We start from the raw sequence: 57,671 nt of genomic DNA, 5'->3' as shown, positions 1-57,671 counted from the left end.
ATTTTACACCCGCCGAGTCATGGAATCTCTTTGGTCCCCCATCGCGTACACTTCGCTGGTGCTGCTCGGTTCATAAGAGCACACCACAAGTGTTGAAATTAAGAGAAATTACCGGTAAGAACGACTATCGAGGTTTGGCTTTTGTTGGCGTGCGTGCACATGAAAGTGTTCGGCGGGCTGGATATCAATACTTCATTGATGGGGATAAAACACGAGGTCAGTATGGTTTTTTTCCATTACTAGAATGGACTTCAGCAGAGCTTTTCCTCTATATTTACACGTATGATATTTCTGTTAATGAGGCATATAAAAAAGGAAATTCCAGAGCAGGGTGTTTGGAGTGTCCTCTATCTAGTGGCTCAAGTGAGTTTATTCGTCATAGGGTATATCGGCAAGAAATTGCTCCATATTTTGATATTATTGAGAAAACGAGAGAAACGACATTTTCTCAAGAGGGGTTTCGAGATTTTATCAATCGAGGAGATTGGAAGCATCGGACAGATGGGCGCTTTATCGAGGGGGTCAAGAAAAGATACATAGAGGAAACAAAGGCGGGCGTTACCCATATAAAAATTACAGGTGCTTTGTCTGACTGGAAAGAGTGGATGCAAACGCTGGATTGGGATATTCCGTATTCTGTTGAAGAGGGGAAGAATAGTTATACGATTTCTGTAGCAGAGCAGATACTAAAGAGCAACCCGTCAAAAGCGAAGATTTTTCGGCAAGTCTTTCGCAAAGCTGCATATTGTTCGTCTTGTACGGTTTGTGCCGGGCACTGCAGACATGGATGTATATCGTTTGCAACAGGCAAGGTCAAGATAGCAGACTGCAAGCATTGTATGGCGTGTCATGATATACCGGGCGGCTGCTTAATATATGATTCGTTGAAGATACCGACTGGAGGCGGAAACGTGAGATCAATTAACTCATTAGGGGCACATAGTCCTAAGACGGAGTGGTTGGAGGCATTTTTCCAAGGAAAGGATGATTTTTTCAATGAAAACGCCTTGGCAGCACCTCAGTTATTAAAATTCAAGCTCTTTCTACATGATGCCGGATTGATTGATAAAGTACATCTTACGGCATTCGGCGAACTGATTTGTGATATTGGATGGAGCACAGAAATTGCGTGGGGACTAATACTAACAAATTTAGCGGCAGAGAATCCACAGCTTGCTTGGTATATCCAAAAAATGGAGATTGGCGCGAGCTATTCGAGAAAAAATTTGATAGATATGCTGCAAATTGAGGGGCTGAAGGAACGTCCTTCCGAGCTCGTGGCTACTGCTTATCGCAGAATTGTCTCCACGCCCCTCGGCACTGTTCTAAACTTTGGCTATGTGTCGGAGGATGGGAGTCTCTGCCGAACGAAATGTGTGCTTTCGGATGCGCGTGTGTTTCTCTACGGGCTGTTTAAGTTCGCGGAGAAATGCGGTGACTATAAAGCGTTCACGCTCTCGACGCTGCTCAATGACACAATTGAGCGTGACGGTATTAGTCCGACGCGGATCTTCGGTGTGACGCGCGAGGAGGCGGAGCCGATGCTGAGGGGGCTTTCGGCGAAGTATCCGGATTTCATTGATGTGTCCTTTACGCATGATTTGGAGAAGATCACGCTGGCAGAGGATAAGAGTTCCACAGATGTATTGGAACTCTTCCGCACCGAGGAGGTCTGAGGAAATGGCACAGGGAATGTATCGCACATATTTTGACTTTGACGAGAACTATTTTCCTCAGATAACGGACTCCTCGATTCGGGACTCGAAGAACCTGTGGCTGAAAACCTATCCGCATGAGAAGTTTCTGGAACTGCTGAAAAAGATGGAGCGTGTGATGGCGCGGCAGGAGAAACGCTCGGTGTGGATCTCGGGCGCATACGGCACGGGCAAGTCACAGTGCGCCTATACGCTCAAGAAGATTCTCGATGTACCCGAGTCGGAACTGCGCGCCTACTGGGAAGACTATAAGGCACTCGCACATGAGACTGATTTACTGGGCAAGCTGCTTGGACACAAGCAGGTAGGCAATGGCATTGTGACGGTGTACCGCTACGCGGGAACTCCGCACTCGACGCAAGATCTGCTCATTGCCGTGCAGGAGAGTGTGCAGGCAGAACTTCATGCGCGTGGCCTTTACGAGGGAGAACATACGCTCAAGGAGAGTGTCATCGCATGGCTGGAGGCGACTGAGGCGCGCAAGATCTTCGTTGACAGCGTGCTGCAGCAGCCGCAATGGACGGCATCGTTCGGCGGGATGATGGTCGAGGATATTGTCACACGTCTGCGCGAGGGCGGTGAGGTGCGTGACCTCATGGAGCGTATTACGCGACTCTCTAACGCCGAGGGCTTTACCATGATGCAGCTCGATATTGATCGTCTGATTGCGTGGCTGACGGATGTCATTGAGCAGAACAATATCAAACTCGTCTTTATCTGGGATGAGTTCTCGGATTATTTCCGCATGAATCGTGAGAGTCTGGCAGATTTTCAAAAACTGGCGGAGCTCGTGAATGCAAAGCATTTTTTCTTCGTTCCTGTGACCCATGAGACGGATCATCTTTTTACGCAGGTGGATGAGACGTGGAAGAAGGTTCGCGACCGTTTCATCGATGTCGGGATTACGTTGCCGGACAATATCGCGTTTGATCTCATCGGTGCGGCATTCAAACCGAAAGCTGCCGCGGCGCAGGATTGGGCGGAGGTGGAGGGCGATCTCAATGGTCGTCTTCATGAGTCCCGTCGTCGCGTGATGGATGTCGCGGGCATCACGTCTGAGGATGTGATCCGAAATATCATGCCTCTGCATCCGATGACGGCTCTGGTTCTCAAACATATTGCATCCTCGTTCCAGTCGAACCAGCGTAGTATGTTTGATTTTATCAAGTCGGTTGGGGATGAGCAGGTCAAGGCATTCCAATATTTCATCGATCATACGGGTCCGTATGACGAGCATCCTCTGCTGACGGTGGATCAGCTCTGGGATTTCTTCTATGTGCGTGGAAAGGCAGATCTTGCAACCCATATCCGCATGATTCTGGACACCTATGAGCAGCAGAAGGGTTTGCGTGAGGAACAGCAGACGGTACTCAAGGCGATTTTGATCCTGCTCGCGGTGGATAAGCAGCTGGGCGGCAGCATCGAACTTCTGCACGCGACGGATCAGAATCTCTCCTATGTGTTTGAGGGGGATGATGATCTGGGCTCTCGTGTTGCCGCGATCGCACAGTCTCTCAAGACGCAGGGGATTTTGATCCAAACGCCGCGTCAAAAGGGAGAACCGACGTATGAGTTGGCACTGCTCAGCGGCGATCAGGGGAAGATCGAGCAGTACAAGGAGGGGCTGCGCAAGACGAAGACGGATAAGCTGGTGGAGACGGGGAATCTTGGCAAGATCCTGACACTCCACCCCGAGGGGGTGAAGCCACGCTTCCTGAGCAGTCTCGGCAGCATTCAGACGGTGACGGCGGATAACTTTACCCGTATTATCAATGGGATGGAGAAGCCAGTGGAGGCGTGGCGTTTTCAAGCCGTCCTTGCCTTCGCCAAGGACGATATGGAGGCGGCTGCTTTCCGCTCCAAGATCAAGGACGCAGCGTGTGATTCGAAGTATGGGCATATCACTTTTATCGATGCACTGAGCACGCCGCTTGGAGCGGACGATTTCGAGAAATATGTGGAATACTCCGCAATGGCGGAATACTATCAGGGGAATAATCGGACGGCGGCCGATCAGCAGGCAAGACATGCGAACGCTGTACTGGAGCAGAGCTGGAAGAACCGTATCTACAGCGGTCGCTTTATCGTCTATACGACGCAGCAGCCGGACGGAATCTCTCTGACGCAGGCAAGTGATGTGTCCGGCGTTCTTAAAGCGATTGTGCTGCGTCAATTTCCGAACGCCTTTGATGTTGAGAAGACAACCACGGAAGGGTATTATAAGACAAATGCGCTAAAGCCATCGGCGCTCGCCGGCATCAATGGCGTAGTGTCAGGTACAATCAAGGATGCGGACAATCGTGTCTTGTCCGAGGTGTGGACGCTCCCCGACTATTGGCAGAGAGCGGAGACGAAGAGTCTTCCCATCTCTGTGATCAAGAGGGATCTGGAAGCTCGCATCGCTGCCCACTTCTCTCAGGCGGGGCAGATCGGCGTTGCCGAGCTATGCGATGTGCTCCTGTCGGAGTATGGGATGCCTCCGTGCAATCTCACGGCGTTCCTGCTCGGTTTCCTACTGCGTCCATACGCAGGCGATCCCTATCGCTACGGCGATGCGGCGGGAAGCTCGGGGGCGATGACTGCCGAGAAGCTAAAAGAGATGCTGGGGGACTGTATTGGCGATCTGGCAAAGGGAAAGACACCGCAGGATACCTTTATCGTGGAGATGACGGCAGAGGAGCGCGCCTTTTATGAGATAACGCAAAAGGCGTGGGGCCTATCGGAGGCAAGCTGTACGTCTGTGGCGCGGGTCTCCATTGGCATCCAAAATCGCATGAAGGAATGGCAGCTGCCGCTTTGGTGTCTCGCGTATGTGGCAGAGGAGAATCTGTTCGCTGTTGTTGAGTTGTATTCCCTTCTGCAGCAGAAGGAGGGGCGCGAGGCACACGGCATCATGATGGCTCTTGGAAGCTCTCCGCAAGAACAGCCCTCGTTGGCGGATGAACTAAAGGAGCTGCTCTGTGTGGAGCGGCTGGAGGAGGGGATGAATCTCTTCCTGAAATCCTTTGCCGATGGTGAACTCCTGCATCTTGCGGATGAAGTCGGGCGGCGCGGGCAGCTGCTCCAAGATATACGACACAAGTTTTCACAGAAGTATGCCTGCCTCTGGAGCAAGGAGACGGGGGAGGAGCTCCTGCGGGAGCTTTGCATGGAGTATCGCGCGATTCGCGCGACGAATCGGGTGCTCAATGCACAGCTTCAAGAGTGGACTGTGGCGCGTGCGGCGTGGAAGGAACGCCTGAGCTTCCTGCGTATCTCGGCAGAATTTTTGGCGGAGCAGTCCGAAGCGTTTGCGAAGACGAGGCATATCCTCCAACTGCTGGCGAAGGGCGGTGATGTCCTGCCCGAGCATGTGCGTGACTTTGTTTCGTTGATGGAACAGTATGGTGCCGAGATGGAGCAGGTGCTCGGTGAGGAGGATGTGTTCTTTGCCAAGGTGTATGCTCCCTATCTGGATGGGCTTTCTGAGGCAGAGCGGAAAACAATACGGAGCAAGGTGGAGCAGGGGCTTTTCCTCAAAACGAAAACCCACTGCAATGAGGCGGTACGTTCCTGTGCGGAGGAGTATCGGCGCAGTCAGCTCAAGGAACAGCTGCGCGATCTCTGGAAGGAGAAAACGGGCTCGCTCAGTCCGCGCAAATGGTCGGAGCAGTACCAAACACCTGTACTTGCCTGTGTGGGGGCGGATGAATACGATGCGGCGCAGCGTGTATTCTCCTATATTGATCATCGTGACGGTAAGGACGAGGAACTGAAGGCGGCGATTGCCTTTTTGGAGAATGCGGCTTTTATCACGGTGCTTTCGGATGGGGCACAGAGAGATGCAGCGTTCCGCAAAAATGTCATCGGGAAGTATGCGGGACTCTTGACTGATTTGCCGGTAGTACGTGAAAAACTGACGGCACTCGGTATCTCTCCGTACGACTGGAGAGGTCACCTGCGCGTTGAGGAAAAACTGAAGCAGCTTGCAAAGGCGAGCTACGATGCAGGCGGCTCCTCCAAGGTGCTCTTGAAGATCGACAGTATGGACGATGCAACGCTCAAGGCATATTTGAAGCGCCTTGTGGCAGATAATATGACGGTCGGGATGGAGATTCTGGAAAACTCGTAAACGGGAGTGAAATGCGATGGTGCCGGATTTGACAGCTGTCGAGCGATATTTGCAGGACAGGGAGCGAACGCCGTTCTTCCTCTTTGCGGGGGGCTCGGTCTATGCGCAGCTGCGCCACAGGCTGCAAGGTCTGGGGCTTCATTTGCTTACGCTGAGTTCGCTTTCCTCTGAGGAGGATCGGCTGCCGCTTCCCGATGACATTGTTATGACCATCAAAACGAAGGTGCAGAGTGGTGAGAAGATCCTCCTCATCGGCTTGGCGGAATATCTCGCCCTGTGTGGGGAGGCGGCAGCGCGCCGTCTCTTTTCCCGTCTCAAGTCGATGCCCTGTGGGGATGGTGCTGCTCTATTGTTGCTGCGCGGATTTTTCCGTTATGCGTCGGAGCTGTCCGAGGATCCCCGTATCGCAAACGGTGAGCGTCGCTTGGCACTGCGGCGCAGTGCCGAAGATGCGGCGGAGGACTCTGTGCTGGGGATGGATGTCTCTCTGAGCGTATTGCCGCCGGAGATTCCTATGGAGGTGGGAATACATGGTGCACGATCTTTGCTGGCGGCATTGGAGCAGGGACGCGACGGCACTCATATCGTACAAAGTCGGCAGAGTTTTCCCCATGCCCTCCTTCGTGTTCATCATGTGAGGGATGCGTTTGGGGTGATTTCGCATTTTTGTGAGGAATTTGCTCCCCTGCGCTCCTGCGGGACGGAGGCAGAATGGCAGCGGCTCTTGCAGGAGCTCTCCAAGGAACAGTGGAAGATGTCTGCCGTGTTCGCGCACTACGGACTGCACGGAGATTTGGCACAGCTTTTTCATGAGCGAACCAATGCCTCTGACTTTGATACATGGTTGTATTTTATTGCCCTGCGGCTGGCAGGGGACGACCTTGCGAAGAAGTATCCCTATCTTTTCTTTGCCGTACAGCAGGCGGAAAGTGCCGCAGGACTTCGTACGGCGGTTATTCATGCCATCTCAAATATTTCGCTTCAAAATCCGGAGTTTCAGAAGCTGTATCAGGAGCGGAAACGTCTCCTGCGCAACTGCTCCGAGGCAGAAATGGCGGAGTTTGTGCGGAAAAACCGCAGGATTCATGCAGAGCGCATCTACCGTTTGACGGATCGGACGGAGGTGGAGCGCGAGGATATGATCGCGGCACTTTCGCATGATGCAGATGATGGCTATGATGACTGGAAAAATTGTGGAATTTTGCAAACGGTCTATCCTTCGCTCTATGCCTATGCCTCCGACTACGTGTTCAAGGATTGTGCACGGGCAGCGGAACTGACGGAGTATTTCATTGCCTACAAGCGGCAGAAGCTCAGCAACTGCCTGGAAGAGGTGTTCCTATCTAAAGTGGATGCGCTTGCTGCGGCGCGGATTTATAATGAGCTTCCTGCGCGTGAGTCGCTGTTGGATGGTGTTCCGCAGGAGGGAACGCATCTCTTTTGGCTGGATGCGCTCGGCGTGGAGTATCTTGCCCTGATTGGGTCGTTTAGCAAACAGCTCGGATTGAAGATACGGGTGCAGGTGGGGCGTGCGATGCTCCCGACGATTACCTCGGTGAATCGGGCGTTTTACGCGCAATGGCAGGGCAGCAAAGCGGCAAGCAAGCGACTGGATGATCTGAAACATGGAGAAGAGAGCCGTTATAATTATACGCTGGAGAAGCATCCCATCCACCTTGCGAAAGAAATTGATGTGATTGAAGAATTGCTGCGTGATGCTGCGACGCAGCTTGCGGCGGGGAAGTGTCGCAGGTTTGTCATTGTGAGCGATCACGGAGCCTCTCGTCTGGCGGTGCGCAGGGAGAAGGAGGAGAAGTACGAGACAGATACGAAGGGGGAGCATTCGGGACGGTGCTGCCGTATGTTTTCGAACTATGCACATGATTTGCCTTTTGCAACGGTTGAGGGCGACTACCTCGTGCTTGCCGACTACGGCAGGTTCAAGGGGAGCCGTAAGGCGAGTGTGGAGGTACACGGCGGCGCATCGTTGGAAGAGGTGCTTGTGCCGCTCATCACATTGGAGCGTGCCGATGGGCAGACGGTTCATGTGAGCCTTGCGGATAAAAATGTGTTTGTAGATCGTAAGACCGGGCTTTGTCTCGCTCTTTTTGCCGATGCGCCGATCAACGCATTGGGGATCGTTTGGGAGGGTAAATTTTATGCAGGGCAAATGCAGGATGCCCAGCATTTCGTGGTGCAGATTCCCGAGCTTACGCACGCCGGCAAATACAGCCTTGCGGTGTATGAGGGGGATACTCCCCTGAATGTGCTTGTGGTAGAGGCGCAGAGCAAAGGGATGAAGATGAACGATGGTTTTGACTTCTGATGTGAAGAGGGGAGGTTATGTTGATGATCGATAAGCTCAAAAATGCCTTTGATGAGATGATTGTTTACAAGGATTTGAAGAAGAGCAGTTTTCTTTCGGCACTCGGACTTCCTTCTTTCCTTCGTGATTGGCTTTTGAAGCGGTTTGCAAATGCGGATGGTGTATTCGATGCAGAGGAACTTGCGAGCTTCGTGCATCGCTTTTTGCCGCGGAAGGAGGAATGGACGGCAATCAAGAGCCGCATTGTGATCGAGCGGGAGCAGGTAAAGCTGCTTGCACGTATTTCGATTGATATTGATATTAAGACAGGCGCGGTGTCCTTTTCTTTGCCGGACTTTGGACTGATGAGTAAGGAGACCATGATCGAGGATCATGTCTGGCAGGACTGCAAGGATGAACTCGTTGCGGCGCGTGAGACGTGGGGGATGGTGGAGCTGGGCTACCGCCCGCCGGTTGGAAAGTCGGTACAGGACAAAGGGAAAATCAAACTCGTCGCATTTAAGAGCTTCTGCCCCTATACGATTGATTTGGACTACTATAAGGATGCACGACGGGACTTCACAACCGAAGAATGGATGGATGTGTTGCTGGGGGCGGTGGACTACAACCCCGCAGGGTATGCGAGTGAGGAAGAGAAGCTGACGATGCTGACACGGCTCCTCCCCTTTGCCGAAAAGAAGTTGAACCTCATCGAACTCGCACCGAAGGGAACGGGGAAATCCTATCTGTTTGGGCGCGTAAGCCGCTTCGGCTGGTTGGCGAGCGGTGGCGTGATGAGTCGTGCAAAGATGTTCTATGATGTGGCACGGCGACAGGACGGGCTTGTGACGAATCATGATTTTGTGACGCTGGATGAGGTGCAGACGATCACGTTCCCCGATGTGGATGAGATGCGCGGCGCACTCAAGTCCTTCTGTGAGAATGGATACTGCAATATCGGAACGCATCGCGTGGACGGGGATGCCGGTGTGATTCTCTGCGGAAATATCAAGAAAGAGGTCATGGATCAGGATGGCTATGGCAATATGTTTGAGGAACTGCCGAAGGTGTTCCATGAGTCGGCTCTGATCGAGCGCTTTCACGGATTTATCAAGGGGTGGAATATCCCGCGTATGACGGAGGATCTGAAGGTCTCCGGCTGGGCGATGAACTCGGAGTATTTCTCGACGATTCTTCATCAGCTGCGTGATGATTTGTCTTATCGCGCCATCGTGGATGAGATCGTGGAGGTGCCGGAGGAAGCTGATACGCGTGATACGGAGGCGATCAAGCGCATTGCAACGGCATATATGAAGCTGCTCTTCCCTCATATCCGTACGGCGGCAGATGTCAATGTGCGCGAGTTTGATCGCTACTGTTTGCGGCGGGCACACAAGATGCGCGATACGATCAAGATACAGCTGGGTGTTCTGGATATCGAGTACAGGGGCAAGGATGTACCGAAGCTGCGGCTGCGGGAGATATAGAAGATGGCGCAGGAGAAGTTTTGTCGGGAATGTGGACATCCTTTGTCAAAGGATGAGGTCGGTCTTACGAAGAAGCTTCTGGATATGAAAGCAAAGGAATTTTTTTGCTTTTCATGTCTTGCGGAATACCTTGAGGTGGAGGAGGAGTTCCTTCGGGAGAAGGTCGAAGAGTTCAGGGATGAGGGCTGTACGCTCTTTTAGTCGGTGAGGCGCTTGCCTGTGGGGAAGCGTCTTTTCTGTTTTGTGAAGTTGGTGAATAAACGGATGATATATGCGGATCACGCGGCGACGACCGCGCTCTCAGAGAGAGCGCTTGCTGCCGCTTTGCCTTTTTTTCGGGAGAACTACGGGAATGCATCGAGTGCCTATTCGTTTGGCAAGCAGGCGCGAAAAGCTGTCGAGTGGGCGCGTGAACAAGTGGCGTGCGCTGTTGGAGCGCACGCGGCGGAGATCGTGTTTACGGCGGGGGGCTCAGAGGGGAACAATACGGTTCTGCGCGGTGTGGTGGAGGCGGCGCGGCAACAGGGCAGCAAGTCTGTGCATATCGTTGTGAGTGCGATCGAGCATCCTTCGATTCTCATGGCGTGTAGGGCTTTGGAGCAGTGCGGTGCAGCGATCTCATATCTGCCTGTTTCGCGAGCGGGGCGCGTTTCGTCTGCGTCTGTTATCGGTGCACTACGCACGGATACTCGTCTAGTGTCTGTTATGCTTGCCAATAACGAGGTGGGGACGGTGCAGCCCATTGCTGAGATTGCCGAAGCGTTGGCGGGGCGCGGCATCCCCTTTCACACCGATGCGGTACAGGCGGTCGGGCATATTCCCGTTGATGTTCGGGAACTCGGCGTAACGTATCTCACAGCATCGGGGCATAAATTCTACGGGATGAAGGGGGCGGGATTCCTCTATCAAAAGCCAGGCGCAGAGCTGCCCGCGCTGATTGCGGGTGGCGGGCAGGAGCACGGACTGCGTGCGGGGACGGAGAACACGGCGGGGATTGTCGCGTTGGGCGAGGCTCTGACGGAGAGCTGTGAATGTATGGCGGATGAGGCCGTGCGTCTACATGGGCTTGTATCATGTACGGTGCAGGAGATTCGGGAGAATCTGCCCGAGATACGTGTGCATGGAGAAGGCGGTGGGCACCTGCCGGGGCTGGTGAACATTGGCGTTCCCGGTGTGCGAGGAGAGTCCCTTGTGCATTTGCTCGATCTCAAGGGCATTTGTGTTTCGGCGGCATCTGCCTGCAACGCAGGGGCGGATGTGCCGTCTCATGTACTTCTTGCAATGGGGTACAGTGAGAAGGAGGCAATGGAAGCACTGCGCATCTCCTATGGACGGGAGACCACGGGACAGGATGCTGATGATGTGGTGCGAGCGATTGTGGGGGCTGTTGGAAAGATTCGGGGAATTTGAGAAGAAAAAATGTTTTTCGGTAAATGAAGGAGGATGTATTATGTGCATTGAAAGAGGATCTACATGGAATAGATGGGATTTTCATGTCCATACGCCGTATTCTATACTGAATAATGAGTTTGGATTTAATATAGAGGAGGATCATAGAGGAGAACACTTTGATAATTTTGTAAAAACGCTTTTTGAAAAAGCTGTGCAGTGTGGTATTGTTGCGATCGGTGTGAGCGATTATTTTTCAATTGATGGCTATAAGAAAATCAGGGAGGAATATCTCTCAAAGCCGGATAAGATGCGTATGTTGTTTCCGGATGATAAATTGCGAAAGAGCGTAGAAGAAATTTTTGTTTTTCCCAATATTGAGTTTCGCCTTAATACTTTTGTTGGAGAAAAAGCTCATTCGGTGAACTATCATGTCTTTTTCTCAGATAAATTTCCTGTTGAAAGGATAGAGAGTGAGTTTTTGGGAAAAATCGAAATATTACGTCCGGATTGTTCTAAACTATCGTTAAACAGGATGAATATAGAAGATGTGGGACGCAGATATAAGGAACATAATAATGCTACAGGTAACGATTATTTAATAGGGCTTGAAAAAATAACAGTCAATTACGAAAAAATCCAAGAGGTTTTGATGAGTAACATCATCTTCAAGGGACAATATTTTATTTCTGTTCCTGTGGATGAAGATCTGTCTAACATTCAATGGAGAGGGCGGGATCACGATACAAGGCAAGCAATATATGCGCAGAGTGATTTGCTCATGACATCGAATTCTCGAACGAGGGAATGGGCATTGGCAAAAGGACATGAGGAAGAGCAAATAGATGAGTTTCGTTCAATCAAACCCTGTATATGGGGCTCTGATGCACATTCCTATGAAAGAATGTTTGCTCCTGACGAGGACAAATTTTGTTGGATTAAGGCTGAACCAACCTTTGAAGGACTGCAGCAAATTCTCTATGAGCCGGAGGAGCGTGTGCGGATTCAAGAGGAAAAACCTGATGAAAAAGATGCACACCAAGTGATAGATTACATCCAATTTCAGTCAACATATTTTATGCAAGACCCGATTTATTTCAGCGAAGGACTTACAGCTATTATTGGTGGAAAATCTACAGGAAAATCGATGCTCTTACGACATCTTGCTAAGACGATTGATCCTGACCAAGTCCAAGAAAGGGAGGAAAAAGTATCCCAGAAACAGGAAAAATTAGATGAATCAGCTGAGGTTGTATGGAAAGATGGTGCTTCAGGAAAACGAAAAATAATTTATATTCCTCAATCATGGTTGAATCGAATTGCGGACGAAGGAACAAATGAGTCGCAACTGAACGATGTTTTACGCGATGTTTTGTTGCAAAATGATGACCTGAAAAAGGCAGAAGAGTATCTAAAAAATGAAGTCTCAAATAAGATTCAATTAGTGAAACATCATATTCTTGATTATGTGGAGTGTGTCGATCGTGCGGAAAAATGTGAACGCATTCTGGATGAACATGGGAGAAGTGCTGCATATAGTCCTATGGTTCTGGACTTGGAGAGACAGCTTGAGCTGCTTTCGGCAGAAACAGGTCTTACGGAGGAGATGTTTCAAAACTATACGGAATTGGCGAAGAGACAGGTGGATCGAATATATGACATTCATTCGATAAAAAAAGAATATGCTGCAGTCCATGATGTGGCAGAACCGTTTGTATTCATTCCCTCTATTACGAAGATTGGTGCAAATGGGATGCCGCATTACGATCTGGAAGAAATGTCCATAATAAAAGAGCTGATGAAGCAAACGATTCACCGTATCAATATGGAGCTTATTAGGATTTGGAAGCAGGATGTTCAATCCATGCAAACTGTTCTTGCACAAAACAAGAAAAATTTTTCTGAAGATCTTTTAAATATCAATAAAGAACTGAAGCCGTTAAAACAACGTGTGTTACAAAATGATCGACTAAAGAAACTTGAGGATCAGCTGCGAAAGGAGAAAGAAAAGCAGAAGAAGGCGAAAGAACTGGAAAGGGATAAGGCGGAAAATATAGCTAAAGCTCAGGAGCTGAAGAGTAAAATCATTGATGTGTGGAAGAGCATAAAAACTGAATATCAAACCTTCCAAGAAAAAATTTCAAGTACAGATTCACAAAACAAGGATTTGAAATTTGATGCTGAAATTGGTGAGCGAGTTGCTGATTTTGCGGATCTGTCATCCAGCCTTTTTGACAATAGAAAAATAAAATCGTCTATTGATAGGATTGGATGTAATATTGCTGATAAGGACAGCATAAAATCCATTGATGAAAAACTTCTTGATTCCATTTGGGAATGGATTCGTGATGAAAGGTTGTCCTTGAAAGGTGGAAACAGTGAACAGATCGCATTGGAACGAATGTTTACAGATTGGTTTTATATTCACTATATCCTAAAAAGCGGAGGGGATACCATCAATCAAATGTCCCCGGGGAAAAAGGCGTTGGTATTGCTGGAGATGCTTGTTAATTTGGAGCAGGGGAAGTGTCCGATTCTTATTGATCAACCGGAGGATGACCTGGATAATCGATCGATTTACACGGAGCTTGTTCAGTATCTTAGAAATAAGAAACATGAGCGACAGATTATTGTGGTCACTCATAATGCCAATGTTGTTATCGGAGCAGATGCGGAAGCTGTCATTATTGCGAATCAGGATGGCAAAGAAGCAAAAAACAACTCCAGGCAATTTGAATACCGCTGTGGGGCTATTGAAAATGTATTACCATTGTGTGGGGATAATGACGAAATCCTTCCAGGTGTGCTTAATCAGAAGGGTATTCAGCAGCAAATTTGTGATATTTTGGAAGGTGGGATGGATGCGTTTGAAATGCGGAGAAAAAAATATATTCATACGACGTAAGAAAAATGAATAATATAAGTAATAATCCTTCAATAAGGATGAGGATGTATCGTAATGTTTGTATTTTGTTGCTTTATTGACTTTAATCATAATCCAACTTCATACAAACAAATCCCCCGTCACATTTGGCGGGGGATTGTTCGTGAGAATATAGGGGAAAGGACGGCTCTGTCAGGCTGTCATCAGGTGATGGATGCCTGATAGATGCTGTCGATTGCCTTCTTGAGGACGGCGTTGAATTCATCGTCGCTCTGCGAGAAGCGCAGATCCTGTGCGAGGGCGCGGGAGAAGCTGGCGATGAGGCCGTGGTTGCGGGCAAGCTTTTCGTTCGCATCGTCCATGGTGTAGCCGCCGCTGAGGGCGACGACGCGGATGACGTGCGGATCCTTCATGATCTCTGCGTAGAGGTTGTCGACGGTCGGGATGGTGACCTTGAACATGATCTTGGCATCGGCGGGCAGCTTTGCGAGGTGTTCCTTCATGCAGCCGAGCATGATCTCCTCTGCCTTTGCCTTGTCGGGGCAGTGGATGTCGACCTCGGGCTCGAGGATGGGGACGAGCCCCTTGCGGACGATCTGCATGCCGACCTCGAACTGCTGATCAATGATAGCACGGATGCCGTCAGGGTTCGCCTGTTTGATGACGGAGCGCATCTTTGTGCCGAAGATGTGACGCTCGTTCGCACGGTCAAGCAGTGCGTCGAGCCCAGGGATCGGCTTCATGAGCTGAACGCCGTCCTTCTCGTCGGCAAGCCCCTTGTCGACCTTGAGGATGGGGATGATGCCCTTCTGATTCCAGAGGAAATCGGCGGAAAAGAGACTGTCAATCTTGCGGTCCATCGTGTTCTCGAAGAGGATTGCCGCGAGGATCCGGCTCTTGTCGAACGAGGGGCTCTTGATGATGCGCGTGCGCATTTCGTGGACGCGCGTGAACATCTCCTCCTCGCCGTGATAGGCACTCTCGTCGACGCCGTACGCCTTGAGCGCCTTCGGCGTGGAGCCGCCGCTCTGATCGAGTGCGGCGATAAAGCCTTTGTCTTCGGTCATACGTTTGAGCTGTTCCTGATTCATTGGACATACCTCCTGCTGTATGAAAACATGAGAGGGGAAGAACCCCTTTGATTCCTATTCTTATTATAACGCGAGTGAGAGATGAAATCAATTATAATTGTGTTCTTTATCAAAAAATGGGTGAGGTATCCGCGTGTCGTCTTGACCCGCGCTGTGAAATAGCGTAAGGTGACGGTATCGAAAACAGGAGGGAGCGTTGTCGGTATGAACCTATACAATCTGATCCAGGCGAAAATCTTTGATACTTATGAGGACTGGTGCTTAAAGTGCAGTTCGATGAACCGTCACGGCTTTCATATCGTGGGGATCGAGAACGAATTGAAGTCCATGCGAGAGGGGACGAATATGTTTGTGGAGATCTGCCCGCCGCAGGCGGTGGAGGGCTGTACGTCGATGAAGGCGTTCGGTGGGAAGACTGTGGATCGGGTGGTGCTCACGCTGGAAATCGACGGGAAGAAGTATCGTCGCACGGAGCTTCCCTATGACGAAGCGGCGCGGATCATGAAGGCCTTCGTGCAAAAAAGAGTGCTCCCCGATGTCGCGGAATATGAGCCGACCGAAGACAATCCGAAAGCGATGGCGGACACATTCGCTGCGCTTGCCAATATTCTGCGCGTGGATGCCGCAGATGCGAAGCGGCTGCGAAAAAAGTTACAGGGGAAAGGCGCGGCGGGGGTGGATGCTGCATGGGAGATACTTTGCAAAAAACTGGTACGCAGCGGCAGGGCAGTGGGGCTTGACTGGAAGAGCGAGCGGGAGGATTTTGTCGCTGCCGTAGAGGCACTGGCGGCGAATACGGGGCTTGCCATCGATGCGGAACTGCTCGGCGAAATGGATGGGATTCCTGCATGGAGCAAGGCGGTGAATGCGATGTGGAGGGATCATATTCTTGCCGCGATGGATATGAACAGCGAGGACTATGTCCTGCTCGTTCTGTCACGGATGGACTTTGGACGCGCGGCGGAATGTGCCCGTGTTCTCCTGCACAGGATCGCACGGGCAGAGGAACTGTAGGATGATGAGGAGGCGCTGTTTCACGTCTGTATGCTTCCGTTTTGACAGTGCTGATCAATTCAGCCGCACCGTCTTAGCGCATCTTTTGCCCGCTTTTCGTTGGCAAATCCTCCACATAGCTTTGGCGATGCATCCGGTTTGCTGCCTCAATCGGACGAAAAATCTACGCCAATCTGAGGGACTTCATTTTATCAGCGATTCCTAAGCATTCATCCGATTGAGAAGGAAAACGGACAGATGGGAGAGATTATGTGGAAAAGTTATTAAATCACTTTTCTTTTTCTTATAAATATCTTATTATATAGTGAAAAGGGGGTATTGTCTTGTATAGCGTTCAGCTAAAGATAGGCTTCATCGGTATTGCCGAAGATAAGGTTGATCTCTGGAAAGGGATCGCTCCCAAGGAGCGTTTTCGTCACGAGTTTTATACAATTACACAGGAGGAAGAGCTGATTCGGAGACTGGCGGATGAGGAGGAATTGCTCACCATCATGGATCAGGAAAGTTTCCTGTCGCCGCGCATGGTTCGTCAAGGTATGCCAACGAAGGACAGTCTGCTTGTGCTGTGCGCTCATGATCCTAGTCGCCTGACGAGCGAGGACTATGATGCGGCCGATGAGATCTGGTTGGATGGCGGGCCGGAGCTGGCTCGGTTTTACTTCGCCAATATCCTAGTGCGCATTGCCGACGGCAAGCACGCATGGCTGCAGGAGACGTGCCTGCAGGCGACGATCAACACGCTCCCTGATATGATCTGGTTCAAGGATATGCAGGGCATTCACCTTGATGTCAATGACGCATTTTGTACGGCGGTTGCGAAAGAGAAGGCGGATGTCAGAGGGCGGGATCATTACTATATCTGGGATATTCCGAAGGAGGTCTACGAGGCGAGCGACTATGTCTGCGTCGAGACCGAGGACGAAGTCGTCGCCGCTCGGACCACTTGTCTGTTTGATGAAGAGGTCATGAAGGCGGACGGCAATCTAAGCAGACTCAAGACGTATAAAACTCCGATTTTCGACGGAGATACGATCATCGGCACGGTCGGAATTGCCCGCGATGTCACGAAGGAATACGAGTATCAGCAGAATATTATTTACATGGCTCTGCACGACCAGCTTACGGGACTGGCAAACCGCCGTCAGCTGGATGAATTTTTGTCTAAGCTGGAGACGAATGAAATGGTTGTCGCTTACCTCGATTTGGACCATTTCAAGGCGGTGAACGATACATACGGTCACTTGGCGGGGGATGAGGCACTCGTACGAACTTCTGAGTTAATCAAAAAACATTTCCACGACACGCTGAATGTTCGTCTCGGCGGCGATGAATTCCTCATCATATTCACGGACGGTGCGGTGAGCGAGGATATCCCGGGGCGTATGCAGGCGTTCATTGATGATTTCTTTGATGCGTTCAAAGAGGATAAGCGGTTCGGTGTCTTGTCGGTCAGCGCAGGCATTGCCGAGGGCAAAGTCGGCCATGGCTCGTTCGATCTGCTGCTGCAGAAAGCGGACGAAGCCTTGTATGAGGCGAAAGCAGGCGGGAGAGGTCGTTATGTGATCAGCCATCGCGACGAGCATGAAGTGATACGGTAAAACGAAGCAGCGATTTGCAAGAGTGTGCAAATCGCTGCTTTTGTATGTCGCGGTTAGTCTTCGTACGACCAACCCTGCCATGAGGCGGCGAGGGCGGCGCGTGTGTCCTTGTCGAGTTCCTCCCACGAGACGAAGTTGACGCGGCGGCCGCTGCGATCCAGCCGTTCACGCTCAAATGACGCGGCTTCTTCGCCGTAGGGGGCGACATCTTTGTTCAGATAGAGGAGTTTCATGGAGGTGTAGAACGGATCGACCTGCTCACCGTGGACACTTGCAGTCCCCTCCGCATGGGCGTTCGTTCCGACGCCGAGGTCGACATCGGCCCAGAGAATCTGGGCATCGTATACGATGCCGTAGCGATCCGTTGCGCTCGTCCAGCTTTCGTCGCGCGGCATCCGCTGCGTATCGACCATATAGATGTAGTGTCCGTCCGTCTTTTTCCCTCGGATGTGGAGACGTGTGAGATCGGGGAACTGTGTGTTCGCATGATTGATAGCGTATGGTTCGAGCGTTGTCCCGTCCTTGCTGATCTCATATGCTGTGCCGTAGACCTCGCTCGGATAGGTATCACAGAGATATTGGAGCCCCTTTTTCTGCTCCTCTGAGATGCTGTCCCCCGCATAGTAGAGCGGATCGCGGTTCAGGAAATGCCATGTGATGAGCAGCTCAAGCCGTCCGTTGCGGTCGAGGTCGGTGACGGCGGCGTAGAAGTACGCCATGCTGCGCTCCTGCATGCCGCTGCTGAGGATGCCGTTCCATGTGCGGTGGAGGTCGTTGATCTCCTCCTGTATCACACCCGATGCCGCTATGACATCGAGCTGCGCTTCGGCATCGGGCGCGGGTGCAAACGGTTCGGCTGCCACAGGGGCTGCGGTGAGTGCGAGGGTGGCGACTGCCGCACAAAAGAGTTTTTTCATGGTGTTCACCCCCTTGCCCCGCGCAATGCGCCGTAGGAGAATTCGCGCCACGAGGCGGAGAGTGCCTCGCGCGGGTCGCGGTTGAGCTCGTCGCCGCTCACCCAGCGGATGGAGCTTGGCGGCAGGAGTGCCTCATCAAAGGTCTGATACAGATTGGTCTGCTGAAATTGCCGTCCACTCATATTCGTATGGGCGGGATCGCCGTCAAAGACACTGGCGGAGACGTGGATTTTCCTGCAGGTGGAGGGGCTGTCCACGTCCCGATAACTGCCTTTTTCCACGGCGAGCAGCTGACAGCGCAGCGTTCCATGGTCGAGGGCGACGCGCTGATAGGACGCTGTATAGGTGTAAGAAGGATCATTGTCCGTGAAGCAGCTGCCCCGGGAGACGGTCACGGTGCGGACAGGATGCCAGCGCGTGCCGTGCTCGTCGATCTCACTGAGGGGTTGGAGGTTCATCAGATCGGGCCAATCGTAGCCGTTCTCTGCGCGGAGGCGTTCGAGCCGTCCGTCCGCAGAGATCTCGTAGGCGGACAGGCTGATATCAATCGGGATATCCACAACACCCGCCGCATGGGGACCGGATATATCCATCAGCGTCATCGCATGGCGTACGAGCAGCTCAAGTCTGCCGTTGTGGTCGAGGTCGGTGACGGCGATGTACGTCAGACGGCGGTTGAAGCGCATGAGGTAGGGATGCGATGTCTGCCCCTCGTCCCAGCGCGCGACGAACTCATCCTTCCACAGCGGCTCTGCCTCTGCGATCATCTGCAGCTGTGCCTCGGGGTTTGGCGCGGCTGCGGCGAGGGCGGCAGATGCTGTCAACGAGAACGTGGCAAGCGCCGCAAGTATGGTCTTTCTGAGCGAGATATGTTTCATCGCGTACCTCCTTTTGTGCAGGCTGTTATCCCTTTCCGTCCATAACGCCGTAGACAAAGCCCTGCCATGAGGCGGAGAGGGCTTCACGCGGATCGCGGTTCAGCTCATCGCCGCTCATCCAATGTACGGCACTGGGCGGCGTGTAGATCCGATAAAAGTCCTGATAAAACCCCGTCTGTGCAAAATCCGCAGGACGCATCTCACGATGGGCGGGATCGTCGTCGTAGATGCTGGCGTAGAGGGGCACCTCCTCGATGCGGTCAATATCATAGACATTGTAATAGCCGTTTTCCTCTGCGAGCAGTTCGCACGTGACGACGCCGTCTACGATGGCAATCTGCTGATAGGCAACGGTATAGCTATAGTGGCCGTGCTCATCCTCTGTGATGGTTCGTGTGCAGATATTGTACGGACGCGTGCCGTTGGCGTTCACCTGATGGAGAGCGTACAGCCCTGTGAGATCGGGTGCGCCATAGCCGTTTTCCGCCTCGGGGAGGCGGGCAAGGCGGCCGTCTGTGTCGATCTCGTAGACTGCCATGGCGACCGCTGTGGGGGTGTCACGGAGGGGATACGGGGTGATGCCCTCCGCAACAGGCAGCATGGCGGCGTGTCGGAAGAGCAGCTCGAGACGTCCGTTGCCGTCGAGATCGGTGACGGCGAAATACGTTTGGGAGGGGGTAAAGGAAAGCAGATGCAGCTGTGCTATATCGTCGTCGTTATACTTGGGCATGGCGAACTCGTCCTTCCAGAGTTTTTCTGCCTTGGCGATGGTGTTCAGCTGCTTCTTTGCTGCCGCAGGCGACTTGATGTGACGTGCGGTGGAGGATGTGGCAGACGCGGATGCTGCTGTAAGCATGAGCAGGGCGAGTGCCGCAGCGATTGTTTTCTTGCGCAAAATTTTCATGGTGAGCCTCCTTTGTGTCCGTGTGTGGAGTACCTTTTAGAACTTTACCTCGGGGACGGCATCTGCGCCTTCCTTTGCCTTGAACTGAGGCTTTTGCGTCATGCCCATGCTGCCCGCGAGGAACATGCCGGGGAAGGTCGAGATGCGTACGTTGTACGCACGTACCGCTTCGTTGTAGTCGCGCCGTGCGACGGCGATGCGGTTCTCGGATCCCGACAGCTCGCGCATGAGTTCGAGGTACTGCGTGTTTGCCTTGAGGTCAGGATAGCCTTCCGCGATGGCAAAGAGGCGGCCGAGCGCGCCCGTCAGCTCCGCATTCGCCGCGTCCATCTGCTCCACGCCCTGCGCACCTGCAAGTTTGGCACGCGCGTTTACAACCTCCTCGATGATGGACTTTTCGTGCACGTCATAGCCCTTGACCGTGTTTACGAGGTTCGGGATGAGGTCGCTGCGCCGCTGCATCTGGTTCTCGACCTGTCCGTAGGAGGCATCGACGCGGATCTCCGCCTCCTTCAGCCCGTTGTAGAGGGAGAAAAAGCCGAAGATGCCGATGAGGATGAGGACGATGAGAACGATGCCGACGGAGATAAAGCCTTTGTTGTTCATGGTGAAAACTTCCTTTCGTATGTTGTCTCAATCGTTCAAGGCTCCCCTTCCACCGTGTTGCCGCACGGGCTCCCTCCCCCGCTTTGGCGGGGGAGGCTTTGGGGTTGCACATATTAGACTGCTTCAACTACCAATTCCCCGACGCGCCGCCGCCGCCCGAGGAGCCGCCGCCGTATCCGCCGCCTGAACTGCCGCCGCCGCGATAGGTTGGGCGGTCATCCTCATCATATCTGCCGCCGCCCGATCCACCGCCCATGTCGCCGTATTTTCCGGAGCTGAGGAGGTTCAGCAGAGCAGCCAGAGAGAAGAAGGCAAGCCCGAATACCTGCCCCACAATCCAGAGGAGGAGCAGGAGGAGCGGGATGAAGATGAGGAAGCCGAAGAGATAGACGTAGAAGGGCTCACTGCCGCCCTCGTCGATGGAGTCCGGCACGGCGACATGAACTTTCTCACACAGCCGCGCGCCAACCGTGGCATAGCCCTTTCGGATTTCCTCGGAAATATCGTCCTTGTCAAGGGGGAATTCGGAACGGATGCGGTTGACGGCATAGGTCGTATCGTGCTCTTGCTCCATCTCGGTCAGGGCAGGTCCGAAAAGGAAGCACACCTCGCGCTCTTCCTTTGCGATAAAGAGCAGAGCTGAGTTCCCCTGCGCCGCGTCCTTCAGCTGCCAGTCGGTAAAGAGCTGCTGCGCAAATCGCCGTGCATCCACGCCTTTGAGCGTTGGCATGGTGACAACAATCATCTGCGCGTTGGCCGCATTCGTGAGATCGCCGCCCATCTGCTCAATTGCTGCCGCGTCCTCGGGCATCAGCATCTCGCCAAAGTCCGCCACACTGCCGAGATGCGTGGGCTTCGCGGGGATGCCGAGGGCGGCACCGAGGCTTTCGAGCCCAACACCGTACTCCGCACTCGCCTTTTGCGCGAGCGTGACATACGCCGTGAGGATTGCGGGGGAGTAGTTCTCCTTGCGGAATTCCCCCTTCATCGCGTCGAGGACGCTGCCTGCATAGCCGTCCGTGATCGCGCCCTCGAGACCATAGCCGACCTCAATGCGGAACGCGCGGTCGTCCTTCGCGATGAGTAGGAGCACGCCGTTGTTCAGCCGCGCATCACCGATGCCCCAACTGCGAAAGAGCTTGTTTGCGTACGACTCGATGTCCGTGTCGCCGAGTGTCGGCACGGTGACGACGACGATCTCCGCTTTTGTTTTGCTGCGCAGCTCCGCACCGATTTTCGAGATCTGTGCAGCATCCTCTGCCGAGACCATGCCCGCCGTGTCGACGATGTACGCTCGCTGCGCGGGCTTTGTGAGCAGATCGCTCGCCGTGACGGTCGTCGTGCCGAGCAGCCGGCTTCCGGCGGCATCCGCTGCAGGGCTGCCGATGGTGAGCAGGAGCGTGAGTGCAAGAAGGAGCGCGAAGAATGCGCGTACACATCTGTTGCTGTTCATGCCTTCCACATCCTTTCAAACAGAATCCATTGTATAGGAAACACTGATAAATTCAGCCACGCCATCTTGGCGCATCTTTTTTGCCCGCACTGTGTCGACAAATCCTCCACATAGCCCTTGCTATGCGTCCGGTTTGTCTCCTTGTTCGGACGAAAAAATCTACGCCAATCTGACGGACTTCATTTTATCAGCGATTCCTATATCAATCCTACTGTATCATATTCTTTGAATTTTTGTAACTGTCATATATGACAGGGTCAAACGTCCTTTTTTAGAAAAAGTGCCGAAATTTTCTTTTGCACACGAAAAAACGCCCCCGCATATGCGGGAGCGTCTGATGCGTTATGAAATTCACCTCAGCAGGTGTGGCACTTGTCGTAGAGACCCTTCTCCTTGAGGAGCTTGACCATCGTCTCGCCGATGTGGGCGACGGTGTCGGCGACGGGGATGCCTGCCGCGTTGAGGGCTGCAACCTTGTCCGCTGCCGTGCCCTTGCCGCCGGAGATGATCGCGCCTGCATGACCCATGCGCTTGCCCGGAGGCGCCTGACGGCCGGCGATGAACGCCGAGACCGGCTTATCCTTCATGTTCTCCTTGATCCACTGCGCAGCGTCCTCCTCTGCCGTGCCGCCGATCTCACCGATGATGAGGACGGCATAGGTGTCGGGATCGTCCTTGAAGAGCTGGAGCGCGTCGATGAAGTCCGTGCCCTTGACGGGGTCGCCGCCGATGCCGACGGTGGTCGTCTGACCGATGCCCGCGTTCGTGAGCTGGAATGCCGCCTCATAGGTGAGGGTGCCGGAGCGCGAGATGAGTCCGACGTGGCCGGGCTTGCTGACCGTGCCGGGCGTGATGCCGAGCTTGGACTGCTGCGAGGTGAGAAGACCGGGGCAGTTCGGCCCAACGAGGCGGGTCTTCTTGCCCTGCATATAGCGGCGTACCTTTACCATGTCGAGCACGGGGATGTGCTCGGTGATGCAGACGACGAGGTCGAGATCTGCATCGACCGCCTCAAGGATCGAGTCCGCTGCAAAGCGTGCGGGGACGTAGACAACGGAGGCGGTTGCACCCGTTGCCTTCACAGCGTCTGCAACGGTATTGAATACGGGCACGCCCTCGACGGTCTGTCCCGCCTTGCCGGGGGTGACGCCGCCGACGATCTTTGTGCCGTAGTCGAGCATCTGCTTCGTGTGGAACATCGCGGCCTTGCCGGTGATGCCCTGGACGATGACTTTGGTGTCCTTATCAATCATTACTGACATTGTATGACCTCCCTTTCGATTAAGCCTTCGCCTGTGCGACGAGTTTCACGATCTGCTCTGCGCCGCCCTCCATCGTGGCTGCGGGGAAGACGTTGCCGATCGGCGTGTTCTTGAGGATCTCGCGGCCCTCTTCGACCTTCGTGCCCTCAAGGCGAACGACGACGGGAACAGGGAGGGATTTGCCGTCCTTGGAGATGATCTTTGCCGCCTCGATGATGCCGTTGGCGATGTTGTCGCAGCGGTTGATGCCGCCGAAGATGTTGACGAAGATGCCCTTCGCCTGACCGCCCTCAAGCATGATGCTGAAAGCCTTGGCGATCTTCTCGGGCTCGGAGTCGCCGCCGACATCGAGGAAGTTCGCGGGCTCGCCGCCGTAGTGCTTGATGATGTCCACGGTCGCCATCGCAAGTCCTGCGCCGTTGACCATGCACGCGACATCGCCGCCGAGGTTGACGTAGTTGAGCCCTGCCGCAGCAGCCTCGCGCTCCTTCGGATCCTCCTCGGTCTCATCGCGGAGCTCCACGATGTCGGGGTGGCGGAAGAGTGCGCTGTCGTCGAAGTTCAGCTTCGCATCGAGTGCGATGACATCGTCGTCTTCGGTGACGACGAGCGGGTTGATCTCGACCTGCGAGCAGTCCTTGCCGATGAATGCGGCATAGAGCCCCTGCATGAGTGCGGCCGCCTTGCGGACGGCGGGACCCGGGATGTTGATCGCATATGCCATGCGCGTTGCCTGGAACGGAGCAAGCCCGATCACGGGATCAATGTATTCCTTGATGATCTTCTCGGGCGTCTCGGCTGCGACCTTCTCGATCTCGACACCGCCCTCCTCGGAGCCCATCATGACGATGCTCGCGGTCTGACGATCGACGACGAACGAGAGATAGTATTCCTTCTTGATCTTCGAGCCTTCCTCGATGAGGAGGCGGCCGACTTTCTTGCCCTCGGGGCCGGTCTGGTGCGTGACGAGAACCTTGCCGAGAAGTTCCTGTGCGTAGGTGCGGACTTCATTCACGTTCTTTGCGATCTTGACACCGCCCGCCTTGCCGCGGCCGCCCGCATGGATTTGCGCTTTGACAACGATAACGGGGGAGCCCAACTTCTCTGCGTTTGCGACTGCTTCGTCGACAGTGAATGCCGGCAGACCGTTCGGTACGTTGACACCGAACTCCCGCAGAACCTGCTTGGACTGGTACTCATGAATGTTCATTTAGTCAATCCTCCCTTAATTTTTGTGAGCAGAACTTGCTTATAGCTATCATTCTACCCTTCTTCCTGCGAAAAGTCTAGCAATTCGGGGGAAATGAGTGATTGAAAAAATTGTATAAATATAACCTGTCTCTATAGATGGGATGTGGTCTTATAAATCTTCAAGATGATAGACAGTTTCCGCCTCCCAGACTTCATCCATGCGAAGCTCCGGTTGGGGGAACGTTGGATTCGCAGGTGCATTCGGGAAGAACTGTGTTTCGAGACAGAAGCCGCTGCGCCGCCGGAATTCCTTGCCGCCCTTGCCGACGAGCGGGCGTTTTGCGAGGGCGTTTCCCGTGTAGAACTGCATACCGATTTGCGTCGTGTAGCAGGAGAGGGTGAGCCCTGATTTCTTCGATGTGACGCGTGCTGCTTTTTTGAGGTGGGAGTAGGGCTCAGGGGCAATGTCGCCGCGCAGTACCCAGTTGTGATCGTAGCCGCCCGCAAATTGGAGCTGGTCATAGGCTGCGTCGATGCGCTCTCCAATCGTGTGCGGCGTTGTGAAGTCCATCGGTGTGCCAAAGACGCCGAGGATGCGTCCGTCGGGCAGGGACTCCGCATCCGCCCATGTGAATTCGTCGGCGTAGATCTCCGCTGTGTGATCGAGCACACTGTTCGCCGTGCACCCCTCCAGGTTGAAATAGGTGTGGTTCGTGAGGTTGCAGATCGTGTCTGCGTCGCTGACGGCGCGGTAGGAGATGATGAGGGCATCGTCGTCCGTGAGGCGGTAGGTGACCTTTACCTCGAGGTTGCCGGGGTAACCGCCCTCGCCATCGGGGCTGATCGTCGTGAGCTCTACGCCGCTCTCCACAATCGCTGCCGTCCAAAGATGATAGTGCAGCCCCTTCGAGCCGCCGTGGATATGGTTCTGCCTCTTTGATCCTGTGTTCAGCTCGAGTTGATAGGGGCGTCCTGCAATCGCGATACGCCCGCCCGCGATGCGGTTCGCATGCCGTCCGACAATCGCACCCATGCAGGCAGTGTCGGCGATATAGTCCTCACCTGTCTCGTAGCCGAGCACGATGTCGAGCGGTGTTCCTTTGACAAGCCGCTCGAACTTCACAAGCCGCGCCCCGTACGTTGTGACAGCGACGCGTGTGCCGCGTCCGTTCGTGAGTGTGTAGAGATCGATCCGATCTCCCCCCGGCATCGTTCCGAACGGCTCCATCTTCAATTCCGTCATCGTAGGTTCCCCCCCATGCGGCTGTGCCGCCATCTGGAAATGACAATCGAAAAAAATCACTCTCATTTTATCACATAATCATCTGTTTGCCACGAAAATCGAAGAAATAATTGCGCCGACGGGGCAGTCCTCCGCCGCCTCGAGTGCGTCGTCCTGCTCGGTCGGTACGGGCTGGCGCACGAGTACGGCGGAACGAGCCGTGCGGTCAATGCGAAAGACGGCGGGCAGCCGCTCGGCGCACATGCCGCAGGAGACGCACGCAGCGTTGTCGATGGATAGTTTCATGGTCGGTCTCCCTTAAACGCTCAAACGAAAAGTTCCTGCCGCACCGAAGCGCAGCAGGAAGTCTTCAAAATATAACACACATGTACAGTATGACGTAAAACAGCGCCTTTGTCTGTGCCTTTTGCAACAAATCAGACACTTGCGCTCGCATCCGAGCCCTCAAGCATCTTGTGCAGATAGGCGCGGATATCGACACCGTGCTCCATCTTCATGACATCGGCGAGGAGTTCCTTCGCCTGTGTCGAGGTGACGGAGCGGATCATCTCCTTGACGCGCGGGATGGACGGCGCACTCATGGAGAGCTCCGTGATGCCCATGCCGAGCAGGATGACGGCGGCGTACGGGTCGCTCGCCATCTCGCCGCACATCCCCGCCCAGATGCCGCGCTCGCGTGCGCTCTGGATCGTGCGTTGGATGAGGCGGAGGACGGCGGGGTTGAACGGGTTGTAGAGATGTGCGATCTGCGCGTTGCCGCGGTCGACTGCGAGCGTGTACTGGATGAGGTCATTGGTACCGATGCTGAAGAAGTCGACGTATTGGGAGAGCAGCGGCGAGACGACGGCGGCGGCAGGCGTTTCAACCATGATGCCGACCTGCACCTCGTCGGAGTACTCCTTGCCCTCGTGGGTGAGCTCGACCTTTGCCTGCTCGACGAGCTTCTGAACACGCTGGATCTCGCTCACGCTGATAACCATGGGTACCATCATCGCAGCCTTGCCATAGAGGCCTGCGCGCAGGATTGCCTTGATCTGCGGAAGGAAGAGGTCGTGTCGGTCCAGGCTGATGCGCAGGGCACGGTAGCCGAGGAACGGATTCTCCTCGGGGTCAATGTTGAGGTAGGGCAGGGGCTTGTCACCGCCGATGTCCATGGTGCGGATGACGCAAATGTGCCCACCGCATTTCTCGACGGCGGCGCGGTATGCCTTGAACTGATCCTCCTCGGTCGGGATCGTCGTGGAGCCCATGAAGACGAACTCTGAGCGGAAGAGACCCACGCCCTCCGCGCCGTAGGTGAGTGCGTTGTCCACGTCCATGTGCGTGCCGATGTTCGCCGTGAGCTCGATGCGTACGCCGTCCTTCGTCACCGCCGGCAGATCCTTGAGTGCGGCATAGTGCGCTGCGAGTTTTTTCTGCTCCTCGATCTTGTCCTGATACAGCAGGCGCTCTTCCTCGGTCGGTCGGATGATGATGTCGCCGCGGCTGCCGTCGAGGATGATCTCGTCGCCGTCTTGAATGTGGTTGATCTTGTCGCCGATGCCGAGCACGGTCGGGATCGCGCGGGCCTTGGCGATGATGACGACGTGGCTCGTCGCACTGCCCGAACCAAGGATGACCCCCGCAATCTGGTCGGTAGGCATCCCCGCCACGACGGACGGCTCGATCTCCTCACCGCAGAGGATGACCTGACCTGCACCGATCTCTGGTTCCTTGACCCCGAGGACGTATTTCGCGATGCGCTTGCCCACGTCGCGCAGGTCGACGGCACGCGCGGAAAAGTACTCGTCCTCCATCTGTTCGAATACCTGTGCCTGCTCGTTTGCGGCATCGAGAATACCCTGCGGGGCGCTGCCGCACGCCTCGATCTTGCTCTTGATGTTCTCCGCCATCATCGGGTCCTGTACCATCATGCGGTGCGCCTCGAGGATGGCTGCCTGTTCCGCCTGATCTTCCTTCCGCAGACGGTCGATGGTTGCGAGCAGCGTCTCGGTAACGGCGACAAGCGCCGCCTCCGCCTTGCTCTGCTCCTCGGCTATGGTATCGGGTTTGTACGCCGCGAGATAGCCGTCGAGGTTCTGTCCCGCGAGCAGCACCTGACCGACGGCAATGCCGGAGATAACACCCTTTCCTCGGATTGTTTCTGCCATGTCTTATCCCCCCTATGAGAGCTTCCGACCTCCTCCTTGCACTGTTCGATCGGCAGCCCTATGAAAAAACGCCGCGAGGCAACAGTACACTGCAAAACCTCGGGCGTCTCCCAAATCAGATTACTCTTCGCCGAACTTCGAGTTGACGAGATCCGCGAGTGCCTTCACAGCATCCGCCTCGTCCTCGCCCTCGGCGATGATGGTGAGCTCCGTACCCTTGACGAGCCCCATGCTCATGAGCATGAGAATGCTCTTTGCGTCGACCTTCTTGCCCTTCGCCTCGATCTGGATCTTGGACTTGAACTTGGTCGCCGTCTGGACGAACACTGATGCGGGACGTGCGTGGATGCCCGTCTTGTTTTCGATCATAACTGTTTCCTGCGTCATGTGAACCTCTCCCATCCGTTAGTGAATCAGCCTATATTTTCTCCCGCGCGCGCACATTGCTCCGCGTGCGAATGAATGTCATGGTTATTATACTATAAAATGTTGGGCTTTTCAATAACGCCTTTTACCGCAAGGCGTACATAAATCCCCCCCTCTATTTGTCTACAGCTTGTCTACAGAATCATTGATATGAGCCATATCTCAAACATTGCGAACGACTTCTATAAACGTCGCGTGCTCTTTGATGTTACTTGTCTTGGGTAAGAAATCACCATTTAAGTATATATTGTGTTGACAACAGGCACATGAAACTATAAAATAAAAATGAAAGTAAGGTGGTTTCGATGGCAGCTGTTAGCACAAATATCAAGATCGATCCTGAGATTAAAGTACAGGCGCAGGAACTGTTCGCGGAACTTGGCATGAACCTGTCCACGGCGGTCAATATGTTTCTCCGACAAGCAGTGCGGGCGCGGGGCATTCCGTTCCGTGTCAGTGTCGATCACATTCCGAACGAGGAGACGCGGGAGGCAATCGAAGAGGTGCGTCGGATGATGAACGACCCGCACGTAAAAACATATCATTCGTTTGGCGAGATTCTCGCAGAGCTTGATGCGGAGGATGATGATGCCAAAGCATTATGACATTGTCCAATCGTCTAAATTCAAACGGGATTTGAAACTCGTAAGAAGGCGTGGCTACAATCTTTCTCTGCTTGGAGAAGTGGTGGATGCGCTTGCACGAGGGGAGATCCTGCCGCCGCGCTTTCATGACCATGCGCTTATCGGTGAGTACAATCATTGCCGCGAATGTCATATTGCGCCGGACTGGCTTTTGATCTACGAACGTTCTGAAACGAAATTGATTCTATACTTGACACGGACAGGGACACACAGCGACCTGTTTTGAGTGATTGAGTGAAAAGCACGCATCTTCGGATGGGTGCTTTTCTTGTACGCAAAATAGGAGGTGAGGCTAAGATCAACCTACGAAAAGATCACCGAATCAAGGCGGGTGCGTCCGTCATTGACGGCAAGGCACTCATGTCGATTGGCTACGAGCAGGGACACTTTGAGGCACTTGCTCATTTCGACGGCGGGCGATATAAGGGCGCGACGGTAATGTATAACGTTGTAGAGTGGTGACAAATAAACAAACAGAGGGGACAGCGTATCGTGCGCTGTCCCCTCTATTTTTGTTGTTTGCACTTGTCTACAAATTGCCTACAAAGTACCATGATTCGCCTTTTTGTGTAGCTATTTCGTCTTTGTGCAAAAACATCTGTGTTATTCCCATGAAGCTTTGGTGTTACTGAAGTTACGGATTCGTCATAAGGCTTGATATGTAGCGTTTTTGCATGGTGCATTTCCTATACTATAAAAAATGAAAAAGGGTAGAAATTAAAAAAGAGGAGGACTTTTTTTATTATTTCCTATACCAAAGAAGGAATTTTCGTGTTTATGTCGAAAGAAACTTAGAATACCTATCGGTATGTCCGCTGTGTTGGTCAACGGTGAGGAGCAAAGGGGGACGACGGCAATGCAGACACAGATCCGTCTTTCTGCGCTCTTTCTCGCCGCTGTCATAAGCATCGGTGTCGTTGCCGGCATGATCGCGCTGCGGCCGCCGCTCACGCAGATGTACTATGTGCAGCTGGGGGGACTGATCGCGGGCGCAGGGCTGGTGGTGACGCTCTACAATCGTTTTTTGACGGCGCGGGCGCGGCGGCGTGCAGAGGCATCCTCCGCTGCATCGGAGGGGTTGGGTGAAGATTGCTCTGCGGAGGTCGTCATTCCTGCCGCTGCGGCGATGAACGATGCGCCCGCACCTACGGCATATGAAGAGACCCGTGAGGCGAAGGCGCCTCTGGACGTGTCCGCTGTGGCGTATCCTGCCGCAGCTCTCGTATCGGAGCAACCGCTCCTCGCACAGGAGCGGCCGGAGAGCATGGATGTCCTGCTGGATATGGCGTACGAGGCGGCAGCGGACAATCCGCTGCGGGCGATTGCAGCATACCGACGGGCGCTCGCATGCTATCCCGAGGACTCCTATATACCGTATCTCATCATCGAGCTCTCCACGCTGTACAAGAACCTCGGGGACTACGATGCGGCGCTTGCCCTCTTTGACGAGGCGCTCGCGCTGCCCATCATTGCCAAGAACGCTGTCATGGTGCAGGAGTTTGAGCGCTCCCGCAGAGCCCTGACCGTCGTTTCTCATATGCTCAGCGCACAGGGAACGCCTGCGCTTCCCTTCGACGAGGTGTCGAAGGAGCTGCTTGCCGAGGCGGATCGGCGCGCACAGGAGCTAAGGAAGCACTGATAAATTCAGCACCGTCATCTTAGCACATCTTTTTTGCCCGCTTTTCGTTAGCAAATCCTCCACATAGCCCTGCTATGCGTCCGGTTTGCTGCCTCAATCGGACAGAAAAATCTGTGCCAATCTGACAGACTTCATTTTATCAGCGATTCCCTAACAACCTGACATTTTTAGTAAAATGGAGGAATACACATGAAGAAAAGCGTTGACATTCTGGGACTTCCCGTCATCAGCATCACCGAGGGGCGCGAGCTCGGCATGAGCAAGACGCTGCTCATCGATGCGCCGAACCGCGTCGTGGCGGCGATCACGATTGAGGACGAGGACTGGTATCGCGGAGTCAAGCTCATTCCCTACGATAATGTCATTGCGGTCGGCGAGGATGCCGTCACGATCAACAACAGCGAGAACATCCTGACGCTCGATGCGGCGGGCGACTTTGAGACGCTGCTCGACGACAACATCCGCGTCATCGGCACGAAGGCGATCACGCGCTCGGGTGTCATCCAGGGAAATATCACCGAGATCTTCATCGGTGAGGACGGCAGTATTGAGAAATGTGAGATCACAGAGCCCGAGGGATCGACAACCGAGGTGACGGCGGATCAGGTCTCGATCTTCGGGAAGGAAGTTACGGTCATCTCGCCGGAGGGTGATGCCGGAAAAAAATCTGACGCAGCGGCTGCACCGGCGGCACCCGCTGTAACAGCGCCCGCAGCCGAGACAGCTGCGGCAGAGCCGGTGGCAGAGGTCGCAGCACCTACGGTTGAGGAGATGGCTCCTGCAGCAGAGCCGGCGGCAGAGGAGCCCGCACATACAGCGGACGCTGCAGCGGATATTCCGATGGAGGAGCCTCCCGCAGAGCCGGAGCTGCCCACTGTGGAGGAAGCACCGGTCGAAGTTCCTGCCGAGGAGCCCGCACCTGTTGCTGAAACTATGCCCGCCGCAGAGGAGCCGGCGGCAGAGCCCGCCGAGGACAAGAGCGCGGAGCGCGTGAACGAGGATCGTCACCGCCGCTTCCTGCTCGGCAAGAAGGCGACGCGCACGATCAAGATGGACAACGGCGTTGTCATCGTCGAGGCGGGCGCGGACATCACCGAGGAAGTCCTGCAGAAGGCGAAGCTCGGCAACAAGTTCATCGAGCTCTCGATGAGTGCACAGTAATTTCAGACGAGAATATACCAAATCATCGCTAGGGAATCGTGAGCGGTGGTGGAGGCACAACAGAATAAGGGGAGCTGACAGCAGTCGGCTGAGAGGGGATTATGCGTCCCGACCCATAACCTGATTTGGATAATGCCAACGTAGGGATATATGTGCAGATAGCGCGGCTATGTCAGTTGGCATAGCCGCGTTTTTGATTTCTTTCTTAAGCCTGCCCCGCGCGCGGGGCAGGGGGACATGAATTGGAGATTCCCATGGAAAAACGTACAAGCATCCCCGCAAATGCACTGATCTGGTTCGGTGCGGGTGTTTCACTTGCAGAGATTTTAACAGGCACCTTTTTTGCACCCCTCGGTTTTCGCGACGGTGGGATTGCCATTGTGGTCGGACATATCATCGGCTGTGCGCTGCTTTTCCTCGCGGGGCTGATCGGCGCACGCACGCGCCGCAGTGCGATGGAGACGGTCAAGATGGCGTTCGGGGCACGCGGCGGGCTGCTTTTTGCCGTGCTCAACGTCATGCAGCTCATTGGCTGGACGAGCATCATGATCTATGACGGGGCACTCGCGGCAAACTCCGTGATGGATGCGGGGCATTGGCTCTGGTGCTTCGTCATCGGCGTGCTGATTATCGTTTGGATTCGGATTGGCATCCTGCGCATCGAGCGCGTGAACGCCGTCGCCATGACGGGGCTGTTTTTGCTCACCGTGCTCCTCTGCTCCGTTATCATGGGTGGGACAGGGGCTGTGGGCTCTGCGGCAGGTGAGGCGATGAGCTTTGCGATGGCACTTGAGCTGTCGATTGCGATGCCGCTTTCGTGGCTGCCGCTCATCTCGGACTACACGCGCGAGGCGGAGAAGCCCGTCGCTGCTGCTGCCGTGAGTGCGCTCGTCTACGGGCTCGTCAGCTGCTGGATGTACTTCATCGGCATGGGGGCGGCGATCCTCACGGGCGAATCGGACATCGCACAGATCATGCTGCACGCGGGACTTGGCGCGGCGGGGCTCGGTGTCGTCATCCTCTCGACCGTCACCACAACGTATCTCGATGCGTACTCGGCGGGGGTCTCAAGCGAGAGCATCGTGCGCTCCGCCGCGGGGCGCACCGTCGGCATCGGCGTGACCGTGCTCGGCGCAGCTGCGGCATCGCTCTATCCGATGGATGACATCACGGGTTTCCTCTACATCATCGGCTCGGTCTTTGCGCCGATGATTGCCGTCCAGATCGCGAGCTACTTCCTCCTGCGTGAGGATGCGGCGGGACGCTCCGTCCACACGGTCAATCTCGCTGTCTGGTTCATCGGCTTCCTCTGCTACCGCTGGCTTATGACACTCGACACCCCCGTCGGCAGTACCCTCCCGACCATGGCAATTACACTTTTGCTTGCGCTCGCTGCGCATCGTATCTTTGGAAAACGTGTGGCATAAGAAAGGAAAACTGCGATGACCTCAGCAACCCTCGCCCAAATCCGCGCGGCATCCCCGCTCATCCACTGCATCACCAACTACGTCACCGTCAATGATGTCGCGAACGTCCTGCTCGCCATCGGTGCACGTCCCATCATGGCGGACGATCCGGAGGAGGTAGAGGAGATCACCGCCCTCTGCGCGGGGCTCTGCCTCAACATCGGCACACTCAACGCGCGTACCATCCCGAGTATGATTGCGGCGGGCAAACGTGCACGCGCTCTCGGACATCCCGTCGTCCTCGATCCCGTCGGCGCGGGCGCAAGTCGCCTGCGTACCGCGACCGCGCTTCGCATTCTGGACGAGGTGCGTCCGACCCTGATTCGCGGCAACATCTCCGAGGTGCGGACGCTTGCCGTTGGTACGGGAACAACGAAAGGTGTTGACGCGAACGCGGCGGATGCCGTCACCGAGGAGAACCTTGCTGCTGCCGCAGACCTTTTGCATGCCTTTGCCGCGCGGGCAGAGGCGATTGTCGCCGTCACGGGGGCGATCGACCTCGTGACGGACGGACGGGACTGCTATGCCATCCGAAACGGGCGGGCAGAAATGGGGCAGGTCACAGGCACGGGCTGTCAGCTCTCTGCGCTCCTCGCCGCCGCCCTTGCCGCTGCACCTGCTGATCCGCTTGCGGCAGTTAGCGAGACGGTCGTACTTATGGGCGTTGCGGGTGAAATCGCGTGGGCACAGATGGGGGAGCACGACGGCAACGCGACCTATCGGACGCGCATCATTGATGCCATTTATCGTATGAACGCGGAAGACCTTAATGCGCGTATGAACATCACAAAACTCTGAGGAGGGACGAACATTGAAAATGCACACAGCACTCACCATTGCAGGCAGCGATTCGAGCGGCGGCGCGGGCATTCAGGCAGATCTCAAGACCATGACCGCGCACGGCGTTTACGGCATGAGCGCACTTACCGCACTCACCGCGCAAAACACCACGGGGGTCACTGACATCCTCGCCGTCCCGGCCGCCTTTCTCGCGGCGCAGCTCGATGCCGTCTTTACCGACATCCCGCCCGATGCCGTGAAGATCGGCATGGTCGCGGATGCCGCACTCATCCGCGTGATTGCCGAAAAGCTGGACGAATACCATGCGCGGAACGTCGTTGTCGACCCCGTCATGGTTGCGACCAGCGGCGCACGTCTCATCAGCGAGGATGCTGTGGAGGCGCTTGTCTCACTGCTCTTGCCGCGTGCGACCATCATCACGCCGAACATCCCCGAGGCGGAGGTGCTCGCAGATATGCCAATCACCGATCGAAAGGGCATGACCGCAGCAGCGGTACGCATCTATGAGCGTGCACATACAGCGGTGCTCATGAAGGGCGGACACTGCGTCGACGACGCGAACGATCTGCTCATCGACGGTGCGGGTGCACGTTGGTTTGAGGGGCGGCGCATTGCGACTGCGAACACCCACGGCACAGGCTGTACCCTATCAAGTGCGATCGCCGCGAACCTCGCGCGCGGCATGACGCTCGATACCGCAGTCGAACGTGCGAAGGCATACATCTCGGGCGCACTCGCCGCAGGGCTTGACCTCGGCGCGGGCAGCGGCCCTCTCGCACATGGATTTGATTTGAGGAGCGAATTTATATGCTAGACACGCGCACCCGTAAGCTCACCCTTGCTGGTATCCTCATCGCCGTCGCCGTCCTCGGCGGACTGTTCAGCATCCCCGTGCTCGGCAGTCGCTGCGCCCCCGTGCAGCACCTCGTCAACATCCTCGCCGCCGTTTTTCTCGGCCCTCTTTGGGGCATCGGCGTCGCCTTCGCCGCGAGCCTTCTCCGCAACATTGCAGGGCTCGGCAGCCTCATGGCATTCCCCGGCAGCATGATCGGTGCGCTCTCGTGCGGGCTTGCCTACCACTATACGAAACGCCTTGGTGTCACCTGCATCGCCGAGGCACTCGGCACGGGCATCCTCGGCGCACTCGCTGCCTATCCCGTCGCCGCCTTCCTCATGGGGCTGAACCCTGCGAGCTACACCGTCTACATCGTCCCCTTCCTCCTCTCCACAGGCGCGGGCAGCCTCCTCGCCTACGTCCTCCTGCGCTTCCTCCTGCCGAAGATTCGGCGGGATTGAGGTTAGGGAAGCACTGATAAATTCAGCCACGCTATCTTAGCGCATCTTTTTTTGCTGCGCTTTACTATCGATCCCCCACATAGCCTTTGCTATGCATCTGGTTTGTCTCCTTGTTCGGACGAAAAATCTACGCCAATCTGACGGATTTCATTGTAGCAGCGATTCCCTAGAAAATTCTCCCGATCACACACAAAAGGCGATTGCACATAATTTGTGCAATCGCCTTTTGCGTGACGTAGCGTCAGTGATTCCTTAGACTTATACTCTGAACTTGCTGATCTCGCTCTGCAGCTCGGTGGCGATCTCCGCAAGACCCTCGCTTGCCTCTGCGATGTTGTGCAGGGCGTGCGTCTGTGTCTCGACACCGGCGCTGCCCTCCTCGCTCGTGGCGGCATTCTCCTCTGCGATGGCGGAAAGATTCTGTACGACTTGGGAGATGGCGTGGTTCTTTTTCACAATCTCTTCTGCCGTTTGGTTGAGACGTTTTACAACGGAGTCGGTCACGTCGACCGCCTCTGCGATGCGGTCAAACTGATGCTTTGTCTTGTCGAGGTCGATCTTGCTGTCCTCGACGAGATGCTTGGACACGTCCATCGTGTCGACTGCCTGCTGTGACTTTTCCTTGAGCTCGCGGATGATTTCACCGATCTCGTCGGTGAATCCCTTGGACTGCTCGGCGAGCTTGCGAATCTCCTCGGCGACGACGGCGAAGCCCTTGCCCGCCTCACCTGCACGCGCTGCTTCGATGGCGGCGTTGAGCGCCAACAGGTTCGTCTGTGCGGAGATGGACTGGATCATCGTGCTGGCTTCTTCGATGCGTTCCGCACTCTGGTTCGTCTCGTCGACAACGTGTGCGACTTGTTCCGTCGCCTTCGATGTGGCCGTCGATTTCTCGATCAGCTCGGCGAGGATCTTGGAGCCCTCGTCCTTGCGATATTTGATGTTGTCGGCGGCCTCGTTGAGGTCTTCCAATACCTTTTCGTTGACCTCGGCAAGGCGCTCGATCTCCTCAAGGTGCAGGGCGGCATCCTGCGTCTCCTGTGCTTGATTGGTCGCACCGTCTGCGATGTTGTGGATCGCGGAGGCTACATTGTTCGCCGAGTCTGCCGTGGACTGTGCCGTCGCGGTCAGCTCCTCGCTCGTTGCCGCGACGGACTGCGAGGCTCCGTTGATCTTGCCGACCATCTCGCGCAGGGTATTCGCCATGCGGCGCAGCTCATGGGCGATCGTGCCGATCTCGTCCGTGCGTTCGAGGAACTCGTGGATGCGTGTATTGTTCTCTGCACGCAGATCGAGACGGGCGAAGTTCGCGATCATTCCGGAGAGTGCGCTGATCGGGTCTGCAATCCGCTTGTGAATGAAGAGGGAGAGCAGTGCGACGAGCAGGATCGTGCACAGGATTGAGATGCCGACGCAGATGAGAATCATGTGTTTTGCCTTGCCGACGAAGACATCATAATCGGTTATCGACATGATTGCCCACTGCGCATCGACCCCTTCGAGGTGGAGCGGTGAGAAGACGAAGACCGACTTCTCGCCCGTGGTATTGGAGTTCTTGACCTCGGAGAACTCCTTGTCGTCAAAGATCCGTGCAATCGTATCCTGTGAGACGTTCGACTCCTGGAAGTAGTTCTTCATGATGCGGTTCGGATTAAGACCGTTCGCGATCAGCGTGCCCTTGTCCGTGAACAGGGTGTAGAATTCCTTTTCCGAACTGATTTGTGCGACGGCATCCTGCAGATTGTTGACGTTGATGCTCATGACGATCGTGCCAAGGAACTTGCCGTTCTCCATGATGGGGAAACTCAGCGTGATGAGGAGTATCTTCTTTCCATTGTCCTCATAGAACTGTGGTTCGGACAGATACGGCTTCTGCTTTTGTTTGGGGGTCTTGTACCAATCTTCCTCATCGATATTCGTCAGCGCACTTAGTCCCGCCGTACGCGAGACATACATGTTGAGGCGTCCCGAGGAATCCCCGAACTCTGTTCCCGCCATCGCAGCATCCTTGCCGTCGAAAGCATTCGGCTCAAAGACGACACCTGCTCCGGCCAGGTTCGGACCGGATTCGAGGGCCGCATTGATAAAGTCCAAGATGAAGGCGCGATTGCGTTTCTCCGGCGGGTTCTCAAGCTCCTGACGGATCAGCATCTGCATCCATGTCGCACTCATCTTTGTGGAATTGTACTGATCCTCGATGGATGCGCCGATCTTGCCTGTGGCGTTGAATTTGTCGCTCGTTCCGCGCTCGATGAGCGCCTCGAATGACATATAGGCGACGACTGCCATCACGATTGCCACCATCAGGACGACACCGAACGCCATCATCGCATTGATTTGGAATCCGATGCCGCGGCCGGTGTTCCGTGCTTCCTCCAATGGTCCCTTCATGTCTTTCAGCTCCCTTTATGAATTTTTCTAGCTGATAAAATAGAGTCTGCCGGATGGATGCCTATTTTTCCTGTCAAGAAGACAAATCCGCGTATAGCAAGGGCTATGTGGAAGACTGAGGGCACAGACAGGGGGGCGCCAAGATGGCAGTGCTGAATTTATCAGGGGTTTCTTAGTATACACTTTTTTTTCTAAACATCAAGTTAGGGTTCGATAAGAATCTTGCTCTATCATTTTGTGTCCATCGACCGACATTCTCAGAGCCGGATGCACTCGATGTGCTCCATATCGACGGTGACGACTGCTATGTGGAGCGTGATCTTGTAGAGGATGAGATCGTCGCCGACGGCATCGATGGTCTCCTGATAGCGCGGGATCTTCGCAGCAAAGAGTGCCGCGAGGTCGTAGACGGTGTGCGCGGACTTGACAGCTCTGCCGCTTGCACGGACGTGTTCGTTCGTGTCGTTGTGCGGAACGGTGGTAAATGCAATGTTCGGATTCGCCGCGAGCTCGACGACCTTCTCATTGTCCTTGAACGTGGCGAAGTAGACGCGGCGTTCCTCGGATGCGTAGTAGAAGTTCACGATGCGTACATGCGGCAGCCCGTCCGTCGTCGTCGCGAGTGCGATCTCGCGCTGCTCGCGCATGATGCGCTCGAATTCATCCCTCATGTTCATCTTTTTCCCTCAATCCCTACATATCACTTCTTTGTCTGTATTCCTCGGACAAAGGCATAGCGCGGTGCACCGCTTCCCGCATCGGCAGCAGCGATGCAGAGGGCGATCTCCGCCGTGCCGATCTCTGCAAACGGAATGCTGACGATCTGCTCATACCCGACGATCACGCGCAGATCGTCCGTGAGCGGTGTGCGCGCGACTTCCCTGTAGTCCAGTATGCGCCCTGTCTCCGACCCGCTCCGATAGGTCAGCAGATTCCACGCGGGATAGCCGATAAAGCGTGTCTTGATAAAAAGATTTTCCCCATGGAACACCGTGCCATCGGGCAGACGGTTCGGATAGTCCGCCTCTGCAGGAACTGCCTCTGTCGCCTCCGACCAGAGTGCGATCGGTTCGACACGCGTGAGCGCGGGCGCAGGACCTGCACTTACCGTGGGCAGCGTACAGCAGAGAAGGGCAAGGACGGCGAGGAGTGTGCGAAACAATGGATGCATGGCAGTCTCCTTTGGTCTGAGACGACTGTGGATGTATGTGCATAAAGGAAGCACTGATAAATTCAGCACCTCCATCTTGACGCATCTTTTTTGCCCGCACTTCGGCGGAAAATCCTCCACAGAGCACCACTCTGCGTCCGGTTTTCCGTCTCGTTCGGACGAAAAATCTACGCCAATCTGAAGGACTTCATTTTATCAGTGATTCCTAAATTTGACCTGTAGGGGTATTGTAACACATAATCCATTTATTTTATACGACAACACGCCGACATTTCTGCCGGCGTGTTGTCGTATAATATGAAATTATGATGCTTTCTTCCCGCTCAGGACAACCTTGCTAAAGAGGCCAAGGATGCCGAGGAAGACGAGGAGCCCGAGCATCTCAGCGGTGTCGGCAAAGCCCTCGGGGGCAATGGCGAGCGGTGCCTCGCCTCCTCCGTTCGAGACGGAGACGACGATGACACCTGCAAGCAGAACGCCGACGATGGACTCACCGACGATGAGGCCCGAGGCAAAGAGCGTGCCGCGCCTGAGACCTGCTGCCTCGGCGTTCGAGCCACCCGTATTCCGCAGATGGCGGTTGAGGAAGTAGCCGAGGATCGCGCCGACAACGAGCGGGGTCTGGATGACCGGCGGGAGGTAGATGCCCATGCCGACGGCGAGCGGCGGCAGACAGAGATTGCGCGTGGTGCGCTTGAGGAAAAGGTCAATGAGAACAAGCACCACACCCAGACCGATGCCGATGTAGATGTATTCCCATGCGAGCTTACTTGAGAAGATGCCCTGTGCGATGGTGGTCATGAGCACCGCCTGCGGCGCGGAGAGTGCCTGTGCGGGATCCATGCCTGCGCGCGGCATCGCTCCCGGGAAGCCGTACGCCTCGTAGAGGAGGTTCAGCACGGGCGCAATGACGAGTGCACCGACGAGGCAGCCGATGAGGAGTGCAACCTGCTGACGCCACGGGGTCGCTCCGACGAGCCAGCCCGTCTTGAGATCCTGCATGTTGTCGTTCGAGATACACGCAATTGCGAGGATGATGGATGTGGTAAAGATGGCGGTCGCCGTCGCGAACTTCTCGCCGCCGGGCATCTCGAAGATGCCGAACGAAGCGCACAGCGCGTACATGACGAGCGAGGAGACAATGATGCCGAGGATACCGATGCCCGAGATCGGGCTCGCGGATGTGCCGACAAGACCTGCCATGTAGGCGCAGGCGGCGGCAACGAAGAAGCCCATGAGGACGGCGACAGAGACGCCGACGATCGTGAAGATCAGCTTTTGGCTCGGGGGGATACTCTCCGGCGAGACAAAGAGGTAGAAGATTGCAAGGAGGCCGATGACCGTCACGCCGAAGATGAGCAGGATGCTTTTCATTGACATATCGACGTCCATGCGGTGCAGACCTTTTTCTGCGTCATCCATGCGCGTGCCTGCGATGGATTCTTTTACACCGTCGATGACGGGGCGGGCGAGTGTGATGAGTGTCCAGATCGCCGCAACGCCCATTGCACCCGCGCCGATGAGACGTACCTTCTGCTGATAGATCGCACCTGCGAATTTTTGCATGGTCATGCCGTCGGGCAGCATCTCTGTCATGGTGAAGTAAGGGACGAACCCCGCCCATGCGATGGCGATTCCTGTCAGCATGGCAAGTCCGCTCGCAATGCCGATGAGGTAGCCCGCACCCACGAGCGCGGTGGAGTAGCCGAGCGGCAGCTGTGTCATGCCGCGTCCGACGTGAAACCACGCCGAGAGTGCACCGCCGAGTACCTGCAGACCGTTTGTGAGGAACGCGATGATGCCCGCGACCGCACTGCCCGCGAGGATTTCCTTCAGCCCGGAGTCGGACTTGCCGTCATCCTTCGCGTGACTGCCGACCTTCAGAATCTCTGCGGCGGCAACGCCCTCGGGGTACGCGAGATCGCTGTGCACGACCATCGCACGGCGCAGCGGGATCGTGAAGAGCACGCCGAGACAGCCGCCGCACGCCGAGACAACGAGCGTCTGCCAGAACTCAAAGCCCTGCCAGTAGCCGATCATGAGCATGCCCGGGATGATGAAGATGATGGCGGACAGCGTACCTGCCGCCGATGCCTGCGTCTGCACCATGTTGTTCTCAAGGATGTTCGCGTCCTTCGCCATCTTGAGTACCGCCATCGAGATGACTGCCGCCGGGATCGCCGACGAGAACGTCAGACCGACCTTGAGCCCGAGGTAGACATTCGAGGCTGTGAAGATGATCGTGAGGATCGCGCCGAGCAGCATGCCGCGCACGGTGAGCTCGGGAAGTCTCAGCTCGTGCTGCATGAACTCGTTGTGCGAATCTTTCATGCGATAACCACCTGTCCTTCTATACAATAAAGTGAAAAATAACAGAAGTATTATAACATAGAAATACAGAATGTAAACGTCTGTATTTGCATGTATACAGAAAACTGATGAAAAAGCAAACAAAACGTGCAAGTAAATGAAAATCGCACGCCCTTATGGAACACTTCACATCGCACAGACAATACAAAACCGCCGACAGGCTTTCTCGTCACCTGTCGGCGGTCATGAGGAAAATACGGGAAGTGATAGGTAACTCTCTTGCATCCAAACGATCTTCGCTTCGTTCCGTATCTCAGCTAGCATGGGACACGGAGCTTTCTTCCAAAACGCTGAGCAACTACCCTGACATATGACCGAACCCGACGCCACAAATCCGCTTGTGGAAGATCCCCTCTCATCTGCTCGACATATGCCCCTGCGCCCGTCCTCCACGGGCTGCCGCATCCTCCTGCCGCACCCTTATGACACCCCTGTCCCGTCACGTGCCGGGACTTGATTCACTTGTGCGGTCACACTGCGGCCACTCAATGACCCATCGGAATCTCCTCCCAGTCCGTCGGGGAACACCTGCTATGCGCCCTTCGCTCAGCCAGCGAAGCTGCACAGCTGACTCCCTCTCCAACAACCGTCGGTCAACACTGTGGAAACTCCGGAGAACTCTGCCCGTATGCTTACGGATCATACGGGGGGCTGCCTGTCCTGAATCAGGCTGCCGATGAATCCTCCTTAACTATCTTTAGTATAGTCAAACTTCAGAAGATTGTCAATACCATTTTGAAAAATCTGTAAAATTTTTGCGACACAGTGCACATGATGTCTCTATGCGTTGCAAAGCGGAATGCAATGCGTCTATACGAAGCGGCAGACGTGATCGACAGCGATGTCGGAGAATCCATACGCCTCTGCCTTCGTGAGGCGGCCGTTTGCGACCTCGTGAATGCGTGTGAGGAGGCGTTCGCCGCTCGCGGAAATGCTCTCCTCGCCGCGCAGGATGCCGCTGAGATCGACATCCATGTTGTCCTCCATCCACGAATACGTGTGCGCGTTTGCTGTGACCTTGAGCACCGGTACGATGGCGTTGCCCGTCGGTGTTCCGCGCCCCGTGGTGAAGACGATGACGTTGCAGCCCGCCGCAACCATCGAAGTAACGGAGGAAATGTCGTAGCCCGCCGTATCCATGACGATCGCGCCGCGTTTCGTCGGTCGTTCGGCCTGCGCCAGAACCTCGACGATCGGGCGCGTGCCTCCCTTGCGGATGCAGCCGAGACTCTTTTCGTCGATGGTGGAGAGACCGCCGTCCTTGTTGCCGGGGGTCGGCTGTCCTGCACGGCAGTCCTGACCTGCCGCTTTCAGATGCGCCTCGTAGTCCTCGCAGACACGGATGATCTGATCGTGGATCTCGGGGGTTGCCGCACGTTTTGCAAGGACATGCTCTCCGCCGATCCACTCAATGGACTCGCTCATCATTGTCGATGCGCCGAGATCGACGAGACGATCGCTCAGTTCGCCGACGGCGGGATTCGAGGCAAGCCCCGAGGTTGCGTCCGAGCCGCCGCACTCGATGCCGAGCAGGAGCTCCGAGATGCCGCAGCGTTCCTTTTGCTGCATTCCTGCCGCCGACGCCATCTCGCGCGCCGCACGGACGGCCTTTTCGATGGTTTTGAGCGTACCGCCTTCCTCCTGTATGCCGAAGGAGACGACGGGCTTTGAGGTCATCGCCTCGATCTTCTCGCGCAGTTTGCGATGCGGGACAGTCTCGCACCCAAGCCCAATGATGACAACACCGTAGACGTTCGGGTTGCAGGCAAAGCCCGTCAGCACCTTTTGCGACATCGCCGTATTCGCCGCCACGTCCGAGCAGCCCGTGTTGAACACGATGCTGACCGCGCCGCGCACCTGACTTGCAACGATGCGCGAGGACTCGCTGCCGCACGCGCAGGCGGGCAGGATGAGCACATGGTTGCGGATGCCCGCACGACCATCCTTGCGTTTATATCCCCAGAACTCCATCGTTCTCACCCTTTCTTCCCGATATACTCAGAGGCATAGTCGCGCGGCACGCTGTAGATGTTCTCGTGCGAGACCCATGCACCGCGCGGGATGTCTCTCAGTGCCTCGCCGATCAGCTCTCCGTACTTGAACACATGACCGCCCTTCGGGATTGGCCTGAGGGCGATCTTGTGCCAGATGGGGATTGTCTCCGTGCTCTCGACCTCGGCGCACGCCCTGCCGAAGCATGTGACCGGCGTGCCCGGTGCAACCTCGCCCGTGCAGGTCGCAACATTGTCCTTTTCGTCCAACAGAATGGCATTCGCTGTCATGGTGCTCTCCTCCTGTGTGCACAGAACGGGATAAATATTTCTTATCTTGATGATAATATGTTTTGATGTTAAAATCAATTTAACATATTTTACCTAGGATAAATGGAGTTTAATGATGGAGACTCTTCTGAAGTATATTCAGACGATTGATATGTGTGGCAGCTTTGCCGAGGCTGCAAAAATTCTGCATGTCACGCCGCCCGCCCTGAGCATTGCCGTGCGCAAGGAGGAGGAGCGGATCGGGATGCCGCTCTTTGACCGCACCGCACGCCCACTGCGCCTGACGCGCGCGGGCGTGTGCTATGCATCTCATATTGAACAGTTGTCCCGCTTGGAGCAGTCCTTTGCGGATGAACTGCAGGATGTGGTGGACTTTCGCCAGGGGACACTGCGCGTGGGTGGGACGCAGTACGTCAATTCATTCCTGCTGCCGCCTGTGCTTGGACAATTCCTTGTACGGTATCCGGAGGCACGGGTTGAACTGACGGAGGGGAACTCGGATCGGAGCATTGCACTGCTTGCTGAGGGACAACTCGATCTCACGTTCGGTACAGAGGCGGCGCGGGCGGAGGGTATCAATGCAGTGCCCGCCTTTCACGATCAGCTCCTCCTTGCCGTGCCGGAGTGCTTTCCTGTCAATCGCACGCTTGCAGGCTATGCGCTCTCGCACGCAGCAATTGCGGCGAGGGCGTACGGGGAAGGGGATTCTCCCGCCGTGCCGCTGCGTACATTTGCTGATACGCCGATGGTCTTTCTGTCCGAGAAGAACAACCTCTATCGGCGTGCCTGCCGTATTTGCGCTGATGCGGGATTTGTTCCGCAGATCCGCTTGCAGGTGGATCAGTTCGTCACATCCTACCACATCGCACAGAGTGGCATCGGAGCGGTGTTCGTCAGCGATCAGCTCATCGCGATGAGCGTACCCGCCCCGATGGTCTACTACCGTATTGCACATGCACAGGTGCGCCGCACGTTCTACGCATTGAGCAGCCGTGTGCGCTTCGTACCGCAGGTGGTGCGGACGTTTTTGTGCTTCTTTCAGTCGATGCGTGAGGATTGACAAAACGACGATTTTGTTATACTATAAACATATATTTTTTGTATGCAATAAAGGAGATGGGGATATGACATATCAACTGTGGAATGTGCTCGATGAGCTGAAGTCCGATACGTATGAGTGGGTGGATCTGACGCATCCGCTGAACAATGACAGCCCGTTTTGGGCGGGGATTCCCGAGGGATCCGTGGAGCTCGCAAAGACCTGCTTTGACTGGGGCAATCCGATGCTTGACTGTCTGATCCAGACGTTCAAGTTCCCGGGCCAGTTCGGAACGCACATCGATTTTCCGGGGCATTTCGTCCGCAATCGTCCGCTCGCCGAGTCCTATGGGGCGCAGCATATGCTCTATCCGCTGTGCGTGATCGATGTGACGGAGCAGGTCGCGCGCGATGTGCACTATGCAGTGACGGTGGCGGATATCAAGGCGTACGAGGAGAAGTACGGGGCGATTCCGGACGGTGCGTTTGTCGCGCTCTATACGGGGTGGAGCAGGCATTGGCCGGATATGGACGCGATCTCCGGCACGGCAGAGGACGGCAGTGAGCACTTCCCCGGCTGGTCGATGGATGCGCTGAAGTACATCTACGAGACGCGCAATGCAGCGGCGAGCGGGCATGAGACGCTGGATACGGACGCCTCGGCGGAGGCGGCAAAGGCGGGCGATCTTGCGTGCGAGCGTTATCTGCTGGACAAGGGGAAGCTGCAGGTGGAGGTGCTGACAAATCTCGATCGGGTGGCACCTGCGGGTGCACTCCTCTTCCTCGCGTGGCCGAACATCGAGGGCGCAACGGGACTGCCCGTGCGCGCACTTGCGATTACGCCGAAGAAGTAAGGAATCGCTGATAAAATGAAGTCCGTCAGATTGGCGTAGATTTTTTCGTCCGAACAAGGAGGCAAACCGGACGCATAGCCAAAGCTATGTGGAGGATTTGCCGACGAAGTACGGGCAAAAAAGATGCGTCAAGATGGCGCGGCTGAATTTATCAGTGCTTCCGTCAGCTGATATACAACGACGGAGCAGGCTGCGGTCTGCTCCTTTGTCGTATATGGCAGGGAAATGCACCCTGTATGTCGAAATCCCTAACTCATCATATATTTTAGGAGACGATGAATTGCACAGCGAATACTTGGATATTGAGAAGAAAATAGAGAATGGTGAGCGGCTGACACGGGAGGATGGGCTGCGGCTCTTTGCGTGCCGCGATATTGCGTGGATTGGTGCGCTTGCTGATCGCGTGCGGCAGGAGAAGTGCGGTGACATTGTCTACTACAACGTGAACTGCCATGTGAACCTTACGAATATCTGTCTCGCGCACTGCAAGTTCTGCGCGTTCGGGCGCGACGCTGAGGACAAGGGCGCGTACGAGATGAGCGTGGAGGAGGCGGTGGCGCACGTCGCGGATGCGATGCGCGATCCGCATCTCGCGGGGCTGCATGTGGTGAGCGGGCTGCATCCGGACTGGACGTTCGAGGACTATCTTATGCGGCTCAAGGCTCTGCATGAGGCGTTTCCCACGCTCTATCTGAAGGGCTTTACGGGCGTGGAAATCACGCATTTTGCAAAGAGTTCGGGGCGTACGGTGCGCGAGGTGCTCCTGCGGCTGCGTGAGGCGGGACTGCAGTCGATTGCGGGCGGCGGTGCGGAGATTCTGACCGACCGCGTGCGCGGCGAACTCTGTCCGAACAAGGCGACAGCGGATGAGTGGCTTGAGACACACCGTACGGCACATACGCTCGGCATCAAGACGAATGCGTCCATGCTCTACGGACACATCGAGACGATCGAGGAGCGTGTGGAGCACATGATGCGGCTGCGCGATCTCCAGGATGAGACGGGCGGATTCCAGACGTTCATCCCGTTCCCGTTTCTGCCGTCGAATACGGAGCTGGGGCGGACGGTGCGGCAGACGTCGATGTGGGACGATCTCAGGACGATTGCGATCTCGCGTCTGATGCTCGACAACTTCCGCAACATCAAGGCGTACTGGGTGATGCTGACCGTGCCCGTGGCACAGGTCGCGCTCTGTTTCGGTGCGAACGATATCGACGGCACGGTGCACAAGGAGACAATTCTCCACGATGCAGGTGCGAAGAGCCCCCGCGCACTCTCGGAGGATCACATCATCCGCGTCATCCGTGAGATCGGGCGCACGCCCGCTGCGTGTGACTCGAACTTTAATATCATCGAGACGTATTGAGAGGGAGCGGGTTCGCTTCGCGACACATTGGCATCAAGGGCTATGCGAAGGAGGTGGGAACAATGTCCGACACGGCTTATGAGGAGCGCATTGTGCGCACGGTGGAGGCATTCCGCAGGAACCGCTACGATGTTTCGCGCTTCGCGGAGCGCACAGCGGCGGCGGACTACCTCGCTGCCGAGATTCGCGGCAAGCGCGTCGGCTTCGGCGACTCCGAGACGCTGCGGGCACTTTCGCTCTATGAGCGTCTGAGCGTGCATAACGAGGTAATCGACCCGCCCCGCGCGGGGCACGTCGGCGGTATCGAGGCTTTTCTCGCGGCAGGTCGTGAGGCACTGATGACAGACGTGTTCCTGCTCTCGGCGAACGCCATCACGGAAGAGGGGCAGATCCTCAACATGGACGGTGCGGGCAACCGTGTCGCGGGCTCGCTCTTCGGACATGAAAAGACCTACTTCGTCGTCGGCATCAATAAGCTCGTCCCCGACATCGAGGCGGGGATCGAGCGCATTCACAGCATCGCCGCCCCGCGCAACGCGCACCGCAAGGGCAAGAAAACACCCTGCGCGAAAGACGGCACGCGCTGCTATGACTGCGCGGCACTTGAGCGCATCTGCAATGCGCTGACCATCCACTACAAGAAGATGAGCTACCGCCCGATGGAGCTCGTGCTGATCGAGGAGGAGCTGGGATTATAAAGAAGGGGGACTTTATACGGCAGAAGGAACGATCCGTTTTTCAATGGACGCGGATCTCAAGCGAAACATGGAGGAGACCTGCAGCAAGATGGGGCTGACTATGGCTGATGCGTTCACGATGTTTGCGGTAAAGGTCGTACAAGACCGGCGTATTCCGTTTGAGATTACGGCAGACCCCACTCCATACGATAGCTGACATCAAAAAAGGAGGCGTGCGCCTCCTTTTTCATATGCAGTAAATTCTACTCCTCATCCTTCGGATTCCCGTCCTCGTCCAAGGGGATGTAGACGTACTTCTCCTGCCACGGGTACTGATACGCGAGCGTAACCTGATTGTCGAGTTCGAAATGCACTGTGCTCAGCGTGCCCGTTCCCGCATCATCGACGCGTTTCAGCCAGCGCCTATCGTCGAGGCGTTCCTTCTGCGTGCGCAGCCATGCGGGGCTGCGCTTCGACAGCCCTGCCTCGTTCATGTGAAAGACGAGCCGCACGGATGTATCGCCCACGGGATAGTCGAAGCTGCAATAGGGCGCGTTTCGCTCGTAGTTTTTCGGATCGGGACGGAAAAGCTGGCGGAAATACGCAAGCCCCGCCTCATTTAACGTCATGCAGGCGATGGCGCGCTGCTTTTCGTACATTTCTCCATCGGCATCCACGCCGTCACGCAGCCCCAATGTTTCGCCTGTCGCAGCCGCCTCTTGCAGCTCCTCGTCAAACGTGGGATCAATCCAGTGGTAGGACATCTGCTCGATGGTCGCACCCTCCTCGATCTCACGTGCAAGCGTCAGAAATTCATGATCGTCCGGCACGAGCGCAAGCCCCTTCTGCACTGCCTCGTGTGCCCCGTCACAGTCGCCGAAGTGTGCGCGGAGTTTGCCGAGCTGCAGATATGTCCACGGATAGTCCGGCTCCTCCTGTGCACCCTTCTCTGCCATGCGGAGTGCATCGTCCAGTCGTCCGCAGTACATGAGGGCGACGGCGTAGCGGTAGTAGTATGTCCCGCAGCCCTTTGCGTTTACCGCTGCCGCCGGCATCCACTGCGTTGTACGGTAGTAGTACTCGTAGGCATCGATATTGTTGCACGCGTATGCATACCACAGTGCAATATCCAGATCGGCACGCGCCTCCTCGCGCGTGAAATTCCCCTTGATCGTTCCGTTCTTGATGTACGATTCCAGATAGTGCAGCATCTTGTAGAAATAGCCCGTCGAGCCGTCGTCCATCGCCTCGAGTTTCCGAACCGCCGCAGGGGAGAGCAGGGAGGCTTTCGCGGCGGCGGGGCTTTCCTGCTCCGCGCTTTCCTCCTCCTCCGTACGATCAAAGAGGCTGACGGAATTTGCGTCCCGTCGGAAGGAGTGGAATACCGCCCACGGCAGATCCGTCTGTTCGAGAAAGTCGTTGGCGGCGTCGAGGACGGCGCGCAGATCCCATGCGAGAAAGTCCAGATAGCCGCAGTCCGTACCCGTCGCTCCGCCAAGGAAAGTCACGACATCCGGCTCCTTGGTATCCCTCTCGATTGCCGTCATGAGCGCATCGCGAAACGCGAGGGGAGCCTCCGAATCCGCACGCAACGCATCCGTCAGCGGATAGGCGAGAAAGCCCGCCACAATCCCGTCCGCATGGTACATATCCACGAGTGTCGCATCGTTTTCCGTATAGGCGCTGAGGATGGAGGGCAGACGCGTACTGCCCGTGTAGACATCGAACCGCCAGCTCGTATCGGAAATGTCCTGCGGCTCGCGTTCGTAGGCGAGATAGGAGTGCTCCAGATAGTCCTCGGCATCGCTGTCGAGAGAAAGCCCCGCTTCCTCAAGGGCCTTTGGCAGATCCGTCAGTAGAATCGGCGGATCTTCCCGCGGCGCATCGAGGACATCGAAATCATGGATGAGGCGGATGGAGACGATTTCGCCAAGTGCCTGATCGACGATCGTGGAGAGCATCCACCATGTGCGATTCTCGTCCTCCTTCAGGAGAGAAAGGAGTTTTTCGCAGTAGACCATGAGGGCGATCCCCTCTCCCTCCTGTGCGAACCAGACGGCGACATCCTTCATCTCGATGCGGTTGTCGCCCGTACGCAGGGCACCAAGAGAGGCGGTGCGCCCGACGCGGATGTCCCAGTGCTCGCGCACGGAGGCGGGGGCATGGCGTGCGAAATAGACGAGCGGAAAGAGCTTTGCGCGCACGCCCTCGGGCGTTAGGATCAGCTCGTATTTTTCCCCGCTGCGTCCCATCTCGAAGGCTGCGTCGGAGAGGGCGATGCGCAGAACAGTGTCGCACCGCTCGATGAGCTCCTCGCCGTGATCCGGCCCCGCATCCATCAGCGCGCGCAGCTCCGTCTCTATGTTCTCGAACGCTGCCCACGCCTCCTGCACGCGGGTGCGGAACGGGCGCTGAAAGAGCGGCATGGAAAGTCCCTTGTGACAGTATGCAATCATACTCTTGGTATCCGCATCCTCGGGGAGCGCGGCGAGGGCCGCCTCAAAATGTGGGAGGGCGCGGTCCTCGCGGTCGAGGTAGTAGTAGGCGTAGCCCATGCGGAAGTTCCAGAGATGATCGCCCGCGAAATAGTCCGCGTGGGGAGAGAGGAGTCCGATTGCCTTTTCAAAATACGCGCGATCGCCCGCGCCTGCCGTATTGTTGTAGGCGCGCGCAAGCTCACTGTCGAGTTCCGGCGTGCGCTCCTCGCTTGGCAGCGCCTCGATCTCCGCGATAATCTTCTGAAATTCGTTGTTCTCGTGCCAAATTTGGCACTGTTCGAGTAAGGTCATGTATTGCTCCTGTAGCTTAGTCCCACCAGAAATACCAGATGTTTGACTGCCTCAGATCGCGCGCGAGACGCGTGACACTCATGCCGGGTGTGCCCTGCTCGATGATGTCGGCGCAGAACGCGTACTGCTCCTTCGCCAGATCCAAGGCGCGCTCCTGCGGCTCTATGGGCGCGGGAACGCTGTATTCGAGCGTGTCATAGGTGAGGACGGCAGGCACAGCGCCGTGCTGTTCGTGCCAGTATTTCGACACCGCCATCAGCGCGGCGGTGTCGGGGCAGTCGTTCCACCCGCCGAACGGCAGATATGCAAACACCATCCACGGATGTTTCACGGGAATCTTGGCGAGAATCATCGGCTGCGTTTTCTGCGTCTCGTAGTCCCAATAACTGATAAAACGGTTGACGGGATGTTCCTCCTCATCGAACGTTTCCACGCGGTTCTGCTCAAAACGTTCGCCGAGCCGCTCCATCAGTATCGCCTTACCGTCCGGCAGAGGCTGTGCAAGCATTTTTTCGCGGTACTTTTCCACGGCATCGGCATCGAAATCATAGTCCTTGAACGCGCCCTTTTCCGCCTCTGCGTTCATCGTCAGAATCTCCCACAGGGTATCGCTCGGGACGATGAGCAGGGGGACATAGCCGTCGTGCACACTGCGGCGTACGGCATAGCTGTACGCCGCCATAATCGGATCGTCGTCCGCCATCGGCGGGAAGTACATCAGGGAGCAGTCTGCCCTGCCGCAGTTCAGGTACTGCATGATTGCGGCAGCGACGTCGCTTGGCGCCTCATCTTCGTTTTCCTTCCGCTCGGCGCTGTTCCGCTTCCACGCCTCCCACCGCTGTGCGATGGTCTCCGCCATTGCTGCATAGTAGTCCTCATCGAACGGGACGAACAGATATGCCTCGTCGTCGAACTCCTCCGAGAAGTACTGCTCCGTACCGAAGTACGCTAAGGCATGATTGTCGATGTCCGAGGGAAAGGAGGGGGCCTCGCCGTCGTAGTAATACTGCGCGAATGCCGTGCCCTCCTCGCCAAAGAAACCGCGCATCAGAATACCGTGCAGGTCGTCGCGGATAAAGGGGCGCAGGTCAGTATCTGCCGGATGCTCCCGCACGGCGCGGACGGTCGCCGCATACTGGCGGACGAACCAATCCGCCATCAGCTCGTGCTCGATGCACCAGCGCAGATAGATCGCGAGGTGGTTGTACGCCGTGATCTCGTCCACGGGCAGCTTCTTTTCGCGCAGGCTGTCGAGGTGCCACTGCGCATTGTCCATTACGAGATCGGTGAAGTCCTCGGGCGCGAGTGCGCTGCGCCTCTCCGGATCAATGACGAAGCTCACACGACGCTCGTCAAAGAGGTTCAGCAGCTCTTTTGCACTGCGGTCGAACTTGTAGTTGAGTTCATCCCGGTAGAGCGGGATGATCTGATAGAAATTGACCTCATCGCCGTTTGGGAGGGGGCAGACGGTGTCTCCTCCGCCTTTGACCTGCGCGCTGACGAGCAGGGCAGCAGTCAGTTTGGTGCTTGCGGCATAGGGCGATCGGTTGCTGATCGTGTGTCCCCAGCCGAGCCAAGTGTTGTCCTCGATTGGCAGACGTGCGAGAGTCTTCAGCAGGCGGATCGGCCAGTAGTGCACTTCATCGTCCTCGTGGATCTTCCAGTCGGGCGGCAGGGCGATCGCGAGTTCCGCGCGTTCGAGCTTGTATTCGGCGAGCTCTTTTGGCACGTTCATGCGGTGCGCGCCCATCCCGAGGGTGACGAGCATATAGTAGTTGCGTTCCTCGGTCGGATCGACAATGCAGATGTCCAGGTGGATGTCCGGCGAGACAATCTCATGAAAGACGTTCGCATACGTGCCGAAGTTCGTCTCAATGTAACTTTCGACGATCTCCAGTTCTTCCTCGGTATAGACCTCTGTGGGCATTGGGGCTTTCTTTTTATATGCAGAGTCATTTCTGCCAATTTTTTTCATCGTGTTCTCCTTTATGACTGAGGAGCAGGCTCTCCAGCATCGTTTCCAGAAGGCCTGTCGGTGTGATGACGAATCCCTCCGCCGTGATTTTTTCATTGAAGAAATCAACGGAGCGGTCGTGGTCAAGGAAGTGATTCTGTGCCAGGTATTGCTCGACATCGTCGAGGGTAAAGGCACACTCCCTGAGCGCCGTGTCGGTGAAGGAGTTGGCGTAATGGATGCTCTTCATCATGCGCTTCAGCTTTGTCGCCGGGTAGGCGTTGCATAGTGCCTGTCGGAGCGCTGTCGCCATTTGTGCGGGCGAGGCATCCTCTGTGCCCGGCATGGATGGGAGGATGCGCTCACGGCAAAGGTGCGCGTACAGTGTGCGGAACTTTTCTGCAAGTACGGTATCATCATGGTCAGTCATGGCTGCGCCTCACGTCTGCTGGTGCTGCATGGAGACAATCTGACAGTCGGGGCAGAACTCAATGTAGAGCGTGCCCTCCATATAGTCCGTCAGCGCATCCCAATGAATCTGCATGAGATACTTCATCGGCTGCCCGCAGTCGGGGCAGGTCGTGTATTCCCAGTCCTGCCACCAGAGCGCAAAGCCGCCGAGCGTGCAGGTGTCCTCGAAGCGTGCGCCGTAGAACAGAGGAACGGGCGTCTCGCCGAGGATGAGATTGTTTTCAAAAATCCTGACAAGCTCCTCTTCGATATACGTGGTATCACCCGCATCTTCGTAGGAAAGCACCTCGCTGCCGCCGTCGAGCGTATAGCGGCTCAGTATCGGCTCTGCATATGCGACGCAGTTCGGGCAACAGGTCGCTGTGAGAATGCCGTCGATGCCGAGGAAGTGCAGCCGCGCATCCCGCCCATCCAGTACGAGCATATCCGCCATGCGGCTGCCGCAGTGCGGGCAGTGCTCCTCCCGCGGATGGGCGATGCGGACGGGCGAGCGGCGGAGCTCCTCCTCCGATGCGGCGTGCACCAGCGCATAGCAGGTGTCGTAGTTCAGCGTGCGGCGCCGCCCCTCTGCGTCGAACGTCCAGCCGCCGCACTGCGCATAGACTGCGGGATCAACGTGCAGATTCCCGCGCCACGGGCGCGGTGCACGTTCGAGTGCGAGGAGTGCCGCAAGGGATTGGTCATCTCCCTGCATACCGAGGCACATCATAAGCTCGTTCGCCTCATGTGCGGCATCCGTCTCCATCAGTGCCGCGATCAGTCCGTCCCGCACGTCCGTCGGTGCATGATAGTAGAGTGCCGAGGGCCAGAAGGACCGTGCCGCGAGTGCCGCACGCGGGATCTCCGGTACGAGCCGTCCGCGACAGCAGAGCAGATACCAGAAATCATCGGGGACATCCTCGATCTGTGCGATGATCTCCTGTTCCTTGGCCGCGACCTCCTCGGGCGTCCATGCGAGTGCCGCACGGCGATTCGCCGCTGTCCTGCACCTCCAGCAGAGCCCCTTATAGCCGAGCTCCGTGCCACAGTCAGGGCACTGGTAGGGAAGCGTCATGATCGGCTCCTTTCCGTGATTCCTGTTGTGGGAATATTCATCTGTTTTATGATAGTATAGATGTATTACGGCTTCAATAGGTCTTTCGGGTAAAGTTTGGCAACAAGACCTGCCTTGATACGGGTCAAGGCAGTGCGCTCTACAGAATTTGCAAAATCCCGCCGCATTTGGTACACTTGCGGGAGTGTTGTAAGGAATCGCTGATAAAACAGTCCTGCAGATTGGCGTAGATTTTTTCGTCCGAACAAGGAGGCAAACCGGACGCATAGCCAAAGCTATGTGGAGGATCGCGGGCACAGTGCGGGCAAAAAAGATGCGTCAAGATGGCGGTGCTGAATTTATCAGTGCTTCCTTAAGGAGAGAATATCGTACATGAGTGATCGAAAGAAAGCCCGTGCTGCCGCCGAGCGCGGGGCGCGGCTGACGAGGGAGGATGCGCTCGCCCTCTACGAGGACAACGATCTCCTTGCGCTCGCCGCATGGGCGCGCGCGGCGAAGGAGCGCGCGAGCGGGAAGAACGTCTACTATACGGTGAACCGCCACATCAACCTCACGAATATATGCAGCGCGAACTGCCCACTCTGTGCGTTTCAGGTGGAGCAGGGCGATACGCGCGGCTATATTATGGAAACGGACGATGTCGCGCGTGTATTGGAGCTGGCGAAAAAGACACCGCGCCTAACGGAGATCCATATCGTGAGCGCGCTGCATCCCGACCGTCTATTTTCCTACTACGAGAGCGTGGTGCGGCAGGTGCGCGCGGCACTCCCGCACGCAGACATCAAGGCGTTTACGCCCGTGGAGGTTGTGAACTTTGCAAAGACGGAGGGGACTTCCGTCCGCGACATCTTGTGCACATTGCAGGCGGCAGGGCTGTCGTCCCTCCCCGGCGGCGGCGCGGAGATCCTCTCCGACCGCGTCCGCGCAATTATCTGCCCGAATAAGGCAACGCGTGCCGAGTGGCTCGACTGCATGCGCACGGCGCACGAACTCGGCATCCGTACAAATGCGTCCATGATGTACGGACACATCGAGACGGTCGAGGAGCGCATTGACCACCTGCTCGCCCTGCGCGACCTGCAGGATGAGACGGGCGGCTTTCAGGCGTTCATGCTCTTTCCGTTCCATCCTGAGAACACGGCGCTTGGTGCGGAGAAGAAGCTCGCTCGTGTCGGTTCGTGGGAGGACATGAAGATGCTCGCGCTCTCACGCCTTGTCCTCGACAATGTGGCGCATTTCAAGGCGTTCTGGGTCATGCTGACGCAGCCCATCGCGCAGCTTGCCCTCGGCTTCGGCGCGGACGATCTCGACGGCACGATCGGTGAGGAGAAGATCATCCACGCGGCGGGTGCACAGACGCAGACGGGCATCACGCGGCGCGAGCTCGATGCGATGATCCGCGAGGCGGGTTATGTGCCTGTGGAACGCGACACATTTTATCAGCCGATTGCGGCAGGGGAGGGCGCATGAGACTATCGGAGCGGGAGGCGGCAGACCTCCTCACGCACGGCGACCCCATCGACCTCGGACGCGCGGCGGATACGGAGCGGCGGCGGCGGTTCGGCGATACGGTGACGTTCATCGTTGACCGCAACATCAACTACACGAATATCTGCGTGAACGAATGCCGTTTCTGTGCGTTCTATACAAAGGTGGGCGCGGAGGATGGCTACCTCCTGCCGATGGATGAGATTCTCGCGAAGGTCGGCGAGACGGCGGCGGCGGGCGGCACGCAGGTCATGATCCAGGGCGGCATTCACCCCGATCTGCCGCTTTCCTACTATGAGAATATGCTGCGTGCGATCCGTGACCGCTATCCCTCCATCGTGATTCACTCCTTTACGGCGACGGAGATTCTGTACTTTGCCGAAAAGGAGGGCATTACGATTGAGGACACACTGCGTCGGCTGCAGGATGCGGGGCTTGCCTCGCTCCCCGGCGGCGGGGCGGAGATCCTCGTCGATCGCGTGCGGAGGCTCATCGCACCGAAAAAGATCATGACCGAGGATTGGCTGTGCGTGATGCGGACGGCGCACAAGATCGGCATGGAGTCGACGGCGACGATGGTGATCGGCTTCGGCGAGACGATGGCGGAACGCGTGGAGCACATGGAGCACATTCGACGGCTGCAAGAGGAGACGGGCGGCTTTCGTGCATTCATCACATGGACGTTTCAGCCGGGCAATACCGCGCTCGGCGGGGAAAAGACTTCGAGCTGGGACTATATGCGGACACTTGCCGTCACGCGGCTCTACATGGACAATGTCGCGCACATACAGGGGTCGTGGGTCACGCAGGGCGAGCGCATCGGACAGCTGACGCTTGGCTTCGGTGCGGACGACCTCGGGAGCATCATGCTTGAGGAGAATGTCGTGCGTGCGGCGGGGACGCGGTACAATATGTCGATTAAGAAGATGATTGATCTGATCCGCGGCGCGGGCAGAGAGCCGGCGCAGCGAGACACGCAGTATCGCGTGATACGGAGGTTTTAGCATGGCAGAGCAAACGGTTCCTGCGGCGGGGTATGCCATCATCGGCGGCTCGGGGACACTGTCGAGCGACTTCCCGCGTGCGTCGATGGCGGACGATGTGGAGATCCTCGCGGACGGGCTGCACTTTGCAACACCCTACGGTGAAAGCCCCGCGTTCCGCCTGTTCTCCGTCGCGGGACGGCGCGTGCTGACCTGCCGTATGCACGGCTGGCGCAGCGGCGTGACGCGTGCGGATGCCTCGCGGCAGGTGTTCTGGGTGCTGCGGGAGGCGGGCGTGCGGCGCATCCTCTCCGAGGGCGGTGTGGGGACGGTAAACCCCCTGCTCGACCCGCGCGACTTCCTCATCCCCGACGACTACCTTGATCTCTCCGTACGCAAGGATGTCATGCTCGACGGGCGTTACCTGCTCGTGATGCGCGATGCACTCTGCTCGGAACTTCGTACGACGCTCGTTGCGGAGACAAAGAAACGCTATACGGGGCGCATCTTTGACCGTGGCACCTACGCCGTCACGGATGGGCGGCATTTTGAGAGCCCCGCCGAGATTGCGGTGCTGAAGGGGCACGCGGACATCGTGGGGCAGAGCCTCGCGCCCGAGGTCTACCTCGCACGCGAGATCGGCGCGTGTTATGCGGGGCTGTACTTCGTCGTCAACTACGGCGAGGGCATCCGTCCGTGGTCGCATGACACCCTCGCGCAGATTTTCTATGACGATGCGCCCATGATCGGCGATATCCTCCTCGCGACGATTCGCAGCGTCCCAGCCGAGGAGTGTGCGTGCGAATGCCGCAGTCTGCGCAAGGAAACCTTGCTCAAGGATGTCTACAACGCAGCGTCGGATAAGGGGTGACGAACCCGCACTAAAATCGTATAATAAGTACAGAAAAAAGGTGCTGCCGGTAAACGGTCAGCCCCTCATCAAACGTGGTTTATAAGAACCCCGCCTAGAGTTGGGACAGCAGGCGGGATTTCTTATGCCTTGATTGCTACAACGCAAATTGTAACGAGGAACACCAGTGAGAGAAACTCATATGGTCCCATAAGCACGGGGCTGTTGCACGAAGTTAGAAAACTTCGTGCAACAGCCCCGTGTCATTATGTCAGCGGTATTGCTACAAGCGCCCCTTCCAC

The 57,671-nt window shown here is 56.1% G+C and carries 48 protein-coding genes, 1 pseudogene and 1 riboswitch (1 of these 50 cut by a window edge); of the genes and pseudogenes, 26 read left to right on the top strand and 23 right to left on the bottom strand.

Annotated elements, in window-relative coordinates:
- From HMPREF9334_RS03960 to HMPREF9334_RS03930, 7 genes are all read left to right on the top strand, one after another.
- Positions 1-1,676, top strand: the 3' portion of a protein-coding gene (locus tag HMPREF9334_RS03960; protein WP_006692208.1) for a phosphoadenosine phosphosulfate reductase domain-containing protein. Its footprint begins 550 nt before the window's first position; only the last 1,676 of its 2,226 coding nucleotides appear in the window; its start codon lies off the left edge, out of view; the stop codon is at positions 1,674-1,676.
- Between the two features lie 4 nt (positions 1,677-1,680).
- Positions 1,681-5,826, top strand: coding sequence for a hypothetical protein (locus tag HMPREF9334_RS03955; RefSeq protein WP_006692207.1), 4,146 nt, complete (start codon positions 1,681-1,683; stop codon positions 5,824-5,826).
- 16 nt (positions 5,827-5,842) lie between these two features.
- A complete protein-coding gene (gene pglZ, locus HMPREF9334_RS03950) occupies positions 5,843-8,152 on the top strand; it encodes a BREX-4 system phosphatase PglZ (RefSeq protein WP_006692206.1) in 2,310 nt (769 codons plus the stop codon).
- A gap of 17 nt (positions 8,153-8,169) precedes the next feature.
- A complete protein-coding gene (gene brxL, locus HMPREF9334_RS03945) occupies positions 8,170-9,618 on the top strand; it encodes a BREX system Lon protease-like protein BrxL (RefSeq protein ID WP_211204840.1) in 1,449 nt (482 codons plus the stop codon).
- 3 nt (positions 9,619-9,621) lie between these two features.
- Positions 9,622-9,819: a hypothetical protein gene (locus HMPREF9334_RS03940; protein ID WP_006692204.1), complete on the top strand. Its 198-nt coding sequence runs from the start codon at positions 9,622-9,624 to the stop codon at positions 9,817-9,819.
- Between the two features lie 63 nt (positions 9,820-9,882).
- Positions 9,883-11,028, top strand: coding sequence for a cysteine desulfurase family protein (locus HMPREF9334_RS03935; RefSeq protein WP_245535216.1), 1,146 nt, complete (start codon positions 9,883-9,885; stop codon positions 11,026-11,028).
- Positions 11,029-11,068: 40 nt separating this feature from the next.
- Positions 11,069-13,912, top strand: coding sequence for a TrlF family AAA-like ATPase (locus tag HMPREF9334_RS03930; protein ID WP_006692202.1), 2,844 nt, complete (start codon positions 11,069-11,071; stop codon positions 13,910-13,912).
- 182 nt (positions 13,913-14,094) lie between these two features.
- Here HMPREF9334_RS03930 and HMPREF9334_RS03925 read toward each other — a convergent pair whose 3' ends face one another.
- Complete coding sequence (locus HMPREF9334_RS03925; protein ID WP_006692201.1) at positions 14,095-14,982, bottom strand: fructose bisphosphate aldolase; 888 nt, start codon at positions 14,980-14,982, stop codon at positions 14,095-14,097.
- Between the two features lie 204 nt (positions 14,983-15,186).
- On the opposite strand from HMPREF9334_RS03925, the gene HMPREF9334_RS03920 reads away from it, so the two are divergent.
- Both HMPREF9334_RS03920 and HMPREF9334_RS03915 read left to right on the top strand, forming a co-directional pair.
- A complete protein-coding gene (locus HMPREF9334_RS03920) occupies positions 15,187-15,996 on the top strand; it encodes a DUF6630 family protein (RefSeq protein WP_006692200.1) in 810 nt (269 codons plus the stop codon).
- Positions 15,997-16,319: 323 nt separating this feature from the next.
- On the top strand, positions 16,320-17,594 hold the full coding sequence (locus HMPREF9334_RS03915) for a sensor domain-containing diguanylate cyclase (protein ID WP_006692199.1): 1,275 nt from the start codon (positions 16,320-16,322) through the stop codon (positions 17,592-17,594).
- A 53-nt stretch (positions 17,595-17,647) separates the two neighbouring features.
- Here HMPREF9334_RS03915 and HMPREF9334_RS03910 read toward each other — a convergent pair whose 3' ends face one another.
- From HMPREF9334_RS03910 to HMPREF9334_RS03850, 12 genes and pseudogenes are all read right to left on the bottom strand, one after another.
- The gene (locus HMPREF9334_RS03910) at positions 17,648-18,511 is read right to left on the bottom strand and encodes a hypothetical protein (RefSeq protein ID WP_039957274.1); all 864 of its coding nucleotides are present in this window, start codon (positions 18,509-18,511) and stop codon (positions 17,648-17,650) included.
- 5 nt (positions 18,512-18,516) lie between these two features.
- Complete coding sequence (locus tag HMPREF9334_RS03905; protein ID WP_039957273.1) at positions 18,517-19,389, bottom strand: hypothetical protein; 873 nt, start codon at positions 19,387-19,389, stop codon at positions 18,517-18,519.
- Positions 19,390-19,414: 25 nt separating this feature from the next.
- Positions 19,415-20,293, bottom strand: coding sequence for a hypothetical protein (locus HMPREF9334_RS03900; RefSeq protein ID WP_006692196.1), 879 nt, complete (start codon positions 20,291-20,293; stop codon positions 19,415-19,417).
- A gap of 36 nt (positions 20,294-20,329) precedes the next feature.
- Positions 20,330-20,899 carry a LemA family protein gene (locus HMPREF9334_RS03895; RefSeq protein ID WP_006692195.1) on the bottom strand — a complete coding sequence of 190 codons (570 nt, stop codon included), beginning with the start codon at positions 20,897-20,899 and terminating at the stop codon, positions 20,330-20,332.
- Positions 20,900-21,026: 127 nt separating this feature from the next.
- Positions 21,027-22,352, bottom strand: a complete 1,326-nt coding sequence (locus tag HMPREF9334_RS11360) for a TPM domain-containing protein (protein WP_006692194.1) — start codon at positions 22,350-22,352, stop codon at positions 21,027-21,029.
- A 35-nt stretch (positions 22,353-22,387) separates the two neighbouring features.
- Positions 22,388-22,535, bottom strand: a pseudogene (locus HMPREF9334_RS12875) (secretion protein HlyD); the annotation flags it as partial.
- A 173-nt stretch (positions 22,536-22,708) separates the two neighbouring features.
- The gene (sucD, locus tag HMPREF9334_RS03875; RefSeq protein ID WP_006692193.1) at positions 22,709-23,614 is read right to left on the bottom strand and encodes a succinate--CoA ligase subunit alpha; all 906 of its coding nucleotides are present in this window, start codon (positions 23,612-23,614) and stop codon (positions 22,709-22,711) included.
- 19 nt (positions 23,615-23,633) lie between these two features.
- Positions 23,634-24,824, bottom strand: coding sequence for an ADP-forming succinate--CoA ligase subunit beta (gene sucC / locus HMPREF9334_RS03870; RefSeq protein WP_006692192.1), 1,191 nt, complete (start codon positions 24,822-24,824; stop codon positions 23,634-23,636).
- 150 nt (positions 24,825-24,974) lie between these two features.
- On the bottom strand, positions 24,975-26,048 hold the full coding sequence (locus HMPREF9334_RS03865; protein WP_006692191.1) for an aldose epimerase family protein: 1,074 nt from the start codon (positions 26,046-26,048) through the stop codon (positions 24,975-24,977).
- A 78-nt stretch (positions 26,049-26,126) separates the two neighbouring features.
- Complete coding sequence (locus HMPREF9334_RS03860; protein ID WP_006692190.1) at positions 26,127-26,333, bottom strand: ferredoxin; 207 nt, start codon at positions 26,331-26,333, stop codon at positions 26,127-26,129.
- A 131-nt stretch (positions 26,334-26,464) separates the two neighbouring features.
- Positions 26,465-28,198 carry a phosphoenolpyruvate--protein phosphotransferase gene (ptsP, locus tag HMPREF9334_RS03855; protein WP_006692189.1) on the bottom strand — a complete coding sequence of 578 codons (1,734 nt, stop codon included), beginning with the start codon at positions 28,196-28,198 and terminating at the stop codon, positions 26,465-26,467.
- Between the two features lie 120 nt (positions 28,199-28,318).
- Complete coding sequence (locus tag HMPREF9334_RS03850; RefSeq protein ID WP_006692188.1) at positions 28,319-28,585, bottom strand: HPr family phosphocarrier protein; 267 nt, start codon at positions 28,583-28,585, stop codon at positions 28,319-28,321.
- A 344-nt stretch (positions 28,586-28,929) separates the two neighbouring features.
- On the opposite strand from HMPREF9334_RS03850, the gene HMPREF9334_RS03845 reads away from it, so the two are divergent.
- From HMPREF9334_RS03845 to thiW, 9 genes are all read left to right on the top strand, one after another.
- A complete protein-coding gene (locus HMPREF9334_RS03845) occupies positions 28,930-29,229 on the top strand; it encodes a type II toxin-antitoxin system RelB/DinJ family antitoxin (RefSeq protein WP_006692187.1) in 300 nt (99 codons plus the stop codon).
- Positions 29,213-29,494, top strand: a complete 282-nt coding sequence (locus HMPREF9334_RS03840; RefSeq protein ID WP_006692186.1) for a type II toxin-antitoxin system YafQ family toxin — start codon at positions 29,213-29,215, stop codon at positions 29,492-29,494. Before HMPREF9334_RS03845 ends, HMPREF9334_RS03840 begins: the two co-directional genes overlap by 17 nt.
- Before the next feature lie 29 nt (positions 29,495-29,523).
- The gene (locus tag HMPREF9334_RS03835; RefSeq protein ID WP_006692185.1) at positions 29,524-29,730 is read left to right on the top strand and encodes a hypothetical protein; all 207 of its coding nucleotides are present in this window, start codon (positions 29,524-29,526) and stop codon (positions 29,728-29,730) included.
- A gap of 394 nt (positions 29,731-30,124) precedes the next feature.
- Positions 30,125-30,907, top strand: coding sequence for a conjugal transfer protein TraD (locus HMPREF9334_RS03830; protein WP_039957269.1), 783 nt, complete (start codon positions 30,125-30,127; stop codon positions 30,905-30,907).
- A gap of 189 nt (positions 30,908-31,096) precedes the next feature.
- Positions 31,097-32,068 (top strand): PRC-barrel domain-containing protein, encoded by a 972-nt coding sequence (locus HMPREF9334_RS03825; RefSeq protein ID WP_006692183.1) that lies wholly within the window; start codon positions 31,097-31,099, stop codon positions 32,066-32,068.
- A gap of 57 nt (positions 32,069-32,125) precedes the next feature.
- Positions 32,126-32,232: riboswitch (TPP riboswitch) on the top strand.
- 90 nt (positions 32,233-32,322) lie between these two features.
- Complete coding sequence (gene cytX / locus HMPREF9334_RS03820) at positions 32,323-33,495, top strand: putative hydroxymethylpyrimidine transporter CytX (RefSeq protein ID WP_039957350.1); 1,173 nt, start codon at positions 32,323-32,325, stop codon at positions 33,493-33,495.
- A 15-nt stretch (positions 33,496-33,510) separates the two neighbouring features.
- Entirely contained in the window at positions 33,511-34,332 is an 822-nt protein-coding gene (thiM, locus tag HMPREF9334_RS03815) for a hydroxyethylthiazole kinase (RefSeq protein WP_006692181.1), read from the top strand.
- A 19-nt stretch (positions 34,333-34,351) separates the two neighbouring features.
- Positions 34,352-35,149, top strand: a complete 798-nt coding sequence (thiD, locus tag HMPREF9334_RS03810) for a bifunctional hydroxymethylpyrimidine kinase/phosphomethylpyrimidine kinase (protein ID WP_039957349.1) — start codon at positions 34,352-34,354, stop codon at positions 35,147-35,149.
- The gene (gene thiW / locus HMPREF9334_RS03805) at positions 35,143-35,631 is read left to right on the top strand and encodes an energy coupling factor transporter S component ThiW (RefSeq protein WP_006692179.1); all 489 of its coding nucleotides are present in this window, start codon (positions 35,143-35,145) and stop codon (positions 35,629-35,631) included. The genes thiD and thiW overlap by 7 nt, the downstream gene beginning before the upstream one ends.
- A 258-nt stretch (positions 35,632-35,889) precedes the next feature.
- Here thiW and HMPREF9334_RS03800 read toward each other — a convergent pair whose 3' ends face one another.
- The 6 genes from HMPREF9334_RS03800 to HMPREF9334_RS03775 all read right to left on the bottom strand — a co-directional run bounded on the left by HMPREF9334_RS03800 (position 35,890) and on the right by HMPREF9334_RS03775 (position 43,845).
- Positions 35,890-38,022: a methyl-accepting chemotaxis protein gene (locus HMPREF9334_RS03800; protein ID WP_006692178.1), complete on the bottom strand. Its 2,133-nt coding sequence runs from the start codon at positions 38,020-38,022 to the stop codon at positions 35,890-35,892.
- A 257-nt stretch (positions 38,023-38,279) separates the two neighbouring features.
- Complete coding sequence (locus HMPREF9334_RS03795) at positions 38,280-38,699, bottom strand: pyridoxamine 5'-phosphate oxidase family protein (RefSeq protein ID WP_006692177.1); 420 nt, start codon at positions 38,697-38,699, stop codon at positions 38,280-38,282.
- A gap of 23 nt (positions 38,700-38,722) precedes the next feature.
- A complete protein-coding gene (locus HMPREF9334_RS03790) occupies positions 38,723-39,193 on the bottom strand; it encodes a hypothetical protein (RefSeq protein ID WP_006692176.1) in 471 nt (156 codons plus the stop codon).
- Positions 39,194-39,496: 303 nt separating this feature from the next.
- On the bottom strand, positions 39,497-41,524 hold the full coding sequence (locus tag HMPREF9334_RS03785) for an OPT family oligopeptide transporter (protein WP_006692175.1): 2,028 nt from the start codon (positions 41,522-41,524) through the stop codon (positions 39,497-39,499).
- Positions 41,525-42,373: 849 nt separating this feature from the next.
- On the bottom strand, positions 42,374-43,534 hold the full coding sequence (locus HMPREF9334_RS03780; RefSeq protein WP_006692174.1) for a UxaA family hydrolase: 1,161 nt from the start codon (positions 43,532-43,534) through the stop codon (positions 42,374-42,376).
- A gap of 5 nt (positions 43,535-43,539) precedes the next feature.
- Positions 43,540-43,845, bottom strand: a complete 306-nt coding sequence (locus HMPREF9334_RS03775; protein WP_006692173.1) for a UxaA family hydrolase — start codon at positions 43,843-43,845, stop codon at positions 43,540-43,542.
- 115 nt (positions 43,846-43,960) lie between these two features.
- Between HMPREF9334_RS03775 and HMPREF9334_RS03770 the strand changes: the two genes are divergently transcribed.
- The 5 genes from HMPREF9334_RS03770 to HMPREF9334_RS11570 all read left to right on the top strand — a co-directional run bounded on the left by HMPREF9334_RS03770 (position 43,961) and on the right by HMPREF9334_RS11570 (position 47,997).
- The gene (locus tag HMPREF9334_RS03770; protein ID WP_039957268.1) at positions 43,961-44,905 is read left to right on the top strand and encodes a LysR family transcriptional regulator; all 945 of its coding nucleotides are present in this window, start codon (positions 43,961-43,963) and stop codon (positions 44,903-44,905) included.
- A 64-nt stretch (positions 44,906-44,969) separates the two neighbouring features.
- Entirely contained in the window at positions 44,970-45,737 is a 768-nt protein-coding gene (locus HMPREF9334_RS03765; protein WP_006692171.1) for a cyclase family protein, read from the top strand.
- 280 nt (positions 45,738-46,017) lie between these two features.
- Positions 46,018-47,103 carry an aminofutalosine synthase MqnE gene (gene mqnE / locus HMPREF9334_RS03760; protein WP_006692170.1) on the top strand — a complete coding sequence of 362 codons (1,086 nt, stop codon included), beginning with the start codon at positions 46,018-46,020 and terminating at the stop codon, positions 47,101-47,103.
- 62 nt (positions 47,104-47,165) lie between these two features.
- Entirely contained in the window at positions 47,166-47,801 is a 636-nt protein-coding gene (locus tag HMPREF9334_RS03755; protein ID WP_006692169.1) for an LUD domain-containing protein, read from the top strand.
- Positions 47,802-47,832: 31 nt separating this feature from the next.
- Positions 47,833-47,997, top strand: coding sequence for a type II toxin-antitoxin system RelB/DinJ family antitoxin (locus HMPREF9334_RS11570; RefSeq protein ID WP_281042409.1), 165 nt, complete (start codon positions 47,833-47,835; stop codon positions 47,995-47,997).
- Positions 47,998-48,043: 46 nt separating this feature from the next.
- Here HMPREF9334_RS11570 and HMPREF9334_RS03745 read toward each other — a convergent pair whose 3' ends face one another.
- Genes HMPREF9334_RS03745 through HMPREF9334_RS03730 form a run of 4 tightly spaced genes read right to left on the bottom strand, consistent with a single transcriptional unit; the run spans position 48,044 to position 54,048 of the window.
- Positions 48,044-50,569, bottom strand: coding sequence for a tetratricopeptide repeat protein (locus HMPREF9334_RS03745; RefSeq protein WP_006692167.1), 2,526 nt, complete (start codon positions 50,567-50,569; stop codon positions 48,044-48,046).
- A gap of 16 nt (positions 50,570-50,585) precedes the next feature.
- Positions 50,586-52,544, bottom strand: coding sequence for a suppressor of fused domain protein (locus tag HMPREF9334_RS03740; RefSeq protein WP_006692166.1), 1,959 nt, complete (start codon positions 52,542-52,544; stop codon positions 50,586-50,588).
- Positions 52,522-52,953, bottom strand: a complete 432-nt coding sequence (locus HMPREF9334_RS03735) for a hypothetical protein (protein WP_006692165.1) — start codon at positions 52,951-52,953, stop codon at positions 52,522-52,524. The genes HMPREF9334_RS03740 and HMPREF9334_RS03735 overlap by 23 nt, the downstream gene beginning before the upstream one ends.
- 9 nt (positions 52,954-52,962) lie before the next feature.
- Positions 52,963-54,048, bottom strand: a complete 1,086-nt coding sequence (locus HMPREF9334_RS03730) for a hypothetical protein (protein WP_006692164.1) — start codon at positions 54,046-54,048, stop codon at positions 52,963-52,965.
- Between the two features lie 372 nt (positions 54,049-54,420).
- Here HMPREF9334_RS03730 and HMPREF9334_RS03725 point away from each other — a divergent pair, with 372 nt between their 5' ends.
- The 3 genes from HMPREF9334_RS03725 to HMPREF9334_RS03715 are packed head-to-tail and all read left to right on the top strand — an operon-like array spanning position 54,421 to position 57,390.
- On the top strand, positions 54,421-55,518 hold the full coding sequence (locus HMPREF9334_RS03725) for a radical SAM protein (protein ID WP_006692163.1): 1,098 nt from the start codon (positions 54,421-54,423) through the stop codon (positions 55,516-55,518).
- Complete coding sequence (gene mqnC / locus HMPREF9334_RS03720) at positions 55,515-56,540, top strand: cyclic dehypoxanthinyl futalosine synthase (RefSeq protein WP_006692162.1); 1,026 nt, start codon at positions 55,515-55,517, stop codon at positions 56,538-56,540. Before HMPREF9334_RS03725 ends, mqnC begins: the two co-directional genes overlap by 4 nt.
- A gap of 1 nt (position 56,541) precedes the next feature.
- Positions 56,542-57,390: an MTAP family purine nucleoside phosphorylase gene (locus tag HMPREF9334_RS03715; protein ID WP_006692161.1), complete on the top strand. Its 849-nt coding sequence runs from the start codon at positions 56,542-56,544 to the stop codon at positions 57,388-57,390.
- Positions 57,391-57,671: the final 281 nt, after the last annotated feature.

Source organism: Centipeda infelix ATCC 43532 (genome assembly GCF_000234095.1).
In the GTDB taxonomy this organism is placed as follows: Bacteria; Bacillota; Negativicutes; order Selenomonadales; family Selenomonadaceae; genus Centipeda; species Centipeda infelix.
Note: the sequence above shows the minus strand (reverse complement) of the source record. Positions and strands in the feature narration are given on the sequence as shown.

Bases quoted from the DNA above. Each gene is read 5' to 3' on its own strand.
- HMPREF9334_RS03955 (WP_006692207.1), top strand. From the start codon at position 1,681: ATGGCACAGGGAATGTATCGCACATATTTTGACTTTGACGAGAACTAT.
- pglZ (WP_006692206.1), top strand. From the start codon at position 5,843: ATGGTGCCGGATTTGACAGCTGTCGAGCGATATTTGCAGGACAGGGAG.
- brxL (WP_211204840.1), top strand. From the start codon at position 8,170: ATGTTGATGATCGATAAGCTCAAAAATGCCTTTGATGAGATGATTGTT.
- HMPREF9334_RS03940 (WP_006692204.1), top strand. From the start codon at position 9,622: ATGGCGCAGGAGAAGTTTTGTCGGGAATGTGGACATCCTTTGTCAAAG.
- HMPREF9334_RS03935 (WP_245535216.1), top strand. From the start codon at position 9,883: ATGATATATGCGGATCACGCGGCGACGACCGCGCTCTCAGAGAGAGCG.
- HMPREF9334_RS03930 (WP_006692202.1), top strand. From the start codon at position 11,069: ATGTGCATTGAAAGAGGATCTACATGGAATAGATGGGATTTTCATGTC.
- HMPREF9334_RS03925 (WP_006692201.1), bottom strand. From the start codon at position 14,982: ATGAATCAGGAACAGCTCAAACGTATGACCGAAGACAAAGGCTTTATC.
- HMPREF9334_RS03920 (WP_006692200.1), top strand. From the start codon at position 15,187: ATGAACCTATACAATCTGATCCAGGCGAAAATCTTTGATACTTATGAG.
- HMPREF9334_RS03910 (WP_039957274.1), bottom strand. From the start codon at position 18,511: ATGAAAAAACTCTTTTGTGCGGCAGTCGCCACCCTCGCACTCACCGCA.
- HMPREF9334_RS03905 (WP_039957273.1), bottom strand. From the start codon at position 19,389: ATGAAACATATCTCGCTCAGAAAGACCATACTTGCGGCGCTTGCCACG.
- HMPREF9334_RS03900 (WP_006692196.1), bottom strand. From the start codon at position 20,293: ATGAAAATTTTGCGCAAGAAAACAATCGCTGCGGCACTCGCCCTGCTC.
- HMPREF9334_RS03895 (WP_006692195.1), bottom strand. From the start codon at position 20,899: ATGAACAACAAAGGCTTTATCTCCGTCGGCATCGTTCTCATCGTCCTC.
- HMPREF9334_RS11360 (WP_006692194.1), bottom strand. From the start codon at position 22,352: ATGAACAGCAACAGATGTGTACGCGCATTCTTCGCGCTCCTTCTTGCA.
- sucD (WP_006692193.1), bottom strand. From the start codon at position 23,614: ATGTCAGTAATGATTGATAAGGACACCAAAGTCATCGTCCAGGGCATC.
- sucC (WP_006692192.1), bottom strand. From the start codon at position 24,824: ATGAACATTCATGAGTACCAGTCCAAGCAGGTTCTGCGGGAGTTCGGT.
- HMPREF9334_RS03865 (WP_006692191.1), bottom strand. From the start codon at position 26,048: ATGACGGAATTGAAGATGGAGCCGTTCGGAACGATGCCGGGGGGAGAT.
- HMPREF9334_RS03860 (WP_006692190.1), bottom strand. From the start codon at position 26,333: ATGAAACTATCCATCGACAACGCTGCGTGCGTCTCCTGCGGCATGTGC.
- ptsP (WP_006692189.1), bottom strand. From the start codon at position 28,198: ATGGCAGAAACAATCCGAGGAAAGGGTGTTATCTCCGGCATTGCCGTC.
- HMPREF9334_RS03850 (WP_006692188.1), bottom strand. From the start codon at position 28,585: ATGACGCAGGAAACAGTTATGATCGAAAACAAGACGGGCATCCACGCA.
- HMPREF9334_RS03845 (WP_006692187.1), top strand. From the start codon at position 28,930: ATGGCAGCTGTTAGCACAAATATCAAGATCGATCCTGAGATTAAAGTA.
- HMPREF9334_RS03840 (WP_006692186.1), top strand. From the start codon at position 29,213: ATGCCAAAGCATTATGACATTGTCCAATCGTCTAAATTCAAACGGGAT.
- HMPREF9334_RS03835 (WP_006692185.1), top strand. From the start codon at position 29,524: ATGGGTGCTTTTCTTGTACGCAAAATAGGAGGTGAGGCTAAGATCAAC.
- HMPREF9334_RS03830 (WP_039957269.1), top strand. From the start codon at position 30,125: ATGCAGACACAGATCCGTCTTTCTGCGCTCTTTCTCGCCGCTGTCATA.
- HMPREF9334_RS03825 (WP_006692183.1), top strand. From the start codon at position 31,097: ATGAAGAAAAGCGTTGACATTCTGGGACTTCCCGTCATCAGCATCACC.
- cytX (WP_039957350.1), top strand. From the start codon at position 32,323: ATGGAAAAACGTACAAGCATCCCCGCAAATGCACTGATCTGGTTCGGT.
- thiM (WP_006692181.1), top strand. From the start codon at position 33,511: ATGACCTCAGCAACCCTCGCCCAAATCCGCGCGGCATCCCCGCTCATC.
- thiD (WP_039957349.1), top strand. From the start codon at position 34,352: ATGCACACAGCACTCACCATTGCAGGCAGCGATTCGAGCGGCGGCGCG.
- thiW (WP_006692179.1), top strand. From the start codon at position 35,143: ATGCTAGACACGCGCACCCGTAAGCTCACCCTTGCTGGTATCCTCATC.
- HMPREF9334_RS03800 (WP_006692178.1), bottom strand. From the start codon at position 38,022: ATGAAGGGACCATTGGAGGAAGCACGGAACACCGGCCGCGGCATCGGA.
- HMPREF9334_RS03795 (WP_006692177.1), bottom strand. From the start codon at position 38,699: ATGAACATGAGGGATGAATTCGAGCGCATCATGCGCGAGCAGCGCGAG.
- HMPREF9334_RS03790 (WP_006692176.1), bottom strand. From the start codon at position 39,193: ATGCATCCATTGTTTCGCACACTCCTCGCCGTCCTTGCCCTTCTCTGC.
- HMPREF9334_RS03785 (WP_006692175.1), bottom strand. From the start codon at position 41,524: ATGAAAGATTCGCACAACGAGTTCATGCAGCACGAGCTGAGACTTCCC.
- HMPREF9334_RS03780 (WP_006692174.1), bottom strand. From the start codon at position 43,534: ATGGAGTTCTGGGGATATAAACGCAAGGATGGTCGTGCGGGCATCCGC.
- HMPREF9334_RS03775 (WP_006692173.1), bottom strand. From the start codon at position 43,845: ATGACAGCGAATGCCATTCTGTTGGACGAAAAGGACAATGTTGCGACC.
- HMPREF9334_RS03770 (WP_039957268.1), top strand. From the start codon at position 43,961: ATGGAGACTCTTCTGAAGTATATTCAGACGATTGATATGTGTGGCAGC.
- HMPREF9334_RS03765 (WP_006692171.1), top strand. From the start codon at position 44,970: ATGACATATCAACTGTGGAATGTGCTCGATGAGCTGAAGTCCGATACG.
- HMPREF9334_RS03755 (WP_006692169.1), top strand. From the start codon at position 47,166: ATGTCCGACACGGCTTATGAGGAGCGCATTGTGCGCACGGTGGAGGCA.
- HMPREF9334_RS03745 (WP_006692167.1), bottom strand. From the start codon at position 50,569: ATGACCTTACTCGAACAGTGCCAAATTTGGCACGAGAACAACGAATTT.
- HMPREF9334_RS03740 (WP_006692166.1), bottom strand. From the start codon at position 52,544: ATGAAAAAAATTGGCAGAAATGACTCTGCATATAAAAAGAAAGCCCCA.
- HMPREF9334_RS03735 (WP_006692165.1), bottom strand. From the start codon at position 52,953: ATGACTGACCATGATGATACCGTACTTGCAGAAAAGTTCCGCACACTG.
- HMPREF9334_RS03730 (WP_006692164.1), bottom strand. From the start codon at position 54,048: ATGACGCTTCCCTACCAGTGCCCTGACTGTGGCACGGAGCTCGGCTAT.
- HMPREF9334_RS03725 (WP_006692163.1), top strand. From the start codon at position 54,421: ATGAGTGATCGAAAGAAAGCCCGTGCTGCCGCCGAGCGCGGGGCGCGG.
- mqnC (WP_006692162.1), top strand. From the start codon at position 55,515: ATGAGACTATCGGAGCGGGAGGCGGCAGACCTCCTCACGCACGGCGAC.
- HMPREF9334_RS03715 (WP_006692161.1), top strand. From the start codon at position 56,542: ATGGCAGAGCAAACGGTTCCTGCGGCGGGGTATGCCATCATCGGCGGC.